The 56,542-nt window shown below is 73.9% G+C and carries 51 protein-coding genes and 1 riboswitch (1 of these 52 only partly in view); of the genes, 38 read left to right on the top strand and 13 right to left on the bottom strand.

What is annotated here, in order from left to right:
* The 3 genes in view from AC6EH9_RS08660 to AC6EH9_RS08650 are tightly spaced (at most 43 nt apart) and all read right to left on the bottom strand, a layout consistent with a single transcriptional unit that may run on beyond the window.
* Positions 1-134, bottom strand: the 5' portion of a protein-coding gene (locus AC6EH9_RS08660; RefSeq protein ID WP_498422248.1) for an NAD(P)-dependent alcohol dehydrogenase. Its footprint begins 961 nt before the window's first position; 134 of the gene's 1,095 nt are visible here — the first part of the coding sequence; it begins with the start codon at positions 132-134; its stop codon lies off the left edge, out of view.
* Complete coding sequence (locus tag AC6EH9_RS08655) at positions 131-610, bottom strand: DUF4334 domain-containing protein (protein WP_498422247.1); 480 nt, start codon at positions 608-610, stop codon at positions 131-133. The genes AC6EH9_RS08660 and AC6EH9_RS08655 overlap by 4 nt, the downstream gene beginning before the upstream one ends.
* 43 nt (positions 611-653) lie before the next feature.
* Positions 654-2,594, bottom strand: a complete 1,941-nt coding sequence (locus tag AC6EH9_RS08650) for a glycoside hydrolase family 9 protein (RefSeq protein WP_498422245.1) — start codon at positions 2,592-2,594, stop codon at positions 654-656.
* A gap of 59 nt (positions 2,595-2,653) precedes the next feature.
* Between AC6EH9_RS08650 and AC6EH9_RS08645 the strand changes: the two genes are divergently transcribed.
* Both AC6EH9_RS08645 and AC6EH9_RS08640 read left to right on the top strand, forming a co-directional pair.
* The gene (locus tag AC6EH9_RS08645; RefSeq protein ID WP_498422243.1) at positions 2,654-4,075 is read left to right on the top strand and encodes a bifunctional folylpolyglutamate synthase/dihydrofolate synthase; all 1,422 of its coding nucleotides are present in this window, start codon (positions 2,654-2,656) and stop codon (positions 4,073-4,075) included.
* Positions 4,072-4,476: a DUF4233 domain-containing protein gene (locus tag AC6EH9_RS08640; RefSeq protein WP_498422241.1), complete on the top strand. Its 405-nt coding sequence runs from the start codon at positions 4,072-4,074 to the stop codon at positions 4,474-4,476. The genes AC6EH9_RS08645 and AC6EH9_RS08640 overlap by 4 nt, the downstream gene beginning before the upstream one ends.
* 21 nt (positions 4,477-4,497) lie before the next feature.
* Here AC6EH9_RS08640 and pdxR read toward each other — a convergent pair whose 3' ends face one another.
* A complete protein-coding gene (pdxR, locus tag AC6EH9_RS08635; RefSeq protein WP_498422240.1) occupies positions 4,498-5,835 on the bottom strand; it encodes a MocR-like pyridoxine biosynthesis transcription factor PdxR in 1,338 nt (445 codons plus the stop codon).
* Between the two features lie 113 nt (positions 5,836-5,948).
* Between pdxR and AC6EH9_RS08630 the strand changes: the two genes are divergently transcribed.
* The 15 genes from AC6EH9_RS08630 to AC6EH9_RS08560 all read left to right on the top strand — a co-directional run bounded on the left by AC6EH9_RS08630 (position 5,949) and on the right by AC6EH9_RS08560 (position 20,293).
* Complete coding sequence (locus AC6EH9_RS08630; RefSeq protein WP_498422239.1) at positions 5,949-6,248, top strand: pyridoxamine 5'-phosphate oxidase family protein; 300 nt, start codon at positions 5,949-5,951, stop codon at positions 6,246-6,248.
* A complete protein-coding gene (locus tag AC6EH9_RS08625) occupies positions 6,173-6,634 on the top strand; it encodes a pyridoxamine 5'-phosphate oxidase family protein (RefSeq protein WP_498422238.1) in 462 nt (153 codons plus the stop codon). Before AC6EH9_RS08630 ends, AC6EH9_RS08625 begins: the two co-directional genes overlap by 76 nt.
* A gap of 10 nt (positions 6,635-6,644) precedes the next feature.
* The gene (gene ndk, locus AC6EH9_RS08620) at positions 6,645-7,052 is read left to right on the top strand and encodes a nucleoside-diphosphate kinase (RefSeq protein WP_498422237.1); all 408 of its coding nucleotides are present in this window, start codon (positions 6,645-6,647) and stop codon (positions 7,050-7,052) included.
* A gap of 101 nt (positions 7,053-7,153) precedes the next feature.
* Entirely contained in the window at positions 7,154-7,687 is a 534-nt protein-coding gene (locus AC6EH9_RS08615) for a hypothetical protein (protein ID WP_498422236.1), read from the top strand.
* Complete coding sequence (locus AC6EH9_RS08610; RefSeq protein WP_498422234.1) at positions 7,684-7,983, top strand: hypothetical protein; 300 nt, start codon at positions 7,684-7,686, stop codon at positions 7,981-7,983. The genes AC6EH9_RS08615 and AC6EH9_RS08610 overlap by 4 nt, the downstream gene beginning before the upstream one ends.
* Positions 7,980-9,764, top strand: coding sequence for an alpha/beta hydrolase (locus AC6EH9_RS08605; protein WP_498422232.1), 1,785 nt, complete (start codon positions 7,980-7,982; stop codon positions 9,762-9,764). The genes AC6EH9_RS08610 and AC6EH9_RS08605 overlap by 4 nt, the downstream gene beginning before the upstream one ends.
* On the top strand, positions 9,761-10,324 hold the full coding sequence (locus AC6EH9_RS08600) for a hypothetical protein (protein WP_498422231.1): 564 nt from the start codon (positions 9,761-9,763) through the stop codon (positions 10,322-10,324). The genes AC6EH9_RS08605 and AC6EH9_RS08600 overlap by 4 nt, the downstream gene beginning before the upstream one ends.
* 121 nt (positions 10,325-10,445) lie before the next feature.
* Complete coding sequence (locus AC6EH9_RS08595; RefSeq protein ID WP_498422229.1) at positions 10,446-11,474, top strand: rod shape-determining protein; 1,029 nt, start codon at positions 10,446-10,448, stop codon at positions 11,472-11,474.
* Entirely contained in the window at positions 11,474-12,424 is a 951-nt protein-coding gene (gene mreC, locus AC6EH9_RS08590) for a rod shape-determining protein MreC (RefSeq protein WP_498422227.1), read from the top strand. Before AC6EH9_RS08595 ends, mreC begins: the two co-directional genes overlap by 1 nt.
* Complete coding sequence (gene mreD / locus AC6EH9_RS08585) at positions 12,421-12,933, top strand: rod shape-determining protein MreD (protein WP_498422225.1); 513 nt, start codon at positions 12,421-12,423, stop codon at positions 12,931-12,933. Before mreC ends, mreD begins: the two co-directional genes overlap by 4 nt.
* On the top strand, positions 12,930-15,056 hold the full coding sequence (gene mrdA / locus AC6EH9_RS08580; RefSeq protein WP_498422223.1) for a penicillin-binding protein 2: 2,127 nt from the start codon (positions 12,930-12,932) through the stop codon (positions 15,054-15,056). The genes mreD and mrdA overlap by 4 nt, the downstream gene beginning before the upstream one ends.
* On the top strand, positions 15,056-16,261 hold the full coding sequence (gene rodA, locus AC6EH9_RS08575; protein WP_498422220.1) for a rod shape-determining protein RodA: 1,206 nt from the start codon (positions 15,056-15,058) through the stop codon (positions 16,259-16,261). The genes mrdA and rodA overlap by 1 nt, the downstream gene beginning before the upstream one ends.
* A 186-nt stretch (positions 16,262-16,447) precedes the next feature.
* Complete coding sequence (locus tag AC6EH9_RS08570; RefSeq protein ID WP_498422218.1) at positions 16,448-17,989, top strand: HNH endonuclease signature motif containing protein; 1,542 nt, start codon at positions 16,448-16,450, stop codon at positions 17,987-17,989.
* A gap of 54 nt (positions 17,990-18,043) precedes the next feature.
* Positions 18,044-18,211 carry a hypothetical protein gene (locus AC6EH9_RS08565; RefSeq protein WP_498422217.1) on the top strand — a complete coding sequence of 56 codons (168 nt, stop codon included), beginning with the start codon at positions 18,044-18,046 and terminating at the stop codon, positions 18,209-18,211.
* A 75-nt stretch (positions 18,212-18,286) separates the two neighbouring features.
* A complete protein-coding gene (locus AC6EH9_RS08560; RefSeq protein ID WP_498422278.1) occupies positions 18,287-20,293 on the top strand; it encodes a TIGR03960 family B12-binding radical SAM protein in 2,007 nt (668 codons plus the stop codon).
* A 79-nt stretch (positions 20,294-20,372) separates the two neighbouring features.
* Here the strand turns inward: AC6EH9_RS08560 and AC6EH9_RS08555 are convergent, their stop codons facing one another.
* The gene (locus tag AC6EH9_RS08555) at positions 20,373-21,665 is read right to left on the bottom strand and encodes an MFS transporter (RefSeq protein WP_498422215.1); all 1,293 of its coding nucleotides are present in this window, start codon (positions 21,663-21,665) and stop codon (positions 20,373-20,375) included.
* 128 nt (positions 21,666-21,793) lie between these two features.
* Here AC6EH9_RS08555 and AC6EH9_RS08550 point away from each other — a divergent pair, with 128 nt between their 5' ends.
* Positions 21,794-22,978 carry a winged helix DNA-binding domain-containing protein gene (locus AC6EH9_RS08550; protein WP_498422213.1) on the top strand — a complete coding sequence of 395 codons (1,185 nt, stop codon included), beginning with the start codon at positions 21,794-21,796 and terminating at the stop codon, positions 22,976-22,978.
* A gap of 58 nt (positions 22,979-23,036) precedes the next feature.
* Here the strand turns inward: AC6EH9_RS08550 and AC6EH9_RS08545 are convergent, their stop codons facing one another.
* A complete protein-coding gene (locus AC6EH9_RS08545; RefSeq protein WP_498422211.1) occupies positions 23,037-23,780 on the bottom strand; it encodes an SDR family NAD(P)-dependent oxidoreductase in 744 nt (247 codons plus the stop codon).
* 45 nt (positions 23,781-23,825) lie between these two features.
* Between AC6EH9_RS08545 and AC6EH9_RS08540 the strand changes: the two genes are divergently transcribed.
* The 11 genes from AC6EH9_RS08540 (at position 23,826) to AC6EH9_RS08490 (ending at position 38,130) form a co-directional block, all read left to right on the top strand.
* Positions 23,826-24,548, top strand: a complete 723-nt coding sequence (locus tag AC6EH9_RS08540) for a TIGR03936 family radical SAM-associated protein (RefSeq protein ID WP_498422209.1) — start codon at positions 23,826-23,828, stop codon at positions 24,546-24,548.
* Between the two features lie 331 nt (positions 24,549-24,879).
* Positions 24,880-28,416 carry an Rne/Rng family ribonuclease gene (locus AC6EH9_RS08535; RefSeq protein WP_498422207.1) on the top strand — a complete coding sequence of 1,179 codons (3,537 nt, stop codon included), beginning with the start codon at positions 24,880-24,882 and terminating at the stop codon, positions 28,414-28,416.
* Between the two features lie 237 nt (positions 28,417-28,653).
* Positions 28,654-28,962 carry a 50S ribosomal protein L21 gene (gene rplU / locus AC6EH9_RS08530; RefSeq protein ID WP_498422206.1) on the top strand — a complete coding sequence of 103 codons (309 nt, stop codon included), beginning with the start codon at positions 28,654-28,656 and terminating at the stop codon, positions 28,960-28,962.
* 46 nt (positions 28,963-29,008) lie between these two features.
* Positions 29,009-29,263, top strand: coding sequence for a 50S ribosomal protein L27 (gene rpmA, locus AC6EH9_RS08525; RefSeq protein WP_498422204.1), 255 nt, complete (start codon positions 29,009-29,011; stop codon positions 29,261-29,263).
* 94 nt (positions 29,264-29,357) lie between these two features.
* Positions 29,358-30,953 (top strand): GTPase ObgE, encoded by a 1,596-nt coding sequence (gene obgE, locus AC6EH9_RS08520; protein WP_498422202.1) that lies wholly within the window; start codon positions 29,358-29,360, stop codon positions 30,951-30,953.
* Positions 30,950-32,071: a glutamate 5-kinase gene (gene proB, locus AC6EH9_RS08515; RefSeq protein WP_498422200.1), complete on the top strand. Its 1,122-nt coding sequence runs from the start codon at positions 30,950-30,952 to the stop codon at positions 32,069-32,071. Before obgE ends, proB begins: the two co-directional genes overlap by 4 nt.
* Positions 32,072-32,149: 78 nt before the next feature.
* Positions 32,150-33,361, top strand: a complete 1,212-nt coding sequence (locus AC6EH9_RS08510; RefSeq protein ID WP_498422198.1) for a cysteine desulfurase family protein — start codon at positions 32,150-32,152, stop codon at positions 33,359-33,361.
* The gene (gene mnmA / locus AC6EH9_RS08505) at positions 33,361-34,482 is read left to right on the top strand and encodes a tRNA 2-thiouridine(34) synthase MnmA (protein ID WP_498422196.1); all 1,122 of its coding nucleotides are present in this window, start codon (positions 33,361-33,363) and stop codon (positions 34,480-34,482) included. The genes AC6EH9_RS08510 and mnmA overlap by 1 nt, the downstream gene beginning before the upstream one ends.
* The gene (locus tag AC6EH9_RS08500) at positions 34,479-35,486 is read left to right on the top strand and encodes a uroporphyrinogen decarboxylase/cobalamine-independent methonine synthase family protein (protein ID WP_498422194.1); all 1,008 of its coding nucleotides are present in this window, start codon (positions 34,479-34,481) and stop codon (positions 35,484-35,486) included. The genes mnmA and AC6EH9_RS08500 overlap by 4 nt, the downstream gene beginning before the upstream one ends.
* A 130-nt stretch (positions 35,487-35,616) precedes the next feature.
* Positions 35,617-36,153 (top strand): type 1 glutamine amidotransferase domain-containing protein, encoded by a 537-nt coding sequence (locus AC6EH9_RS08495; RefSeq protein WP_498422192.1) that lies wholly within the window; start codon positions 35,617-35,619, stop codon positions 36,151-36,153.
* 435 nt (positions 36,154-36,588) lie between these two features.
* Positions 36,589-38,130: an HNH endonuclease signature motif containing protein gene (locus AC6EH9_RS08490; RefSeq protein ID WP_498422190.1), complete on the top strand. Its 1,542-nt coding sequence runs from the start codon at positions 36,589-36,591 to the stop codon at positions 38,128-38,130.
* Positions 38,131-38,248: 118 nt separating this feature from the next.
* Here AC6EH9_RS08490 and AC6EH9_RS08485 read toward each other — a convergent pair whose 3' ends face one another.
* Positions 38,249-38,890, bottom strand: coding sequence for an alpha/beta hydrolase (locus AC6EH9_RS08485; protein ID WP_498422188.1), 642 nt, complete (start codon positions 38,888-38,890; stop codon positions 38,249-38,251).
* Positions 38,891-38,953: 63 nt separating this feature from the next.
* On the opposite strand from AC6EH9_RS08485, the gene ligA reads away from it, so the two are divergent.
* Entirely contained in the window at positions 38,954-41,086 is a 2,133-nt protein-coding gene (gene ligA / locus AC6EH9_RS08480; protein ID WP_498422275.1) for an NAD-dependent DNA ligase LigA, read from the top strand.
* 27 nt (positions 41,087-41,113) lie between these two features.
* On the opposite strand, the gene AC6EH9_RS08475 is transcribed toward ligA, so the two are convergent.
* Positions 41,114-42,127 carry a cobalamin B12-binding domain-containing protein gene (locus AC6EH9_RS08475; protein ID WP_498422186.1) on the bottom strand — a complete coding sequence of 338 codons (1,014 nt, stop codon included), beginning with the start codon at positions 42,125-42,127 and terminating at the stop codon, positions 41,114-41,116.
* A complete protein-coding gene (locus tag AC6EH9_RS08470) occupies positions 42,124-43,494 on the bottom strand; it encodes a PP2C family protein-serine/threonine phosphatase (RefSeq protein WP_498422184.1) in 1,371 nt (456 codons plus the stop codon). The genes AC6EH9_RS08475 and AC6EH9_RS08470 overlap by 4 nt, the downstream gene beginning before the upstream one ends.
* Positions 43,495-43,655: 161 nt before the next feature.
* Here AC6EH9_RS08470 and gatC point away from each other — a divergent pair, with 161 nt between their 5' ends.
* The 8 genes from gatC (at position 43,656) to AC6EH9_RS08430 (ending at position 53,050) form a co-directional block, all read left to right on the top strand.
* The gene (gene gatC, locus AC6EH9_RS08465) at positions 43,656-43,955 is read left to right on the top strand and encodes an Asp-tRNA(Asn)/Glu-tRNA(Gln) amidotransferase subunit GatC (RefSeq protein ID WP_498422182.1); all 300 of its coding nucleotides are present in this window, start codon (positions 43,656-43,658) and stop codon (positions 43,953-43,955) included.
* Positions 43,955-45,478, top strand: coding sequence for an Asp-tRNA(Asn)/Glu-tRNA(Gln) amidotransferase subunit GatA (gene gatA, locus AC6EH9_RS08460; RefSeq protein WP_498422180.1), 1,524 nt, complete (start codon positions 43,955-43,957; stop codon positions 45,476-45,478). Before gatC ends, gatA begins: the two co-directional genes overlap by 1 nt.
* Positions 45,475-46,983 carry an Asp-tRNA(Asn)/Glu-tRNA(Gln) amidotransferase subunit GatB gene (gene gatB, locus AC6EH9_RS08455; RefSeq protein WP_498422178.1) on the top strand — a complete coding sequence of 503 codons (1,509 nt, stop codon included), beginning with the start codon at positions 45,475-45,477 and terminating at the stop codon, positions 46,981-46,983. Before gatA ends, gatB begins: the two co-directional genes overlap by 4 nt.
* 91 nt (positions 46,984-47,074) lie before the next feature.
* Positions 47,075-48,307, top strand: coding sequence for a prenyltransferase/squalene oxidase repeat-containing protein (locus tag AC6EH9_RS08450; RefSeq protein WP_498422175.1), 1,233 nt, complete (start codon positions 47,075-47,077; stop codon positions 48,305-48,307).
* Positions 48,308-48,380: 73 nt separating this feature from the next.
* Positions 48,381-48,451, top strand: a riboswitch (cobalamin riboswitch).
* A 96-nt stretch (positions 48,452-48,547) separates the two neighbouring features.
* Positions 48,548-49,330, top strand: a complete 783-nt coding sequence (locus AC6EH9_RS08445) for a hypothetical protein (RefSeq protein WP_498422173.1) — start codon at positions 48,548-48,550, stop codon at positions 49,328-49,330.
* Positions 49,327-50,535, top strand: coding sequence for an energy-coupling factor transporter transmembrane component T (locus AC6EH9_RS08440; protein WP_498422171.1), 1,209 nt, complete (start codon positions 49,327-49,329; stop codon positions 50,533-50,535). The genes AC6EH9_RS08445 and AC6EH9_RS08440 overlap by 4 nt, the downstream gene beginning before the upstream one ends.
* Positions 50,532-52,151 carry an ABC transporter ATP-binding protein gene (locus tag AC6EH9_RS08435; protein WP_498422168.1) on the top strand — a complete coding sequence of 540 codons (1,620 nt, stop codon included), beginning with the start codon at positions 50,532-50,534 and terminating at the stop codon, positions 52,149-52,151. The genes AC6EH9_RS08440 and AC6EH9_RS08435 overlap by 4 nt, the downstream gene beginning before the upstream one ends.
* Before the next feature lie 158 nt (positions 52,152-52,309).
* Positions 52,310-53,050: an ECF transporter S component gene (locus AC6EH9_RS08430; RefSeq protein ID WP_498422166.1), complete on the top strand. Its 741-nt coding sequence runs from the start codon at positions 52,310-52,312 to the stop codon at positions 53,048-53,050.
* A gap of 24 nt (positions 53,051-53,074) precedes the next feature.
* On the opposite strand, the gene AC6EH9_RS08425 is transcribed toward AC6EH9_RS08430, so the two are convergent.
* The 4 genes from AC6EH9_RS08425 to AC6EH9_RS08410 form a co-directional block, all read right to left on the bottom strand.
* Positions 53,075-54,205, bottom strand: a complete 1,131-nt coding sequence (locus tag AC6EH9_RS08425; RefSeq protein ID WP_498422164.1) for a PQQ-dependent sugar dehydrogenase — start codon at positions 54,203-54,205, stop codon at positions 53,075-53,077.
* Positions 54,202-55,143, bottom strand: coding sequence for an alpha/beta fold hydrolase (locus AC6EH9_RS08420; protein ID WP_498422162.1), 942 nt, complete (start codon positions 55,141-55,143; stop codon positions 54,202-54,204). Before AC6EH9_RS08420 ends, AC6EH9_RS08425 begins: the two co-directional genes overlap by 4 nt.
* Positions 55,144-55,224: 81 nt before the next feature.
* Positions 55,225-55,470, bottom strand: coding sequence for a hypothetical protein (locus AC6EH9_RS08415; RefSeq protein ID WP_498422160.1), 246 nt, complete (start codon positions 55,468-55,470; stop codon positions 55,225-55,227).
* Between the two features lie 123 nt (positions 55,471-55,593).
* Positions 55,594-56,445, bottom strand: coding sequence for an EamA family transporter (locus AC6EH9_RS08410; RefSeq protein ID WP_498422159.1), 852 nt, complete (start codon positions 56,443-56,445; stop codon positions 55,594-55,596).
* Positions 56,446-56,542: the final 97 nt, after the last annotated feature.

Below are 56,542 nucleotides of genomic sequence, written 5' to 3'. Positions count from 1 at the left end.
GAGAGGTCGGTGTGGCACAGGCCGGTGCCGACGATGCGGACCAGCACCTCGCCGGCCCGCGGGCCGTCGAGGTCCACCTCCTGGGCGGTGAACTCGCCGCCGGGGCTCTCGTTGACCAGCGCCGTGGTCCTCACCGGTCGCGCTCGAGCCAGAAGTAGTAGAGGTCCCCGACCCCGAACGCGGCCTCGAGCTTGCCGTTCATGATGCCCATCAGGGTGTCGGCGTCGACCCGCTTGAAGTGGTCGAGGACCGGCATCCGGTCGTAGACCATCGTCGCGGTCACCTCGCCGCGGAACTCCACCGGCCACAGCGAGGCGTGGCCGCCGCCGGCGGCCTCGGTGTGGGAGAAGAGCGCGCCGTCGGCGTCGCGGCAGATCAGCGGGTGCGCCTTCAGCGGCGCGTCGAAGCGCTTGCCGTGCCAGCCGATCTTGGTCAGCATCCGGCTCGCCGGGTGGCCGGTGGCGAAGTCGCCGCCGCGCCACGGGCCCAGGATCTCCTCGACGCCGACGGCGTCGAGGTCCGCCCAGAGGGCGTCCAGCTCGGCGGGGTCCGCGGGCGCGGCGCAGCGGAGGTCGTCGAAGCGCCCTCGGGTCACGGTGGTGGGGCTCATCCGGCCAACCTAGACGGTGACAGCTTCACTGTCACGGACGTGCTCAGCGGCGCTGTTGCGCGAAGGCGAGCAGCGACACCGCGACGTAGTCCAGGGCCGGCTCCGTGGCCGCGTAGGCCCGCACGTCGTCGAGGTAGCGGGCGCCTTGGCCGTCGAACTCGGCGAACGAGCCGGCCGAGCAGGCGGGCGCGTAGTCGCCGGGGCGGCCGAGGCCGGAGAGGTCCGCGGCCGCCGTGGGGCCGTTGGCGACCGCGCCGAGGAGCTCGGGACCACCCCGGGCGCCGAGGATGCTGGCGACCTGGTGGTGCGGGCAGCGGGGATAGGTGCTGCCGGCGCCGACCACCAGCGAGGTGCCCCACGCGTTGGTGCCGAGCGCCCAGTCGCGCTGCAGCGCCCCCAGCGCCGCGTAGGAGGCGTCGCCGCTGAGGTCGCGGTAGAGCCGCTCGGTGACCGCCACGCCCAGCGCGAAGTCGGCGCCGGGGTCCTCGTCGCCGCCGTAGCCGAGCGGAGCGGCGTAGCGCCGCTCGGCGATCCGCAGCTGGTAACGCAGGTCGCCGACCAGGTCGGCGCGCGAGACCGCGAGCCGCGGCCGGACCCGGGCCTGGGCGAGGGCGCGGGCCAGGTCGGCGTGGGCGAGGGCGCTCTGGTCGTCGCGGGCCAGCGTGAACCAGCCGTGGTGCGGGCCGTCCAGGTAGGACCTCGCCCAGCGGGCGGCGCGCTGCAGGTCCTGGCGCTGCTGGGCGGGCCCGGCACCCAGGGCCTGCCCGGCCAGCGCGATCTCGGCGGCGCCGAGCTCGAGGTCGTCGCGCCACTCGTCCTCCTCGTAGTAGGAGTGCGGGGCGGTCGTCACCAGCCGGCCGACCTTGCGGGTGCGGGCCGCCTCGAGCACGGCGCGCGCCTTGCGCAGCCAGGAGCGGGCCTGGGCCGGGCGGGTGTCGGCGAGCAGCTGGGCGGTGAGCGCGAACGCCGCGGCGGTGCGGCCGGCCAGGTTGGGGCTGATCGGCTTGCCCGGCGCGTTGGCGGCGAAGACGGGTCGCCGGGCCAGGTAGCGGGTGGCGGCACGGGGACCGGCCCGGAGGGCGTCGTCGGCCTCGGGTAGCCGCCACCGGTCGTGGTCGCCGAGCAGGCCGGGGCGGCCGTCGCCGAGACCGACCTGGTGCAGCAGCTGGCCGCGCCGGTCCAGCCACATCCGGTCCAGCCACCGCGCGCCGTACAGCGCCTCGCGCTCCAGGGCCGGGTCGCGCCGCTCGGCGTCGCGGGCGGCGCTGAGCAGCAGCACGTCGGCGTAGCTCGTGGTCTCGACGAACTTCAGGTAGTCGCCCGCGTCGAACCACCCGCCGCTGACGTCGGCGACCTGCCCGGTGGCGCGCAGGCTGCCGACCAGCCGGCCCCCGCGGTACCTCGGCGCCCGGTGCACCCGAGCCCGGCGGTCGTTGAGGTGGCTCGGGCGGCGGTCCATCACCGAGCCGATCACGTCGCGCCCGTCGCGCTGGGCCTGGAAGAAGCGCACCGCGTTGGCCACCAACGGTGCGTAGAGCTCGCCCGAGCCGATCGAGAACCAGGGCGACTCGCCGCTCAGCCCGTCGCCGAGCACCACCCGGTACCGCCCCGGCGTCCGCACCGCGCTCAGGTCGACCGGGCGCACGTGCGGCCACCGCTCGCTCCAGCGCCCGGTGTCGGCGCCCACCGGCCCGGTCGCGGCCACGGAGCCGTCCGCGCGCACCAGGCGGTACGACGCGCCGGGGACGTCGGCACGGGCCATCACGAACGCCTGCTTCGCGTCGTCGCCCAGGTAGCCGACCTGGTTGACCCGGACCACCGCGGCGGCGTCGTCGACCCGCTCGGGGCCGGCGGCCGCGGCGCCCGGCCCCGCCGGGGCCGCGCCCAGCGCCAGGACGCCGGCCAGGGCGGTGGCCACGGCGCTCGCCCGGGCGGCCGGAGAGGTCAGCGGGTGTCGCCGGAGAGCCCGGTGTCGGCGCAGCATCCCGTGAGCCTGTCACCGATCGGGGTTCGGCGCCCTGTTCCGCCTAGACTCGCAAGGCGATGAGTGATCCCACCCCGGCCACCGGCCCGTCCCCCCAGCAGCCCTCCGAGCCGACCCCGGGCTCCCCGCCGGCCGAGCGTCCGCGCCCGGCCCAGAGCGTGGCCGAGGCCGAGGACGCGCTGCTCTCGCGCTGGCCCGAGACGCGCCTGGAGCCGTCCCTGGACCGGATCCGCGCCTTCACCGAGCTGCTCGGCGACCCGCAGCGCAGCTACCCGGTCATCCACCTGACCGGCACCAACGGCAAGACCTCGACCTCGCGGATGATCGACGCGCTGCTGCGCGCCCGTGGGCTGCGCACCGGGCGGTTCACCAGCCCCCACGTGGAGCGCATCAACGAGCGGATCAGCCTGGACGGGGAGCCGCTGTCCGACGAGGACTTCGTGCGCGCCTTCAACGACGTCGCCGCCTACACCCACCTGGTCGACGCTGCCGGGGACCACCCGCTGTCGTTCTTCGAGACCATGGTGGGGATGGCGTTCGCCGCCTTCGCCGACGCGCCCGTGGACGTCGCCGTGGTCGAGGTCGGCCTCGGCGGCGTCTGGGACGCGACCAACGTCGCCGACGGGGAGGTGGCGGTCGTGCTGCCGGTCGCCGTCGACCACGCCCGCTGGCTGGGGGAGACCGCCGCGGAGATCGCGGTGGAGAAGGCCGGCATCATCAAGGCGGGGTCGCGGGCCGTCCTGGCCCAGCAGAGCGAGGAGGTCTCCCGGGTCCTGCTGGAGCGGGCCGCCGAGGTGGGCGCCGCCGTGGTCAGCGAGGGCGTGGACTTCGGCGTGATCTCCCGGGTCCCGGCCCTGGGCGGCCAGATGGTCTCGCTGCAGGGCTTGCGCGGCCGCTACGACGACGTGTTCCTGCCGCTCTTCGGCGAGCACCAGGCGCAGAACGCCGCGGTCGCGCTCGCCGCCGTCGAGGCGTTCGCCGGCGACGAGACCCTCGACGAGGACCTGGTCCGCGAGGCGTTCGCCGAGGTGACCTCGCCGGCCCGGCTGGAGATCATCCGGCGCAGTCCCACCGTGGTGCTGGACGCCGCCCACAACCCCCACGGCGCAGCGGCCACCGCGGCGGCGATCGAGGACTCCTTCGCGTTCAGCCCCCTGATCGGGGTGATCGGCGTGATGGACGACAAGGACCACGAGGGGCTGCTCGCCGCGTTCGAGCCGCACCTGGCCCACGTGGTGTGCACCCAGAACTCCACGCCCCGGGCGATGAGCGCCGAGCGGCTCGCCGTCGCGGCCCGTGAGATCTACGGCCCCGACCGGGTCAGCGTGGCCCCGCGCCTGGTCGACGCGATCGAGGCGGCGGCCACCCTCGCCGAGGCCGGCGAGGCCTTCGGTGGCTCGATCGGCTCCGGCGCGGTCCTGGTGACGGGCTCCGTGGTGACCGCGGGCGAGGCCCGCACGATGCTGAAGGGACGCGCATGAGCGAGAGCGCTGACTCCACGACACCGGCCGCACCGCCGGCCCGCTCCCCGCGGCGCGGGATGTGCGCGGCGATCCTCGCCCTCGAGGCGATCACCCTGGGGCTGACCACCCCGGTGATGGTCACCGTCGCCGACATCGCGCTCGGCCCGGCGCTGGCCGTGGGCCTGGGGCTCACCGTGGTGTGCCTGCTGCTGGCCGGGATGCTGCGCGCCCCGTGGGCCTACACCGCCGGCTGGGTGGTGCAGGCGGCTGCGATCGGGCTCGGCTTCGTGATCCCGATGATGTTCTTCCTCGGCGCGGTCTTCGCGCTGCTGTGGGGCACCGCGGACCTGCTCGGGCGCAAGATCGAGCGAGAGCGCGCCGCGGCGTACGCCGCCTACGAGGCGCAGCGCGAGGCCTGAGGCGCACCTGAGGCTCGGGGCTCAGCCCGCCAGCCCGCTGCGCAGCGCCTCGAGCGCTGCGTCCAGCTGAGCGTCGGTGCACCCGCCGAAGCCGACGACCAGCCCGTCCAGCTCGGCGCTGCGGCAGTAGTCGCGCAGCCTGGGGACGTCGAAGCCGGCCCGCCGCGCGGCGGCCACCGCCCGACCGGCCGACGCGGGGTCCAGGAGGACGGCGGCGTACATCCCCGCGGGCGGCCCCGCCAGCTCGCCGTACGGCGCGAGCGCGGCCGCCACCCGGGGCGCCCGCTCGGCGTAGACCCGGCGCGCGGAGCGGACCACCCGGTCGACGTACCCGTCGCGCAGCATCGCCAGCAGCGCGCGCTGGGCGGGCCAGGACGCGGCCTCGTGGGCGTCGGCGCGCAGCGCGTTGATCGTCTCGAGCAGCGCCGGCGGCGGCACCATCCAGCCCAGTCGCAGGCTGGGGGAGACCGACTTGGAGGCGGTGCCGAGGTAGCACACGCGCTCGCGGTCCAGCGAGGCCAGCGCCGGGACCGGCGCCACGTCGTAGCGGAACTCCGAGTCGTAGTCGTCCTCGAGGACGAACGCGCCGCCGGCGCGCGCGGCGGCGAGCAGCGCGAGCCGATCGGGGCCGGGCATCACCGGCCCGAGTGGGTGCTGGTGGGCCGGTGTGACGTAGGCGGCTCGCACCTCGGCGAGCTCGGTCACCGGGCGCAGCGCGGGCAGGTCCACCACCTCGCGGCCCGCCGCCCGGACGGTGCGCACGGCCGCGCGGTAGCCGGGGTCCTCGACGGCCACCGGCCCGGGCGGCAGCGCGGCGAGCAGATGGCGCAGGCCGTCGGTGGTCCCGTGGGTGATCACGATCTCGTCGGGGTCGCAGACCAGGCCACGCGTCCGGGCGAGACGCTCGGCCAGCGCTCGGCGCAGCTCGACGAGCCCGCGCGCGTCGCCGTACTCCGAGGGCGGCGCGCAGGCCGACACCTCCCGCCAGGCGCGGCGCCATCCGGACGCGTGGCGCGGCTCGATCCAGGGCGTGCCGGTGTCGAGGCGGACCATGCCCGCCGTCTCCGGGGTGCGGGGGCGCGGCGTGGCGGGGGAGGCCGGGGCACCCGCGGTGGCGACGTAGGTGCCGGCCCCGCGCCGACTCAGCAGCCAGCCCTCGGCCAGGAGCTGGTCGTAGGCCTGCTCGACCACCGCCCGGGCGACGCCCAGGTCGGCGGCCAGCGCGCGGCTGCTGGGCAGGCGCGCACCGCGGGCCACGACGCCGGCGAGGATCGCGCGGCGCACCTGGTCGGAGAGCTGCACCCCGAGCGGGGTCGACAGCCGGCGGTCCAGCCGCAGCGCCAGCGGGGTGGGCTCCATGGCAGTGTCCTATCGAGAGTGTCCCGTCGCGACTGGCCCGTCGAAAGTGTCCTGGCGAAGTGTCGCAGAAGTGGCCCGTGACCGCAGGCCACTCGCGAGGCCACGATGGTCCGGTGACCACGATCCCGCCGCTGTCTCCCACCGCCCGCACCACCGTGACCCGCGGGCGCAACCGCGCCGTCGCCGACCGGGCGGCGCTGTGGAGCCTGCTGGACGAGGCCCTGCTGTGCCACCTCGCCCTGGACGCCGGCGAGCATCCCGTGGTGCTGCCGACCGCGTTCGGGGCGGACCCGGACGGCCCCGACGAGGGGGGGGCACGCTCTACCTGCACGGGTCCGTGGCCGCCGGCTGGGTGCGTCGCGCGCCGCAGCGCACCGTGTGCGTCGCCCTCACCGTGCTCGACGGCCTGGTGACCGCGCGCTCGGCCTTCCACCACTCGATGAACTACCGCTCCGCGGTCGTGATCGGCCGTCCGCGGCTGGTCACGGACCCGGCGGAGAAGGAGCGGGCGCTGGGGATGATCGTCGACCAGATGGTGCCGGGGCGCAGCGCGACGCTGCGGGCCAGCACCCGCAAGGAGCTCGCCGCCACCGCGGTGCTCGCGCTCTCCCTGCACGAGGCCTCGGTCAAGGCGCGGGAGGGCGGGCCCGTGGACGACCCGGACGACGTGGCGGCGGGGATCTGGGGCGGACACGTGCCGATGCGGCTGGTCGCGCAGGCGCCGGTTCCGGCCCCCGAGGCAGGCGGGCCGGTGCCACTCGACGTACGCGCCCGAGTGACCGCCCTGGGGGCTCGCTAGGCTGCCAGCCATGACGCAGCGCACCCTGGTCCTTCTCAAGCCCGACACCGTCGCCCGTGGCCTGATCGGCACGGTCCTGGCCCGCTACGAGGCCAAGGGCCTCAACGTGGCGGCCATGGACCTGCGCACGATCGACGCCGAGCTCGCCGACGCCCACTACGCCGAGCACGTGGAGAAGGACTTCTACCCGCCGCTGCGCGACTTCGTCACCAGCGGTCCTCTGGTCGCGCTGGTGCTCGAGGGCTCGCACGCCGTCGAGATCGTGCGCCAGCTCAACGGCGCCACCGACGGCCGCACCGCCACCCCCGGCTCGATCCGCGGCGACTTCAGCATCTCCAACCGCGAGAACCTCGTGCACGGCTCGGACTCCGAGGAGTCGGCCGAGCGGGAGATCGCGCTCTGGTTCCCCGGCCTGTAGACCCCAGGTCCGCGGGCCCGAGCGACCGGTAGCCCCAGCCCGCCATCCACAGGCGGGCCGATCCGTCGTTTTCCGCGGCACGGGTCGGGCAGCATCGCGCCATGAAGCTCCAGCGACACCGTGGGCCCCTCGACGACCCCTTCCTCAGCGCCGTGCGGCGTCGCCACCGCGACGTCGACGTGGTGCTGCTGCCGCCGGCGGCGCCCAGGTCGCACGAGGCCGGGGCCCCGCCCTCGACGGTCGAGACGGCGCAGGAACGGGTGGACGAGGTCGGGGCCACCCTCGAGAGCCTGTGGCGACGGCTCGCCGACGAGCCGGCCGCCACCCTGCGGGCCCGCGAGGACGCCCTGGTGGCCGGTCCGAGGGTCGGCGCAGTCGAGGCGCGCAGCCGACTGCTCGCCGACGCCGCGGACGGCGCGGTGCTCCTGGAGCGCCTCGCCGAGACGCTCGCCGCGGACGGCTGGCGCGTCGAGCGCGCGGACGGTGCCGTGCTCCGGCTCACCGGCACCGGGGCCGGTGAGCGGCTGCGCGCGACCCACGCCCGGGGCAGCGCCACGCTGATGCTCGAGGTGCGCTCCGACCCACTGGAGGTCGGTCCCGCGCTGGCGGAGCGGCTGCTGGGCGCGGCGCGATGAGGCTGGTCCCGCTGGAGGTCGGCGCCGTCTCCCGTGCCTGGGACGAACAGCACCTGGACCTGATCTCCGCGGCGAGCCAGATCGCGGACGCGCCGACCGAGGGGTTCACCCGCGAGGTCGCCGGGACCGCCGCCCGGTTCACCGCGGCGTGGCGAAGACACGTCGCCGCGCTGGCGGCCGATGCGGAGAGCCGGGCCGACGCTCTGCGCGACTCGATCCGGGACTTCCTGGAGACCGACGCCCGGGTCGCGGGCTCGCACGCCGCGCTCGCGTCGTACCTCAGCGAGCGGCGATGAGCGCGGGGGCCGGCCAGGCGGGCCCCGGTGACGTGGCCATCCCGGCGCGCCCGCACGCCGTGCCCGCGCTGGCGGTGGACGTCGGCGCGATCGAGCGGTTCGTGCGCGACCTCGGCGCCGCCAGCGCGCAGATCGACGACCTCGGCACGTTCGTGGCCGGCGCGGCCCGGGTGCCGAGCTGGGAGGGCGATGCGGCGTTCGCCTACCACCGGGCCATCCGCGGTCCCGGCGAGCTGGCCGACGCGATGTCGCTGGCGCTGCGCCGGGTGGTCCGGGTCGGCGGCGCGCACGCCGAGGCGATGACCGAGCTGGGGGCACGGCGCGAGTCGCTCGCCGAGGAGCGCGCGGAGCTGGCCCGCGGGATCGACCAGCTGTGGCAGCGGGCCCGGGCAGCCGAGGACGCCGCCACGCTGCGCCCGGACGCCCGTCGTCTGGCGGAGCGCGCGGACGCCTTCGAGACCGCTCGCCAGGAGTGGGTCCGCGACGTGGCGCGCGAGGAGCGCGCGATGATCGAGGCGTTCGAGGCGGCGACGTCGCTGGACCAGGTACGCCGACGCTACTCAGCGGTGAGCGACCCTGCCGACGCGGCGCTCGACCGACTCCCGCGCGGGGCCACCGTGGCGCAGGTGGCCGCGTGGTGGGCCTCGTTGAGCCCCGCCGAGCGACGCGCCATCGGCTACGCCTCGCCCGGGGCGATCGGCAACCTCGACGGCATTCCCGCCCCGGCCCGCGACGCCGCCAACCGGGTCGCGCTCGCCCGGGACCTGCACGAGCTGGAGATGCTCGAGGACCGGGGACTGCTGAGCGCCGACGAGCAGGCGGCCCTGGCCAACGCGCGTGCCGCCCAGCAGGCGATGAGACGGATGGCGGACGCCGTCGACCCGCGCACGCTCGAGCCGGTCCCGGTCCAGCTCTACCTCTACGACCCCGCGGCGTTCGGGGGCGACGGCCGGGTGGCCCTCGCGCTCGGCGACCTCGCGACCGCCCGCAACGTCGCGGTCACCGTGCCGGGGTTCAGCGTCGACGCGGCCAGCGTCCCGGGGCTCGCCGACCGGGCGATCAACGTCTACGAGGCCGCGCGCTACGACGGGTCGGCAGCCTCGACCGCCTCGATGACCTGGATCGGCTACGACGCCCCCGACAACCTGGTGGGCGGCGCCGACGGCTTCGCGGTGCTCGGAGAGCACCTCGCCAGGCAGGGAGGCGAGCGGCTCTCCGACCTGGTCGACGGGCTGCGCGGCTCGCGGGTGGGGGAGCCCGCGCACCTCACGGTGATCGGCCACAGCTACGGCGCGACGACGACCGGGCACGCGGCCACCGGCGACGGCCTGAGCGCGGACGAGATCGTCCTGCTCGGCAGCCCGGGAGCCGGGGACGACGCCCACCAGGCGAGCGACCTGGGCGTCGGCGAGGAGCACGTCTGGGTGGGCCGCAACAGTCGCGACGCGGTCTCGATGCTCGGCGACCAGGGCTGGGTCAACCTCGGCAACGCCGGTCTCGGGCTGGGCGACGACCCCAGCAGCGACGACTTCGGGGCCCGGCGCTTCGAGGCGGAGGCGGTGGACCGCGACCTGGCGCGCCCCGACCTGTGGAACTCGCTGGCCGACCACTCCAAGTACTTCGACCACGACTCCGAGTCGCTGGCCAACATCGCCCAGGTGGTCAACGCCGACTACGACGACGTGGGGCTGGCCCCGCACACCCGCGACCCGTTCGTCGGCGAGCCGCACGACCCCGAGTGGGACCGCACCCCGGGGGCCGGGTGGACGAGGCACCGATGAGACGTCGGGGGGTGGCGCTGGCGCTGGCGGTGGCGGTGGGCGCAGCGCTGGCGGGGAGTCTCGCGGGGTGCGCCCCGGAGGGGGACGCCGACGCCGAGCAGCGACTGGAGCAGCAGCGCGCGCAGGTGCGCGCCGACGCCCGGGACCTCGCGCCGCGCCTGGCCCGGACGACCGGAGGAGCGATCGCCCGCAGGGACGGCCGCTTCGCGGGCTGCCACAGCGTCTACCCCGGGCTGGAGTACCGCGACTTCTCCTACGGCGTCGTGGTGCGCCTCGACCTGGTCGGGCGGCGGCCCGCTCTGCCGAGGCTCGGCGAGACGTTGCGAGCGAGGGGCTACGCGGTGGGGGAGCAGACCTCCGACGGGGACCGCACGACGCTGTCCGCGACCCGCCCGGGCAGCGACGTACGCGTCGGGCTCACCGAGTACGCCGGGGACGGCGGGCACCACCTGCTGGTCGGGCTGCGCGGGCCCTGCATCGAGGTGCCACCGGAGCGCCGCGCGACCTGGGCCGAGCGGCGCGAGCGCGAGCCGCTGGGCCTCGAGCAGCCGGCACCCTAGCCACGGGCCGGCGAGCGTGTCCTGCCGGGAACTCGGCCCCGCGCCTCTTACCCTCGTCGCAGGGTCGGCTGTCGGTCGACCACCTTCCCCCAGTTCGATCGACCCTGCGAGGCATCACGGCATGGCGAAAAGCTTCATCGGTCGGGACATGGCCGTGGATCTCGGCACCGCCAACACCCTGGTCTACGTCCGGGGCAAGGGCGTGCTCCTCGACGAGCCGTCGGTCGTCGCGCTGAACGCGACCACCAACGAGATCCTCGCGGTCGGCCACGAGGCCAAGCGGATGATCGGGCGCACCCCCGACAACATCACCGCGATCCGGCCGCTCAAGGACGGCGTGATCGCCGACTTCGAGGCGACCGAGCAGATGCTGCGCTTCTTCATCCGCCAGGTGCACCGCCGCCGGTACTTCGCCAAGCCCCGGATGGTGATCTGCGTGCCCAGCGGCATCACCGCGGTGGAGCAGCGGGCGGTCAAGGAGGCCGGGTACCAGGCCGGCGCACGGCGCGTCTACATCGTCGAGGAGCCGATGGCCGCCGCCATCGGGGCCGGCCTGCCGGTGCACGAGGCCACCGGCAACATGGTCGTCGACGTCGGCGGCGGCACCACCGAGGTGGCGGTGATCTCGCTGGGAGGCATCGTCACCTCGCTGAGCGTGCGCACCGCCGGCGACGACCTCGACCAGGCGATCATCGCGTGGATGAAGAAGGAGTACTCCCTGATGCTGGGGGAGCGCACCGCCGAGGAGATCAAGATGACCCTCGGCTCGGCGTTCCCGCTGCCCCAGGAGCCCGAGGCCGAGATCCGCGGCCGGGACATGGTCTCCGGTCTCCCGCGCACCGTCGTGGTCTCCAGCGCCGAGGTCCGCCAGGCGCTCGAGGAGCCGCTGCACGCGATCGTCGACGCCGTGCGCGCCACCCTCGACCAGACCCCTCCCGAGCTCGCCGGCGACATCATGGACCGCGGGATCGTGCTCACCGGCGGCGGCGCGCTGCTGCGTGGGCTCGACGAGCGGCTGCGTCACGAGACCGGGATGCCCGTGCACGTGGCCGAGGAGCCGCTGACGTCGGTGGCCCTGGGCGCCGGCAAGTGCGTCGAGGAGTTCGAGGCCCTCCAGCAGGTCCTGGTCTCCGAGCCGCGGCGGTTCTGATGGCGGCACCCGACCTGCGCCGCAACGGCGTCGACCGCGAGAAGCGCTGGCGCGGACTCGACCGCCTCGAGGCGCGCTCGCGACCCTCGCGCGCCGTGCTCGCCGCGCTGGTGCTGGCGAGCCTGAGCCTGATCACCCTCGATGCCCGGGGCGGGGCCGACTCGCCGCTCGAGCCGGTCCGCCGGGTCGCCGGCGAGGCGCTCGGGCCGGTGGAGTCCGCGACCGCCGGCGTGGTGCGTCCCTTCACCGCGGTCCCCGACTGGTTCCGCTCCAAGCGCTCGCTGCGCGAGGACCTCAACGCGCTGGAGGCCGAGAACTCGGCCCTGCGCCAGCAGGTCGCCACCAGCGACCTGGACCGCAACCGGCTCGCCGAGCTCGACGGCCTCACCACCGTGGCCCGCGAGTCGGGCCGTGCGCTGGTCCCCGCCCGGGTGATCGCCCTGGGGCCGATGCAGTCGTTCTCGCGGACCGTCACCATCGACGCCGGCACGAACGCGGGCATCGACGCCGACATGACCGTGCTCAACAACGACGGGCTGGTCGGCCGGGTGCTGCGCGCGACCCGGACGACGGCCACGGTGCTGCTGATCCTCGACGCCGACTCGGTCGTCGGTGGCCGGGTGGGCCGGTCGATGGAGGTCGGCTTCCTGCGCGGCCGCGGCGTCATCGGCGACCAGGGCCGCCTCGACCTCGAGCTCGTCGACGGCGGGGTCGTCCCGGCCGAGAGCGACGTCGTGGTGACCTGGGGCAGCGACGGCGGCGCGCCGTACCTGCCGGGGATCCCGATCGGCGAGGTCACCCAGGTCTACAGCAGCCCGCGCGAGACGTCGCGGCGTGCGGTGATCCGCCCCTTCGTGGACTTCAGCGCCCTGGACCTGGTCGGGGTGGTGGTCGCCTCGGGGACCCGCAGCGACCGGGCCGTGATCGAGGCCGACGGGAGCATCGAATGAGCGCCGTGCGCGTCGCGCTGGCCGCGCTGGCCGTCGTCGTGGCGGTCGTGCTCCAGGTCACCGTCTTCTCCCACGTCGCCTGGGAGGGCGTCGTGCCCAACCTGTGCCTGCTGGTCGTGGTCGCCACCGCCCTGACGCTCGGCCCTCAGCCGGCCGCGGTGCTCGGCTTCTTCGCGGGCCTGTCCCTGGATCTGGCCCCGCCGGCCGACCACGTGGCCGGGCGCTGGGCGCTGGCGCTGGTCGTGGTCGGCTACCTCGCCGGCCGGGTGCGCCAGGAGGCGCGCCCCTCGGTCACCGCGGTGGTCGCCACGGTGGCCGCCTCCTCGTTCGTCGGCACCTCGATCTTCGCGCTCAGTGGCCTGATCCTCAAGGACCCGGTGGTCAGCGTCCCGGACCTGCTGCAGGTCATCGTGATCGGCGTGGCCTGGGACGTGCTGCTCACGCCGTTCGTGCTGCCGCCGCTGATGACGCTGCTCAGCCGGCTCCAGCCGCACCGGGTCGCCGCATGACCGGGCGCGAGCGCGCCGCCCGACGCAGCCGGCTTCGGCTGATCGTGGTCCAGGTGCTGGTGCTGTCGCTGTTCGCCACCCTGTTCGCGCGGCTGTGGTACCTCCAGGTCCTCGGCGGCGAGCAGTACCAGGCGCAGGCCGCCTCGCAGTCCGTGCGCGAGGTGGTCGTCCAGCCCCAGCGCGGCCTGATCGTGGACGCGATGGGCCGCCCGCTGGTGGCCAACCGCACCTCCTGGGCGATCTCGATCGACCGCACCCTGCTCGGCAAGCTCGACGAGCCCGCGCAGCTGCAGGTGCTGCGGCGGGTGGGCCGGGCGACCGGGCTCACCGTGCCCCGGCTGCGTGCCAGGCTCCTCGACTGCGGGGACGCCGGTGCGGTCGCCGGCAGCTGCTGGAACGGCTCGCCGTACCAGCCGGTCCCGGTCGCCTACGACGTGGAGAAGTCCGTCGCGCTCGGCATCCTCGAGCAGCCCGAGGACCACCCCGCGGTGGTGGCCGAGGAGCACAGCGTGCGCGCCTATCCCCAGCCGTACGGCGTGAACGCCGCCCATCTGCTGGGCTACCTGAGCCCGATCACCGAGGACGAGCTCGACGCCGCCGAGGAGGACGGCGACGCCTCGGTCAACGGCGCCTCCTCCGTGGGCCGAGCCGGCGTGGAGCGGCAGTACGACGAGTGGCTGCGCGGGATGCCGGGCTACAACCGGGTCGCGGTCGACTCGATGGGCCGGGTGCTCGGCGACGACGGCGCCGTCGAGTCCCAGCCGGGCGACACCCTGGTCACCTCGATCGACGCGAAGGTCCAGGGCGTCGTCGAGCGCCAGCTGGCCCAGACGATCAAGACGGCGCGGGCCACCCGCGACACCGTGACCGGGCGCAACTACGTCGCCGACTCCGGTGCCGCGGTCGTGCTCGAGGCCGACACCGGCCGGGTGGTGGCGATGGCCAGCCAGCCGACCTACGACCCCGAGGTGTGGGTCGGCGGGATCAGCGAGAAGCAGCTGCGCCGGCTGTACTCGGAGAAGGCCGGGACGCCGCTGCTGCAGCGGGCCACCCAGGGCCAGTTCGCACCCGGCTCGACCTGGAAGCCGTTCATGACCGCCGGCGCCCTGACCAACGGCTACACGCCCAACACCCAGCTGGCCTGCTCCTCGTCGTTCCGGGTCGGCAACCGCGACTTCAAGAACTACGAGTCCGGTGCCTACGGCTCGATCGGCTTCGCCAAGGCCCTCGAGGTCTCGTGCAACACGTTCTTCTACCGGATCGGCTACGACTACTGGCAGCGGTTGGGCTCCGACGTCGCGGACGTCAGCGCGAAGGACCCCCTGGTCGCCGCGGCGAAGCAGTTCGGGTTCGGTGCGGAGACCGAGATCGACCTGCCGGGTGAGGCACCGGGGCGGATCGCCGACCGGCGCTGGAAGCGCGCCTACTACGAGTCGCAGAAGGACTACTACTGCGGCCTGGCCGAGAAGCCGAAGGACGACAAGACCAGCGACTTCGTCTACCGCTTCGCTCGTGAGTTCTGCATCGAGGGCTTCGCCTACCGGGCGGGGGACGCGGTCAACTTCGCCATCGGCCAGGGCGACACCCTCGTGACGCCGCTGCAGCTGGCGCGCGCCTACGGCGCACTGGCCAACGGCGGCACCCTCTACGAGCCCCGGGTCGGCAAGGCCATCGTCGGCGCCGACGGCGAGATCAAGCGCCGGATCATGCCGAAGAAGGCGGGTCGCGTCGACGTCCCCGGCAAGGTCATCGACTACATCGACGGGGCGCTGAAGAGCGTCACCCGGGTCGGCACGATGGCGTGGCGGATGGGCGGCTTCCCGCTCGACGACGTGGTGATCCGCTCGAAGACGGGCTCGGCGGAGGTCTACGGCAAGCAGTCGACGTCGTGGGTCGCGTCGTACTCCGACGACTACGTGGTGGTCATGATGGTCTCCCAGGGCGGCACCGGCTCGGGCACCTCCGGCCCGGCGATCCGGAAGATCTGGGAGTCGCTGTACGGCGTGCGCGGCGACCGGGTGGTACCGGCCCAGGCCGCGATCCCCGGCACGAGCCCGCCCGCGCAGCTCCCGACGTTCGCCGAGGACGGCTCGATCCTGCCGCCGCCGAGGAGGAAGGGCTGATGGCTACGCGTACCCCCGTCCGCGGCGCCGGCCAGGCGGCCAGCCGGCTGCGGGCCCCCGGCATCGACTGGGTGCTGATGGTGGCCGTGCTGGTCCTGGTGCTGCTCGGCACCGTCCTGGTCTGGTCGGCCACGTCCTCGCGCGAGGACCTGACGTTCGGCGACCCCACGGCGTACCTCAAGAAGCAGCTGGTCAACGTCGCGATCGGCCTGGTCCTGATGGTGATCGTGCTGGCCACCGACCACCGGTGGGTGCGCATCGTGGCGCCGCTGGTCTACCTGGCCTCGCTGGTGGGCCTGGTCCTCGTCCTCGCCATGGGCAGCACCATCAACGGCTCGCGCTCGTGGGTGCAGCTGGGCGGGATGTCGATCCAGCCCTCGGAGTTCGCGAAGCTGGCCGTGGTGATCGCGATGGCGCTGCTGGTGGCCGAGCGGATGGAGGGGTCCTGGCGCCGCGGCGTCGGCACCGTCGAGGTGGTCGGGATGCTCGCCATCGCCGCCGTCCCCGCGGCCCTGATCCTGGGGCAGCCGGACCTCGGCACCATGCTCGTGCTCACCGCGACGGTGTTCGGCGTCCTCGCCGTCTCCGGGGCGCCGCGGCGCTGGCTCCTCGGACTGCTCGGCGTCGGCGCGGTCGCGGCCGCCGTGGGGGTCGCCGCCGGAGTGCTCAAGGACTACCAGGTCGACCGGTTCATGGCCTTCACCAATCCCGACCTCGACCCGCGCGGCGCCGGCTACAACGTCGAGCAGGCCCGGATCGCGGTCGGCAACGGCGGGCTGTTCGGGCAGGGGCTCTTCGACGGCTCGCAGACCCGGGCCGGCTTCGTGCCCGAGCAGCACACCGACTTCATCTTCACCGTCGCCGGCGAGGAGCTCGGCCTGCTCGGCGCCGGGCTGCTGATCGCGCTGATGTGCGTGGTCATCTGGCGGGCGCTCTCGATCGCGGTGCAGTCCGAGGACGTCTTCGGCCGGGTGGCCGCCGCCGGCATCGCCTGCTGGTTCGGCTTCCAGGCCTTCCAGAACGTCGGCATGTGCCTGGGCATCATGCCGGTCACCGGCGTCCCGCTGCCCTTCGTGTCGTACGGCGGGTCGTCGATGTTCGCGGGCATGCTCGCGATCGGTCTGCTGCAGAACATCCACCTGCGCTCCACCGCGCAGCTGCCGACGCGCTACGTGATGCAGCAGCGCTCGCTGGTCGGGCGCTGACGACCCGGAGACCGGGTGGTGAAGGCGGAGGTGGGCGGTGTCCCGGTCCGCCTTCGTGACCCTGAGGGGCCCGCGATCACGGAGCCGAGTGCGGCCCGAGATCTTTTTTCGCTCGTTGTCCACAGATTGGGACCAGGGCGCCTCTGTGGGGCCGGAGTGTCGGTGGTCGCTGATTGAGTGAGTGTCATGGAGATCACACTCGGCCCCGACGGCACCGGTGACGGTGCTGCTGGTGGCGGTGCGGTCGCGGTGGTCTCCCGGGCCGAGGAGGCTCTGGCGGGGTTGGACTCGGTGCTGTGGGCAAGCCGGGCCTCTGAGGAGCTGATGGACGGTGTCGGTGCGCTGGAGGGGCTGCGGGCGCACCTGGCCGCGGTGGAGGCCGTGCTGCTGGCCGAGGTCCACGCCCGCGCCGCGGCCAAGACCGAGCGGGCCTGGGCCTCCACCGGCGACTGGTTCACCCACCTCGGCGGGCTGCGCCGCGCGCAGGGCAAACGCGCGGTCGACCACGCCGGGCTGTTGTGCGCCGAGCGGCAGGCGACGTTGGCGGCGTTGCGCGCGGGCAGGGTCTCGCCCGAGCAGGCCGGGGTGATCGTGGATGCGGTCGAGCAGCTGCCCCGCAACCCGCGTCTGCGTGCGGAGGCTGAGGCGCTGTTGCTGGGTGAGGCCGAGCGCCTGGATGCCTCCGAGCTGACCAAGGCAGCGCGGCACCTGGTTCACGTCGTCGACCCCGAGCGGACCGAACGCGAGCTGGAGAAGGCGCTGGACCGTGCGGAGCGGGCGGCGCACCTGGACCGGTTCCTGTCCCTGGTCGACGACGGCGCCGGCGGAGTCCGGGTGAAGGGGCGGGGGTCGGTGGAGGATGCCGCGGTGCTGAAGGCGGCGTTGCTGCCGTTGACCAAGCCCCAGCCGGCGTTGAGCGAGGATCCCGACGAGGGGTGTGGCGGGGAGGTGCTGGATCCGCGTGATCACGGGGCGCGGTTGTGGGATGCGCTGATCCAGACCGCGCAGCACGCCCTGGACACCGACCAGGCACCGGAGTCCCATGGCGCTCGGCCGCGGGTCACGGTCACTATCGACTACACGGCCCTGACCCGTCACCTGGACTGCAAGGCGCCCACCACTGCTGAGGGCAACTTCGCCGCTTCGGAGGGTGGCATCGACTGGTCACTGCTCGGGGCTGCGCTGCCCGACGACCTGGCCGCCGGGATTGGCGTGACCGACGAGGGCCTGACCCTGTCCGCGGCCACCGCACGCCGGCTGGCCTGCGACGCCGACCTGATCCCCGTCGCGTTGGGTGGGCCCGGTGAGCAGTTGGACGTCGGCCGCGCCCACCGCCTGGTCACCCCCGCCCTGTGGCGCGCGCTGGTGGTCCGGGATCGGCACTGTGCGTTCCCGGCCTGCACCCGGCCGCCGGTGATGTGCCACGCCCACCACCTCACCCACTGGGCCGACGGCGGCACCACGTCACTGGACAACCTGGTGCTGGTCTGTGGCCACCACCACCGCACGCTGCACCACAGCCCCTGGCGGGTGCGGCTCAACGCCCACGACCGACTACCGGAGTTCCTGCCACCCCCACCCCGCAGGGAGCCCCACCACTGCCACGGCCAGCACCACGACCACCGCCAGCACCACGACGGCCACGACGGCCACAGCCCACACACCGACTGCCCGGCGCCGGACCCGGCCCCGCCCGACTGGACCCGCCACCGACCCCGCCGCGAGTAACTCGCCCGCGCCTGTCTCAGGGCGTGGCAGGCGGTGGGATGCGAGCATGGCCCCATGAGCGAGCACATCGAGGAGACCGTCGACCCCGCGATCGGCGAGGCGGTGCAGGCAGTCAGCAACCGGTTCGGTGTCAAGGGACTCGAGGATCTGATCGCACTGGCGGAGGTCGAGCTGCAGCGGGCCAGGCGCGCGCTCGAGGAGCTGGCACCCACCGACGAATGAGCGCGTGTGGCCGAGGGCGACGTACCCTTGGAGGCTGACCCCCCGCCCGCGATCCCATGAGGTTCCGACGTGTCCGTGCCTGGTCTCGACCAGCGAAGCCCCGAGTCCGTCTTCCCCCGGCTGGAGCCGAAGCTCCCGTCGGTGCAGAAGCCGATCCAGTACGTCGGCGGTGAGCTGAACTCGACCGTCAAGGAGTGGGACTGCGCGCCGGAGGGGCCGACCGTGCGGTGGGCCCTGATGTACCCCGACGCATACGAGGTCGGCCTGCCCAACCAGGGTGTGCAGATCCTCTACGAGGTGCTCAACGAGCGCGACTGGATCGTGGCCGAGCGCACCTACTCGGTGTGGGCGGACATGGAGAAGGTGATGCGAGAGGGCGACGAGCTCGGGCCCATCCCGCAGTTCACCGTCGACTCGCACCGCTCGGTGCGCGCCTTCGACCTGTTCGGCGTCAGCTTCTCCACCGAGCTGGGCTACACCAACCTGCTCAACGCCCTCGACCTCGCCGGGATGGCGCTGCACGCCGTCGACCGCACCGACGACGACCCCGTCGTGATCGCGGGCGGCCACGCGGCGTTCAACCCCGAGCCGATCTCCGACTTCATCGATGCCGCGGTGCTCGGCGACGGCGAGGAGATCGTGCTGGCCATCTCCGAGGTGGTCCGGGAGTGGAAGGCGCAGGGTCGCCCCGGCAACGCCGAGCTCGGCCTGTCGGGTCGCGACGAGCTGCTGCGCCGGCTCGCGGTCAGCGGTGGGGTCTACGTCCCGAAGTTCTACGACGTCACCTACACCCCCGACGCGGAGATCGCTGCCGTGGTGCCCCGCCTGCCCGGCGTGCCCGCCCGGGTCCGCAAGCACACGCTGATGGACCTCGACGCCTGGCCCTACCCGGCCAAGCCGCTGGTGCCGCTGGCCGAGACGGTGCACGAGCGGTTCAGCGTGGAGATCTTCCGCGGCTGCACGCGCGGCTGCCGCTTCTGCCAGGCCGGGATGATCACCCGCCCGGTGCGCGAGCGCTCCATCGAGACCATCGGCGCCATGGTGGAGAACGGCGTCCGCAAGTCCGGCTTCGACGAGGTCGGCCTGCTGTCGCTGTCCAGCGCCGACCACACCGAGATCGCCGAGGTCGCCAAGGGCCTGGCCGATCGCTACGAGGACTCCAACGTCTCGCTGAGCCTGCCCAGCACCCGCGTCGACGCCTTCAACATCAACCTCGCCAACGAGTTCTCCCGCAACGGCCGTCGCTCCGGGCTGACGTTCGCGCCCGAGGGCGGCTCCGAGCGGATGCGCCGGGTGATCAACAAGATGGTCACCGAGCAGGACCTGATCAACACCGTCGCCGCGGCGTACTCGCACGGCTGGCGGCAGGTGAAGCTCTACTTCATGTGCGGGCTGCCCACCGAGACCGACGAGGACGTGCTCGAGATCGCCGACCTGGCACGCAAGGTCATCGCGAAGGGACGCGAGGTCGCGGGCACCAACGACATCCGCTGCACCGTGTCCATCGGCGGCTTCGTGCCCAAGGCGCACACGCCGTTCCAGTGGGCCGGCCAGCTCGACCACGAGACCACCGACGCCCGGCTGAAGAAGCTGCGCGACGTGATCCGCGCGGACAAGAAGTTCGCCCGCGCCATCGGCTTCCGCTACCACGACGGCAAGCCCGGCACCATCGAGGGCCTGCTCTCGCGCGGTGACCGCCGGGTCGGGCGGATCATCGAGGAGGTGTGGCGCGACGGTGGCCGCTTCGACGGCTGGAGCGAGCACTTCTCCTACGACCGCTGGGTGGCCTCCGCGGAGCGGGCGCTGGCCGGCACCGGCGTCGACCTCGACTGGTACACCACCCGCGAGCGCGGCTACGACGAGGTGCTGCCCTGGGACCACCTCGACTCCGGTCTCGACAAGGACTGGCTGTGGGCCGACTGGGAGGACGCCGTCCAGGCCGGTGACCCGAACGCCGAGATCCCCGAGGTCGAGGACTGCCGCTGGACGCCGTGCTACGACTGCGGGGTCTGCCCTTCGATGGACACCGACATCCAGATCGGGCCCACCGGTCGCCAGCTCCTCCCGCTCAGCGTCGTCTGAGCCCCGCCGAGTCGGTGCGACCGCGCGAGGTTGCGCCGACTGGGCGTCGTACGGGCGCGAGGTTGCGCCGACTCGGCGGTCAGGGCAGCTGGTCTTCTATGTGGGCGGGGCGGGCGCAGTAGAGGCCGACCGCCAGTTGGGGGATGACCAGGGCCAGCAGGAAGCTGATCGGCCAGGTCCAGCCGTCGGTGGCGTCGTAGAGCGCGCCGACGATGAACGGCCCGGCGGCGGCGATCAGGTAGCCCGCCGACTGGGTGAAGCCGGAGAGGGCGGCGGTCCCCGAGGGGGTGCGCGAGCGCAGCCCGATCATGGTGAGCACCAGCGGGAACGTGCAGGCGCCGATGCCGATCAGCAGTGCCCACAGCGGCGCGAGCCGGTACGGCGCGAGGATCAGGCCGAGGTAGCCGACGGGGTAGCACGACATCACCGCCAGCAGGATCCCGCGCTGGTCCGTACGCCGGGCGGCGGCGGCCGGCAGCCACAGGGAGAGCGGGATGCTCACCGCGGCCACGATGCCGAGGATCAGCCCGGCGGCGGTCGCCGACCAGCCGCTGTCACGCCACAGCTGGGCGAACCAGCCGAAGACCGCGTAGGCGTGGATCGACTGCAGCCCGAAGAACACCGCCATCGCCCAGCCCAGCCTGGTCCGCGCGACCTCCCCGAGCCGCACCCCGCGCCCACCGGGCTCGAGGTGGCGGTCGTGGGCGAACAGTCGGACCCAGGGGAGCGCGGCGACCAGTGCCAGCAGCGCCCACGCGCCGATGCCGGCCCGCCAGCCGCCGCCCGCCTCGGCGATCGGCACGGTGAGCATCAGCGCGCTGGTGATGCCGACGGCCATCGCGGTCGTGTAGAGCGCGGTGACCCGGCCGACCCGGTCGGGGAAGTGCAGCTTCACCAGCGAGGGCAGCAGCACGTTGGCGGTCGCCATCCCGGCCAGCGCCAGCGCGGACAGCGCCAGGAAGGGCGGCGTGGAGGAGACCGCCGCGCGACCGCCCAGACCCAGCACGACCGCGAGCAGGCTGAGCAGCGTGACCCGGTGCACGCCGATCGCCCGGGCCAGGGCGGGCGCCACCGCCCCGAACGCCGCGAACGCGACGACCGGCAGCGAGGTGAGCAGGCCGGCGGTGGTGTGCGACATCCCGACGCCGTCGGTGACCTCGGCCAGCACCGGCCCCACGCTGACCGCGGCCGGACGCAGGTTGAACGCCAGCAGGATCAGCCCGGCGAGCATCAGCCAGGGGGCGACCCCCGCCGCCCCGGCACCCGCGCTCGTGGGCGCGCCGGGGTCGCCGGGGTCGCCGGGGGAGGACGGCGCGGGACTGCCACCTGCGGGACGGCGCTCAGGCTGAGCTGCGGGCTGTGGTTCGGACACCCGGCGATGCTCTCAGGCGTACTGTGACGCCCGCGGCCGGGGCGCCCGCTGCGTGGGAGTCGCCGGCCGGGCCCGGCGAGCCGGGCAGGACAGGCAGAGGACAGGCAGCCAGGACAGGCAGGACAGGGATGCGGCACATCACCGACGACGAGCGCCGGGCCCGCGTCGCCGTACGGCACGGGCTGACGCAGCACACGCGCTTGCCCGACGCCGTGGCCGCGACCCGGGCGATGACGGTCCTGCACGCCACCGAGCCGGCCACCGTACACCTGTCGCTGGCCGCCCGGATGGACGCGCCGTCCCTCGCCGACGTCGACGCCGCGCTGTACGACCAGCGCACGCTGGTCAAGCAGCTCGCGATGCGCCGCACGCTGTTCGTCTTCCCCCGCGACCTGCTGCCGGCGGCGTGGGGGAGCGCCTCGGCGCGGGTCGCCACCACCCAGCGGACCCGGCTCGCCAAGGACGTCGAGGCCTCCGGGATCGCAGGCGACGGGGCGCGCTGGCTGGACACCGCCTGCGCCGCCGTCGAGGAGCGCCTCGCCGGCGGCGACGAGCTCACCGCCCAGGAGCTGCGCGAGCAGCTGCCCGAGCTCGAGGGCCGGTTCGTGGCGACGCCCGAGAAGAGCTACGGCGGGTCGTTCCCGGTGGCGCCGCGAGTGCTCACCGTGCTCGGCGCGCAGGCGCGGGTGGTGCGCGGCCACAACGCCACCCACTGGCGCGGGTCACGCCCGCGCTACGCGGCGATGCGGCACTGGCTCGGGGAGAGCCCCGAACCGTGCGGCAGCCGCGAGGGGTACGCCGAGCTGGTGCGCCGCTGGCTGCGCACCTTCGGCCCCGGCACCGCCGCGGACCTGCGCTGGTGGCTGGGATCCACCGGCGCCACGGTGACCGCGGCGCTGGCCGACGTCGGCGCGGTCGAGGTCTCCCTCGACGGCGGCGCAGTCGGCTGGGTGCTGCCCGACGACCTCGACCCCGTCTCCTACGACGAGCCCTGGGCGGCGCTGCTGCCGGTGCTGGACCCGACGGTGATGGGCTGGCAGGCGCGGGACTTCCTGCTGGGCGAGCACGGGGCCCTGCTCTTCGACCGCAACGGCAACGCCGGCACCACCGCCTGGTGGAACGGCCGAGCCGTGGGCTGCTGGCTGCAGGACGCCGAGGGCGTCGTCCGGGTGGTCCCGGCCGAGCCGCTGGCCGCCGGGGCGCGCCGCGCGCTCGAGACCGAGGCCGAGCGGCTCACCGCCTGGCTCGCCGGGGTCAGGGTCGGGACGGTCTACCCCTCACCGCTGATGAAGCAGGCCCGGGCGCAGCTCTGAGCCGGCCAGGCGCTGGGGGTTCAGGCGCTGGGGGATCAGGTGCTCGGGGGCCAGCGGGTCAGCTCGTCGCCCGGTGCACGACCTGGGCGCTGGACTGGTCGCGGGCCAGCATCAGGATCTGGTCGATGTTCACGTGCGGCGGCCGGGTGGCGACCCACCGCACGGTCTCGGCGACGTCCTCGGCGGTGAGCGGCGTGACTCCGGCGTAGACGGCGTCCGCCTTCTCCCGGTCGCCCTCGAAGCGGACCAGGCTGAACTCGGTCTCCACCATGCCCGGATCGATCTCGCAGACCCGGACCGGCTCGCCGAGCAGCTCGATGCGCAGCACCCGGGTGAGCGCCGCGACCCCGTGCTTGGCGGCGTTGTAGCCGGCGCCGCCGCGGTAGGGCTCGCGCGCCGCGACCGAGCCGATGTTGATGACCTGGCCGTCGCCGGAGGCGATCAGCATCGGGAGCAGCGCCTTGGTCATCCGCAGGGTGCCCAGCACGTTGGTCTCGTACATCCAGCGCCAGCCCTCGACGTCGGCCTGCGCCACCGGGTCGGCGCCCAGCGCGCCGCCGGCGTTGTTGACCAGCACGTCGCAGCGCTCGAGGCGGGCGACGAACTCGGTCACCGAGGCGTCGTCGGTCACGTCCAGCGGGTACGCCGTCGCGCCGCAGGACTCGGCGACCTCGGCCAGCCGCTCGGCACGCCGGGCGCCGACCACGACGTCGTACCCGGCGCCGGACAGTGCGACGGCGGTGGCGGCACCGATGCCGCTGCTGGCTCCCGTGACGACGGCGACAGGGCGGCTGCTGCTCATGATGCTCCTCGAGGTGGCGGGAAGCATGGAGCATAGGCTGTCGGGGTGCGCGACCAGCCAGAGCAGCAGGCCCCTCCCGTCCAGCGTCTCCGGATCCGGTACGCGAAGCGCGGACGGCTGCGCTTCACCAGCCACCGTGACTTCAGCCGTGCCTTCGAGCGGGCGGTGTTCCGGGCCCGGATCCCGATGGCGTACTCGTCCGGCTTCAACCCGCACCCTCGGATCTCCTACGCCGGTGCGGCGCCGACCGGTTCGGCCAGCGAGGCGGAGTTCCTCGAGATCGCCCTGGCCGAGATCGTCGACCCGGCCGCCGTGCACGGGGCGCTCGACGAGGCCCTCCCGGCCGGGCTCGACGTGCTCGAGGTCGTGGTCTCCCCGGGCGGATCGCTCTCGGACCTGCTCGAGGCGAGCCGGTGGGCGATCGACATCGAGGCCGAGCAGAACGATGCCCGGCGCGCAGTGGAGACGTTCCTGGCCACCGAGAGCGTGACCGTGGAGCGGATGACCAAGAAGGGCGTGCGCGCCTTCGACTGCCGCGCGGCGGTGGTCGCCCTCACCGTGGAGCCGGCGCCGAGCGGGCGGGGGAGCAGGCTCGACCTCGTCGTGCGCCACGCCGTGCCCGCGGTACGACCCGACGACGTACTGACCGGGCTGCGCCAGGTCACCGATCTGCAGACCGGTTCCGCCCCGCTGCTGACGCGCACCGCCCAGGGACCCCTGGACGCGGAGGCGGGCAGCGTGGGCGACCCGCTGGTCTCCTCGACATGACGAGATCCCGGGCGGCGTGTGCGATACTCGCCACGGTCGTAGATGTGGCCCACCCGCCGCTTCCTTCGACCCGACGACGTTCTCGCCGGTCCGGGACACCGGGTCGGCACGACGGATGAAGGTCGTCACCAGACCGCGACGCGGCCGGACAGTCTGTGACAGAGACGCCCCGGGCCCGACGACCGCGGCAGGTGATCGGCGCGCACCCGTTGACGCATCCCGCGGAGGGAGTCGCCGCCACACGCAGGCTTTGCGTCGTCGGTCCTGAGCATCCGGGCCGCGGCGTCGGACATGCTCGGCGCGCACCGCGCAGCCGGGCAGAGGAGCGCACATGCTCGACGAGAACCAGACAGAAGAGCTGAACAACCCGGCCCCGGACGCCTCCGGCGCGACGGGAGGTGAGGACGCGGCACCGCCGCCGCGCAAGCGAGCGGCCCGCAAGAGCACCGCCACCAAGGCGGCCGCCGGCAAGGCCCCGGTCAAGACCCCCACCCGGCGGGCGACGAAGAAGGTCGCCGCCCCGGACCCCGTGCCGGACGCCTCGGTGAGCACCGAGGCGCCGGTCGTTGCGGACGCGGAGCCGGCCACGCCCGCGGAGGCAGCCCCGGTCGAGGAGAAGGCCGCCCCGCGCAAGCGGGCCGCGGCCAAGAAGACGGCGGCCGCCAAGACCGCCGCGCCGGCGAAGAAGGCCGCCGCCAAGCGCACCACCACGCGCAAGAAGGCGGCCGCATCCGCCGAGGAGCTTCCGCTGGAGGTGTCCCCGGTGCTCGAGGCCCAGCCGCTGGCGGAGCCCGCGGCCCAGGCCCCCGAGGAGACCGAGGAGGAGGCCGCGGCCCGCGTCGCCGCGGAGCTCGCCGACGCCCGTGCGGCCGAGGCCCAGCCGATCGAGGCGGAGGACACCGTCCCCGCCGCAGCGCCGCAGACGGCCGTGCTCTTCCAGGCGCCGGACCCGACCAAGGCGGTACGCCGCCCCCGCAAGACGGCCGCCAAGAAGGTCGCCGCGCCCGTCGAGGAGCCCGCCGCCGCGGACTCCGCCGTCGCCGAGCCGGCCGCCGAGACCCGCGCCGACCAGCCGAGCGACGTTGCCGGTGACGCGCCGAGCGAGGACGCGGCCGAGAGGCCCGCGCCCCGCAAGCGCTCGCGCCGCCGGCCCGCCGCCGAGGTGGAGACGGCCACCGACGCCGACGCCGCACCGAGCGCGGAGGCCGAGGGCCAGGCGACCGAGGTCGCCCCCGAGGCCCAGCCCGCGGCGCGCCGCGGCCGCCAGAGTGCTGCGAGCCGCCAGGGCGCCGAGAGCCGCCAGGGCGACGAGAGCGACCAGGACGACGACAGCGCCCAGAGCCAGGACCAGGGCGAGAGCGAGGACGACGACGAGACCGGTGGCGGCAACCGCCGTCGCCGTCGCCGCGGCGGCCGACGTCGCCGCAAGTCCGGGGACGACTCCGCGAGCGGCGAGCAGGAGGCGGGCGAGCAGGACGGCGAGGCCGACACCACCCCCGCCGAGCCCGCGCGCGGCGGCAACGACGCCGAGGACCAGCAGGAGTCCGGTGAGGGCACCTCGCGTCGCCGTCGCCGCCGTCGCCGCGCAGGCGACGACTCCGGCAGCGAGGGCGAGGAGTCGGAGAACACCGTCACCCGCGTCCGCAAGCCCCGCTCGGCCGAGGACGAGATCACCTCGATCTCCGGATCGACCCGGCTCGAGGCCAAGAAGCAGCGTCGTCGTGACGGTCGCGAGGCCGGCCGCCGCCGCGCGCCGATCGTCAGCGAGGCCGAGTTCCTGGCCCGCCGCGAGGCCGTCGAACGAGTGATGGTCATCCGCCAGCGCGGCGACCTCACGCAGATCGGCGTCCTGGAGGACAAGGTCCTCGTCGAGCACTACGTCGCCCGTGAGTCGCAGACGTCGCTGATCGGCAACGTGTACCTCGGCCGGGTCCAGAACGTGCTGCCCTCGATGGAGGCGGCGTTCGTCGACATCGGCAAGGGCCGCAACGCCGTGCTGTACGCCGGTGAGGTGAACTGGTCGGCGCTGGGCCACCGCGACGGCCATCCGCGCAAGATCGAGTCCGTGCTCTCCTCGGGCCAGCCGATCCTGGTGCAGGTCACCAAGGACCCCATCGGTCACAAGGGTGCCCGTCTCACCAGCCAGATCAGCCTGGCCGGACGCTTCCTGGTCTACGTGCCCGACGGCACCACCAGCGGCATCTCCCGCAAGCTGCCCGACACCGAGCGCAGCCGCCTCAAGGCGCTGCTCAAGGAGATCGTCCCCGAGGGCGCCGGCGTGATCGTGCGCACGGCCGCCGAGGGTGCCAGCGAGGAGGAGCTGACCCGCGACGTCGAGCGACTGGCGGCACGCTGGGAGGACATCGCGGGCAAGGCCAAGGGCAACGCCCCGCAGATGCTGTACGGCGAGCCCGACCTGACCCTCAAGGTCGTGCGCGACCTGTTCACCGAGGACTTCTCGAAGCTGGTCATCCAGGGCGACGACGCCTGGGACACGGTGCAGAACTACGTCAGCCACGTGGCCCCCGACCTCGTCGAGCGTCTCGAGCGCTACGACACCGCGGACGGGCCGGACATCTTCGCGGCCTACCGCGTGGAGGAGCAGATCGCCAAGGGGCTCGACCGCAAGGTCTGGCTGCCCTCGGGCGGCTCGCTGGTCATCGACCGCACCGAGGCGATGACGGTCGTCGACGTCAACACCGGCAAGTTCACCGGCTCCGGCGGCAACCTCGAGGAGACCGTCACCAAGAACAACCTCGAGGCCGCCGAGGAGATCGTGCGCCAGCTCCGGCTGCGTGACATCGGCGGCATCATCGTCGTCGACTTCATCGACATGGTGCTCGAGTCCAACCGCGACCTCGTGCTGCGCCGGCTCGTGGAGTGCCTGGGGCGCGACCGCACCAAGCACCAGGTCGCCGAGGTGACCTCGCTGGGTCTGGTGCAGATGACGCGCAAGCGCATCGGCACCGGCCTGGTCGAGTCCTTCAGCGAGAACTGCGACCACTGCCAGGGACGCGGCGTCGTGATCCACGACGCCCCCGTGGAGCCCCATGACGCCGAGGACGACGGCCGTCGCGGCGCTCGCCGCGGTCGTGGCACCAAGGGTCGTGGCGAGTCCGGTGGCGACAACCGCGGCGGCGACAGCCGCGGTGGTGACAACCGCGGTGGAGGCTCGGGTGCGAGCCGGCCCGTGGTCGTGCCCAGCCCCAAGGACATCGCGGCGGTGGCTCGCCCCGAGAACGCCGAGCGGGCCCCGGTCGACGAGACGAGCGCGACGCAGCCGGCCCAGGAAGAGGCCCCCGCCAACGAGCCGGCTACTGCCGGCGCGGCGGACCAGGCTCCGACCGAGCAGGCTGCGGTGGACCAGGTTGCGGCCGAGCAGGCTGTGGTCGAGCAGGCTGTGGCAGAGAGTCAGGAGCGGCCTACCCGCTCGCGTCGTTCCCGCAGCCGGGGTGGCGCGAACCGGGCGGAGCAGGCAGCGCAGGCGGAGCAGGCGGAGACGCCCGCTGCCGAGCCGGCCCAGCCTGAGGCGAAGCAGCCCGAGGTGGCCCAGCCGGAGCCGGCCCAGCCCGAGGTGAAGCAGCCCGAGCCGGCCCAGCCCGAGGCGGCCCCGGTCGCCGAGCGGGCCCCGGCCGGAGCTCCCCAGGTCACCAAGCGGGTCGTGCGCACCCGCCGGGCGCCCCGGGTGGTCAGCACCGCGCCCGTCGCGGTGAAGGTCCAGGAGCAGGCCGACCCCACCTCGTTCACCGAGACGCCGCTGGCGACGCCCCCGGCGCCCAAGGTCGTCACCCGCACGCGCTCGCGCCGTACCGTCAACCCGGCCGCGGCCGGCGGTGGCACGGCGGGGGAGAGCGACTCCGAGCGTTGACGAGTGCCGGGCCCTCGCCGCGCACGACGTTCCCCAGTGGGGTTCGTTTTGCGGTGAGGGCCCGGCTTCCGTAGTATTGACCCTCGGCGTACCCCGGCGAATCGGTCGTGGGTGCCCTTCTGTGTGGAACCCCCACCCGGTGCTCGGCCTCACGGTCGTGCCCAGCGCTCGTCAGGGCGCCGGTGGAGGAGCCCCAGACCCGGACTTACATGCAGCAAGACGACGAAGGAGACCGCGGTGTACGCGATCGTGCGCGCAGGCGCCACCCAGCAGAAGGTTGCCGTCGGCGACGTCATCGAGATCGACAAGGTGACGACCGGTGTCGGCGAGTCGGTGAAGCTGCCGGTCGTGCTCGTGGTCGACGGCGAGGCGATCACCTCGGACGCTGCCAAGCTCGACAAGGCTTCGGTCACGGTTGAGGTTCTCGGCGCCACCAAGGGCCCGAAGATCATCATCCAGAAGTTCAAGAACAAGACCGGCTACAAGAAGCGCCAGGGTCACCGTCAGAAGTACACCCAGGTGAAGGTCACCGACATCTCCCTCTGAGCTTGCCTCAGCGGCCGGGCTCTGCAATCGACTAAGGACTGAACTCATGGCACACAAGAAGGGCGCAGCCTCGACCAAGAACGGTCGGGACTCCAACTCCCAGCGTCTGGGCGTCAAGCGGTACGGCGGCCAGTCCGTCAACGCCGGCGAGATCATCGTGCGCCAGCGCGGCACCCACTTCCACCCCGGCAGTGGCGTCGGTCGCGGCGGGGACGACACCCTGTTCGCCCTGCTCGCCGGTGACGTGGAGTTCGGCACCAAGCGCGGTCGCCGCGTCGTCAACATCGTCCCGGGCGAGTGACCTGACGCTTCTGTCTGTCACAGACCTCACCGAAGGGCGTCCCTAGAATCGGGGGACGCCCTTTCGGCATTTTTCTTTCTCACCAGGAGTTCCCATGGCTGTCCCGACGTTCGTCGACCGGGTCACGCTCCACATCAGCGCCGGTCGCGGTGGCAACGGAGTCGCTTCCGTGCACCGCGAGAAGTTCAAGCCGCTGGGCGGGCCCGACGGCGGAAACGGCGGGCCGGGCGGCTCGGTGATCCTGCGCGTCGACCCCAACGTCACCACGCTGGTCGACTACCACCACAGCCCCAAGCGGGTCGCCGAGCACGGCGGCCACGGAGCCGGTGCGCACAAGAACGGCGCCCACGGCTCCGACATCGTGCTGCCGGTCCCCGACGGCACCGTGGTGCGCGACAAGCAGGGCGAGGTGCTCGGCGACCTCGTCGGCGCCGGCACCGAGATGGTCATCGCCACCGGCGGACGCGGAGGACTCGGCAACGCGGCCCTCGCCTCCTCCAAGCGCAAGGCTCCCGGCTTCGCGCTCCTCGGCGAGCCCGGCGACGAGCTCGACGTCGTCCTCGAGCTCAAGGTCGTCGCCGACATCGGGCTGGTCGGCTTCCCCAGCGCCGGCAAGTCCTCGCTGATCGCGGCCATCTCCCGGGCCCGGCCCAAGATCGCCGACTACCCGTTCACCACGCTGGTCCCCAACCTCGGCGTGGTCACCGCCGGCGAGACCACCTTCACGGTCGCCGACGTCCCCGGGCTGATCGAGGGAGCCAGCGACGGCCGCGGCCTGGGTCACGACTTCCTGCGCCACATCGAGCGCTGCGCGGCGCTGGTGCACGTCGTGGACACCGCGACGATGGAGCCCGGCCGCAACCCGGTCGAGGATCTCGACATCATCGAGAACGAGCTCAGCCGCTACGGCGGCCTCGAGGACCGTCCGCGGCTGGTGGCGCTGAACAAGATCGACGTCCCCGACGGTCGCGAGATCGCCGAGATGGTCGTCGACGAGCTGCGCGGGCGCGGACTCTCGGTCTACCCGGTCTCGGCCGCCTCCGGCGCGGGGATGAAGGAGCTCACCTACGCGATGGCCGAGATCGTCAAGGCCGCGCGCGCGGCCCGGCCGGTCTCGGAGACCACGCGGATCGTGATCCGGCCCAGGGGAGCCGACCAGAAGGGCGACTTCCAGGTCAGCCGGACCAACGAGGGCTGGCGGGTCTCCGGGGAGAAGCCCGAGCGCTGGGTGCGCCAGACCGACTTCAGCAACGACGAGGCCGTCGGCTTCCTGGCCGACCGACTCAACCGGATCGGGGTGGAGACCAAGCTGGTCGAGCTCGGTGCCGTGGAGGGCGACGCGGTCCTCATCGGCGACCCGGACAACTCGGTGGTCTTCGACTTCAAGCCCGGCATCGAGGCCGGGGCGGAGATGCTGGGCCGCCGTGGCGAGGACCAGCGCTTCGACGAGTCGCGCCCGGCGGCTCGCCGTCGGCGCGCCATCGACGAGCTGCTGCCCGAGCGCGGGGACAACGAGACCCGCGCCGACGTGGCCCGACGCCTGGACAAGGCGGCGCGCCCCGACGTGGGCCCGATGTCGTACGAGATCGGCGGCGCCGACGACCCCGACTGGGCCGAGTCCGACCCCGACGCCGGCACCGCCGGTGGCACCGACGACGGGAACGGGGCCGCACGGGACCAGAGCCGGTGACGCGGTCGCAGGTCACCGGGGCCGGGCGTGTGGTCGTCAAGGTGGGCTCCTCCTCGCTGACCAGCGCCGCCGGCGGGATCGACCTCGCCCGCCTCGAGCACCTGGTCGACGTGCTGGCCGCGGCCCGGGGGCGCGGCACCGAGGTGGTGCTCGTCTCCTCGGGGGCGATCGCCGCCGGGCTGGCTCCGCTCGGCCTGCGCAAGCGCCCCCGCGACCTCGCCACCCAGCAGGCGGCGGCCTCGGTGGGCCAGGGGCTGCTGGTCAGCCACTACACGAAGTTCCTCGCCGGGCACCACCTCACCACCGGCCAGGTCCTGCTCACCGTCGACGACGTGGTGCGCCGCTCGAGCTACCGCAACGCCTACCGGACCTTCGCCCGGTTGCTAGAGCTCGGTGTGCTGCCGATCGTCAACGAGAACGACACGGTGGCCACCGGGGAGATCCGCTTCGGTGACAACGACCGGCTCGCCGCGCTGGTGGCCCACCTGGTGCACGCGGACCTGCTGGTGCTGCTCTCCGATGTGGACGGCCTCTACGACGGCAACCCGGCCGAGCCCGGCACCTCGCTGATCCCGGAGGTGGCCGCCGGCGACGACCTGGCCGGGGTCCGGATCGGCAGCACCGGGTCGGCCGGGGTCGGCACCGGCGGCATGGTCACCAAGGTCGAGGCGGCCCGGATCGCCACCGGGGCGGGGATCCCGGTGGTGCTGACCTCCGCCGACCAGGCCGGCGCCGCGCTGGCCGGCGACGGTGTCGGCACCCTGTTCCACCCCACCGGGCGGCGCCGCCCGACCCGGCTGCTGTGGCTGCGCCACGCCACCGAGCCGAAGGGCACCCTGCAGCTCGACGCGGGCGCGGTACGCGCGGTGGTGGAGCGGCGGGCGTCCCTGCTGGCCGCCGGGGTGACCGGGGTGACCGGCCGCTTCGTGGCCGGCGACCCGGTCGACCTGGTCGACCCCGAGGACCGGGCGGTGGCGCGTGGCCTGGTCAACTTCGACTCCGACGAGCTGCCTTCCCTGCTGGGCAAGACCAGCCAGGCGCTCAAGGCCGAGCTGGGGGCGGGCTACGAGCGGGAGGTCGTGCACCGCGACGACCTCGTCCTGCTCGGCGGGCGCTGAGCCTGCGGGAGCGGGGGCGGCCACAGGCAGTGGTCGGTTCGCGGCCGGCACCGAGCGCGCCGTACGCTGGAGGGTGCCATGACCGTCCCCCCGCCCGCGCCCGGGCTGCCCGAGAGCGCGCCCACCGTCTATCTCGACCACGCGGCCACCACCCCGATGCTGCCCGCGCCGATCGAGGCGATGACCGCGCACCTGGGCGCCGGCAACCCCAGCTCCCTGCACGCCTCGGGACGCCGCGCGCGCCGCGTGGTGGAGGAGTCGCGCGAGAGGGTCGCGCGCGCCCTGGGGTGCCGTCCCGGCGAGGTGGTGTTCACCTCGGGGGGCACCGAGGCGAACAACCTCGCCGTCAAGGGGCTCTACTGGGCCCGCCGCGCGGCCGACCCGCGCCGTACCCGGATCCTGTCGAGCACGATCGAGCACCACGCCGTGCTCGACCCCCTGCACTGGCTGCAGGAGCGTGAGGGCGCCCAGGTCGAGCTGCTGACGGTCGACGCCCTGGGTCGCCTCGACGTGGACGCGCTGCGCGCCTGCGTCGAGCAGGATCCCGAGTCCGTCGCGCTGATCACCGTGATGTGGGCGAACAACGAGGTGGGCACCCTCCAACCGATCTCCGAGGTCGTCGAGATCGCCGCGGCGCACGGGATCCCGGTGCACACCGACGCCGTCCAGGCCGTCGGGGCCGTGCCGCTGGACTTCGCCACCTCCGGCGTCGACGCGCTGACCCTGACCGGGCACAAGGTCGGCGGCCCCTTCGGCGTGGGCGCCCTCGTGGTGCGCCGCGAGCTCGAGCTCACCCCGCTGCTGCACGGCGGGGGACAGGAGCGCGACGTGCGCAGCGGCACCATCGACACCCCGGCCATCGTGGGGTTCGCCGCCGCCGTCGAGCACGCCGTCAAGCACCAGAGCGACCACGCGAGCCGGCTCCGCGCGCTGCGCGACGAGCTGGTGGAGCGGGTCCGCGCGGTGGTGCCCGACGTCATCTACGACGGGGACCCGGTACGCCGCCTGCCCGGCAACGCGCACCTGCGCTTCCCCGACTGCGAGGGCGACTCGCTGCTGATGCTGCTCGACGCCCGGGGCATCGAGTGCTCGACCGGCTCCGCGTGCTCCGCCGGCGTGCCCCAGGCCTCCCACGTGCTGTTGGCGATGGGCTGCGACGACGTGGACGCCCGCAGCTCGCTGCGCTTCTCGCTGGGACACACCAGCACCCGCGCCGACGTGGACGCGCTCGTCGAGGCGATCGGCCCGGTGGTCGAGCGCGCCCGCGCCGCCAACCGCAGGGTGCGCTGATGCGCGTCCTCGCCGCGATGTCGGGGGGCGTCGACTCGGCGGTGGCCGCGGCCCGCGCAGCGGAGGCGGGGCACGACGTCACCGGCATCCACCTGGCCCTGTCCCGCAACCCGCAGTCCTACCGCACCGGCGCGCGCGGCTGCTGCACCATCGAGGACTCCAACGACGCCCGGCGCGCCGCCGACGTGATCGGCATCCCGTTCTACGTCTGGGACATGAGCGACCGCTTCCACGAGGACGTCGTGGAGGACTTCATGGACGAGTACGCCGCCGGTCGCACCCCCAACCCGTGCCTGCGCTGCAACGAGAAGATCAAGTTCGCCGCGGTCCTCGACCGGGCCCTCGCGCTGGGCTTCGACGCGGTCGCCACCGGGCACTACGCGCAGCTGCGCACCGGGGCGGACGGGCTGATCGAGATGCACCGCGCCGTCGACCACGGCAAGGACCAGTCCTACGTGCTGGGGGTGCTCGACCAGGAGCAGCTGGCCCACTCGCTGTTCCCGCTCGGCGGCTCCACCAAGACCGACGTGCGCGCCGAGGCGGCCGAGCGCGGGCTGCTGGTCGCCGACAAGCCCGACAGCCACGACATCTGCTTCGTCGCGGACGGGGACAACGCGGGCTGGCTGCGCGAGAAGCTGCCCGCGCGCCTCGGCGACGAGCAGACGCGCCGGCTCTCCGGGGAGATCGTGGACGCCGCAAGCGGCGACGTGCTGGGCCACCACGACGGGACCTACGGGTTCACGATCGGCCAGCGCAAGGGACTGCGCCTGGGCCGGCCGGCCCCCGACGGCAAGCCGCGTTTCGTGCTCGACATCGAGCCGGTCTCCGGAACCGTGCGCGTCGGGCCCCGCGAGGCGCTCAGCGTCGACCGGATCAGCGGCATCCGGCCACGCTGGTGCGGCTCGGTGCCGACCGAGCCGCTGCACGGCACCGTCCAGCTCCGCGCGCACGGCGACGAGCACCGCGCGGTGGTCCGCGTCGACGGCGACGAGGTCCACATCGAGCTGCTCGACCCGGCCACCGGCATCGCTCCCGGCCAAGCTGCCGTGGTCTACGACGGCACCCGCGTCGTCGGCTCCGCGACCATCAGCGCCACCTCTCGAAGCGAGGCCCTCAGATGAGCTCCTTCACCGTCCGCGCCACCGGCGTCGGCTCGATGCCCGGCGACGACGCCGCGGCGTACGGCGAGGCGGTGCGGACCGTGCTCGGCGAGTTGCCCGACCTGCCGCACCTGCCCGAGCTTCCCGGACGCGGCATCACCGCCGGGATGATCGGGCGTGGCCTCGCGGTGGTCGCGGGCCTCGGCGCCGACCTCCAGCCGGCGGGCTGGCGACTCACCGACGCCTCCGGGGTCGACCACCGCCGCGCCCGCAGCCTGCTGGCCCAGGACCTGGACGCGCTCGAGGAGCAGGCACAGGGGCACGTCGGGGCGTTCAAGGTGCAGGTCGCCGGACCCTGGACGCTCGCCGCGTCGGTGGAGAAGCCGCGCGGGGACAAGGTGCTCTCCGACCACGGCGCCCGTCGCGACCTCGCGCAGGCGCTGGCCGAGGGCGTCCGCTCCCACGTGGCGGACGTGCGCCGCCGCGTCCCGGGCGTGGAGCGGCTCATCGTCCAGGTCGACGAGCCGGCCCTCGCGGCCGTGATGACGGCGCGGATCCCGACCGCCTCGGGATTCGGCCGGCACCGCACGATCGACCGGCCCGAGGCCTCCGAACAGCTGGGCTGGGTGCTCGCCGCGATCACCGAGGCGGGCGCGGAGCCGTGGGTGCACACCTGCGCGTCCGGCACCGACCTCGCGCTGGTCCGCGGCGCCGGTGCCCGCGGGCTCAGCATCGACCTCGACCAGATGTCCGCGGCCGACCACGACGTCCTCGCCGAGGCGCTGGAGGCGGGAGACGCGGTGGCGTTCGGAGTGGTCGCCTCGACCGAGCCGGCCTCGGCGCCCGACGACGCGCAGGCGACCGAGCGGGTGCTCCGCTGGCTCGACATGCTCGGCCTGGACCAGGCGGAGGTCGGGGACCGGGTCGCGGTCACCGCGACCTGCGGGCTGGCCGGAGCGTCCTGGGCATGGGCCAGGCAGGCGATGCGGCTGCAGCAGACGGTGGCGCGCAACCTCTCCAGCTGAGTTGAGCTGAGCGGAGCCCGGCGGTTTCCCGGGTTGATCTGGTCACGCCCGGTTGCCTGGGGGTGTGGGCGCCCGGGCGGAGTGGGTACCGGTCGTCGGTCCGAGAACCGACACACGAAGGAGGCCTGGCATGGCAGACCTGAGCGGCAAGAGGATCGCGATCATCGCCACCGACTACTTCGAGGAGCCCGAGCTCACCGAGCCGCGTGACCAGCTGGCCTCGGCCGGGGCGGAGGTCAAGGTGTACTCCACCGGCACCGACCCGATCCAGGCGATGCGCAACGACACCGACAAGACGATCACGGTCCCCGTCGACGGCACCCTCGACGAGCTGGACCCCGCCACGGTCGATGCCGTGGTGATCCCCGGTGGAACCGTCAACGCGGACCGGCTGCGCACCGAGGAACGGGCCCAGCAGATCGTCCGCGCGGTGCACGAGGCCGGCAAGCCCCTGGCGGTCATCTGCCACGGTCCCTGGCTGCTGGTCTCCGCCGGCCTGGCCTCGGGCCGGCGGCTGACCAGCTTCCCCAGCCTCGCCGACGACATCCGCAACGCCGGCGGCACCTGGGTGGATGAGGAGGTGGTGGTGGACGGCGACCTCATCACCAGCCGCAACCCCGGCGACCTGCCCGCGTTCATCAAGGCGCTGGAGGACGCGCTGGGCTGAGCTTTGCGGCCGGGCCTGCCGTGAGGCGGGCAGGCTGTGGACGTTTTCGAGGGCCATCCCGGGTGCCGGGGTGGCCCTCGCCCCTGTCGGCGGGGCGTGGGCAGGGATGCGGGCCTGATGTCTGGGCGTCCTCTGAGGCGCGAGTCTTTGAGGTGCCGGAGCGGGCGGAGTCGATCGGCTGTGACGTCTGTACGGCGGCGCCGGCGTTGGTCGAGCGGCTGAGGAGGGACGGCCCTCGAGGACGAAGAGCGGCTCGAGGTTGCTCGCCGCCGCCTGCGCTGAGGGGCCGCCCGAGTCCCGCGACCGCGACGGATCTGCTCTCGGCAGCCAGTGGCGGGGAGACAAAGGTAAAACTTTCGGTTGTTGTCCACAGAGGCGTGTCCGTGCAGGCCAGCGGAGGCGGGAGTGTCGGTGGTCGCTGATTGAGTGAGTGTCATGGAGATCACACTCGGCCCCGACGGCACCGGTGACGGTGGCGCTGGTGGCGCGGTCGCGGTGGTCTCCCGCGCCGAGGAGGCCCTAGCGGGGTTGGACTCGGTGCTGTGGGCAAGCCGGACCTCCGAGGAGCTGCTGGACGGCGTCGGTGCGCTGGAGGGGCTGCGGGCGCACCTGGCCGCGGTCGAGGCCGTGCTGCTGGCCGAGGTCCACGCCCGCGCCGCGGCCAAGAGCGAGCGGGCCTGGGCCTCGACCGGGGACTGGTTCACCCATGTGGGTGGGCTGCGCCGCGCGCAGGGCAAGCGGGCGGTCGACCACGCGGGGCTGTTGTGCACCGACCGGCAGGCCACGTTGGCCGCGCTGCGCGCGGGCCGGGTCTCGCCCGAGCAGGCGGGGGTGATCGTGGACGCGGTCGAGCAGCTGCCGCGCAACCCGCGTCTGCGGGCGGAGGCTGAGGCGCTGTTGCTGGGTGAGGCCGAGCGCCTGGACGCTTCCGAGCTGACCAAGGCCGCGCGGCACCTGGTCCACGTCGTCGACCCCGAACGCACCGAGCGGGATCTGGAGAAGGCGCTGGACCGCGCCGAGCGGGCGGCGCACCTGGACCGGTTCCTGTCCCTGGTCGACGACGGCGCCGGCGGGGTCCGCCTCAAGGGCCGCGGGTCGGTGGAGGACGCCGCAGTCCTCAAGGCCGCGCTGTTGCCGCTGACCAAACCCCAACCCGCGTTGAGCGACGACCCCGACGAGGGCTGCGCCGGGGAGGTGCTGGATCCGCGTGATCATGGTGCACGGTTGTGGGACGCGTTGATCCAGACCGCACAGCACGCCCTGGACACTGACCAGGCACCGGAGTCGCACGGCGCTCGACCGCGGGTGACTGTGACACTCGGCTACGGGGCGCTGACCCGGTGCCTGGACCGATGGGCCTCCACGAACGGTCACACCACCACCAACACCAACGCCGGTGCTGGTGCTGGCGCTGGTGACGTCATCGACTGGTCGCTACTCGGGACCGCGTTGCCCGACGACCTGGCCGCTGGCCTCGGAGTCACCGACGAGGGCCTCACCCTGTCCGCGGCCACCGCACGCCGACTGGCCTGTGACGCCGACCTGATCCCGGTCGCGCTCGGCGGACCGAGCGAACAGCTCGACGTGGGCCGCGCGCATCGCCTGGTCACCCCCGCACTGTGGCGGGCACTGGTCGTCCGCGACCGGCACTGCGCCTTCCCGGCCTGCACCAGGCCCCCGGTGATGTGCCACGCCCACCACCTCGTCCACTGGGCCGACGGCGGTCCCACCGCTCTGGACAATCTCGTCCTGGTCTGTGGGCACCACCACCGCACCCTGCACCACACGCCGTGGCAGGTGCGGCTCAACCCGCACGACGGGTTGCCCGAGTTCCAGCCACCCCCGGCTCGCAGGAAGGCGGGTCACCACGGTCAGCACCGCGGCGTGCAGGAGCACGACGCCCGGGACCCCGTCTGCCCGGACCCGGCCGACCTGGCACCACCGGAGTGGACCCGCCACCGACCACGCCGCGAATAGCCCGACGCCCACGGCGTGCCCGCGATGCCCACGGCGACAGTCACGGGAAAGCCCTTCGCCCTGCCACGCGCGGGAAGCTCTCAGCGGTGCCACACGCGATGACCGTGCGGCTCCTGCTTCAGCGGACTAGGAGATCCAGTGACTGGGTCACCGCAAGCTGGTTCCACGCCCGGACGCCCTTGAACAGGTAGTGCCCCACCGGGCCCATGTCGTGGAACTGCACCGAGGCGGCCACGCCACCGGCCCGCTCCAGGTAGGCGCGGGTCGCGAGCGGCGAGGTGATCTCGTCGACGGTGCCGTGGGCACCCACCAGGTGCCGTCCGGCCAGAGCCCGCACGCTCTCCCCGGGGGGCCACCACGGAGCCAGCCCCACCACCCCGACGACAGAGGGGTCGTCCGCTACGTGCACTGCTGTGCGGCCGCCCATCGAGTGCCCCAGCAGCACGACGGGTACGGCGCCGTGCGCGCGCCGTACCTGCTCCAGCGCCCAGCGGGCGTCGGGGACCGGGTCGCCGGCGTTCCACCCGCGGACCCGGTGCCGCAGCAGCCAGGTGCTCACCCCGGCCGCGCGGACCCGCGACGCGATCGCCCGTTGCATGGCCGCCGTGCGCAGGAACGAGGCGCTGCGCAGGTCGACTGGGAGCTCGGAGCGCTCCAACCCGCCGTGGAGCATCAGCACCAGCCCACGCGGGACCCCGGGCACGTCGTTGCGCACCAGCGCGGGGGAGAGGCCTGAGGCAGGCAGCGCGAAACGAGCCACAGTGGACAGGATGCCGCACGCCCCCGGGCCTGGGCGTGAGGAGTGTCGGTGCCACACGGCAAGATGGTCCCCATGACTTCATCCGGGGTGTCGGAGGCTTCCGACCAGGCGCGCGACCGGCACAAGGAGCTCAGCGAGCAGGTCGAGGAGGCGCGCTGGCGCTACTACGTCCTGGACTCGCCCACCCTCTCCGACGCCGACTTCGACGCCGGGATGCGCGAGCTCGAGGCCCTCGAGGAGCAGTTCCCCGAGCTGCGGACCCCCGACTCGCCCACGCAGAAGGTGGGTGGAGCGGTCTCCACCGAGTTCACCCCGGTGGACCACCTCCAGCGGATGGAGAGCCTGGACAACGCCTTCTCCCTCGAGGAGCTCGCCGAGTGGCACGCGCGGCTCGCCCGCGACGGCGTCGAGGCGCCCGCGCTGCTGTGTGAGCTCAAGGTGGACGGGCTCGCGATCAACCTGCTCTACGAGAACGGGCGGCTGGTCCGTGCGCTCACCCGAGGGGACGGTCGCACCGGTGAGGACGTGACGCCCAACGTCAAGACGATCGACTCCATCCCGCACCGGCTGACCGGGACCGCCGAGCTCCCGGTCCCGGAGCTGCTCGAGGTCCGCGGCGAGGTGTTCCTGCCCGTGGAGGCGTTCGAGCGGCTCAACGTGGCGATGACCGACGCCGGCAAGCCGGTCTTCGCCAACCCGCGCAACGCGGCCGCCGGCTCGCTGCGGCAGAAGGACCCGCGCGTCACCGCCACCCGCGCGCTGGGGATGGTCTGCCACGGCATCGGCGCGCGCACCGGCTTCGAGCCGGTCTCGCAGTCCACGGCCTACGACGCGCTCGCCGCCTGGGGGCTGCCGGTCTCCGAGCGGGTCCGGGTGCTGCCCGACCTCGAGAGCGTGCGGGAGTTCATCGAGTACTACGGCGAGCACCGCCACGACGTCGAGCACGAGATCGACGGCGTCGTGGTGAAGGTCGACGACGTGCGGCTCCAGCGGCGGCTGGGCTCCACGAGCCGCGCGCCGCGCTGGGCGATCGCCTTCAAGTACCCGCCCGAGGAGGTCAACGCCAAGCTCCTCGCGATCGAGGTCAACACCGGGCGCACCGGCCGCGTCACGCCGTACGGCGTGATGGAGCCGACCCGCGTCGCCGGCTCGACGGTGGAGATGGCGACCCTCCACAACGCCCATGAGGTACGGCGCAAGGACGTGCGCCCCGGTGACACGGTGATCCTGCGCAAGGCCGGCGACGTGATCCCGGAGATCGTCGGGCCGGTCCTCGCGCTGCGGCCCGAGGGGCTCGCCGAGTGGGTGATGCCGACCGAGTGCCCGGCCTGCGGCACGCCGCTGGCCCAGCAGAAGGAGGGCGACAAGGACCTGCGCTGCCCCAACCACCAGAAGTGTCCGGCGCAGGTGCGCGAGCGGGTCTTCCACGTCGCGGGTCGCGGCGCCTTCGACATCGAAGGGCTGGGCTCCGAGGCCGCGACGGCGCTGCTGGAGGCGGGGGTGATCACCGACGAGGGCGACGTGTTCTTCCTCGACGAGGACAAGCTCTCGCGCACCGAGTTGTTCACCCGGGCGGCCAAGAAGTCCGAGGGTGAGGGGCGGGTGCTCTCGGCCAACGGCCGGCGGCTGCTCGACAACCTCGACCAGGCCAAGCAGGTGCCGCTGTGGCGGGTGCTGGTCGCGCTGTCGATCCGTCACGTCGGGCCGACCGCGGCGCGCGCGCTGGCCCAGGAGTTCGGCTCGATGGACGCCATCCGTGCGGCCACCCTCGACGAGCTCGCGGCCGCCGAGGGAGTCGGCCCCACCATCGCCGAGTCCGTGGTGCGCTGGTTCGAGGTGGACTGGCACGCCGGGATCGTCGACAAGTGGCAGCGCGCCGGGGTGGCGATGGCCGACGAGCGTGACGAGTCGGTCCCGCGCACCCTGGAGGGGCTGAGCATCGTGGTGACCGGCTCCCTGGAGCGGTTCAGCCGCGACCAGGCCAAGGAGGCGATCCTCGCCCGCGGTGGCAAGCCGGCTTCCTCGGTGTCGAAGAAGACCGCCTTCGTGGTGATCGGCGACTCTCCGGGGTCCAAGGCAGACAAGGCCGAGCAGCTCGGGGTGCCGATCCTCGACGAGGACGGGTTCGAGACCCTGCTGGCCCAGGGGCCCGCGGCCGTCGCTGCCGAGGACGGCCAGGAGGGCGAGGGCTCCTAGCCCGCGGCGGGAACGGCGGCGCTGGCGTCAGGCCTCGGTCCCCAGCAGACGGACCGCCTGCGGGTACTCCTGGAGCCGGGCCAGCAGCTGGCTCCAGAGCACGTCGACCGCTCCCCGGGGTGCGCCGCGCCGGCGCATCACCTCCTCGAGCCACCGGCGGGCACCGTCGGGCACCGTGGGGTCCTCGGTGAGCAGGCCGCCCGCGACGCAGTCGACGAGGTGGGGGACGTAGTTGCTCAGGACGGCGCGCCAGTCGTCGGGGGCCACGATCTCCCCGGGTGCGCCGACGAGGCCCAGCACGCCGTCGACCGCGTCGAGGACGTCGCGGACCAGCACGTCGGCTCCGGCATGCAGCGTCTGCGCCTCGACCGCGCCGGCGTGGTGGAGCGCCGGCGCGGCCGTGACGTGGCGGGGGATCGTGGCGAGCAGGTCCCGGGCGGCGGCCGGCGAGGCGGCGTACGCCGTGGCGCCCAGGCGGGCGGCCCGCACACCGGCTGGGTCGAACGCCTGGCCGCCGACGACGACCGGGGTCCCGGTGCCGCGCACCGCCTCGATCTGGCGGCGTACCCGGGGAAGCGAGCTGGCCATCGAGGCGCTCAGCAGCACGGCGCGCGGCCCGGCGTCGATGATCCTGCCGACGAGTCCTCCCGAGGAGGCGTCGGCGCCGACGAAGACGGCGTCGTGACCCCACGAGCGCAGCGACTCCACGACCACCCGGGCCGCCAGCGCGTGCCACTCGAGCTCGGCGCAGCCCACCAGCACGCTGGCCTCGGAGCGGGGCTGGGGAAGGTCCGCGCCGAGGTGGCGCACCACGTACTCGCTCACCGCGGTCGCCGCATGCTCGTCGGAGACCGTCCAATCGTTGACGGCCCAGCGTTCCCCGACGCGCCGCTGGGCGCCCAGGACCACGTGGCGCAGGACGTCGGCCACCGACACCCCGCGCTCGCGCACCGCGACGGCCACGGCGAGGGCTCGCTGCGGGTCGCGGGCCTCGACGGCCGCCCAGTAGTCCGTGAGGTCTCCGGCGACGAGGCCGCTCACCGCGGCCCTGGGCGGTACTGCACGGCGATCAGGGCGATGTCATCGTGCTCGTGGTCGCGGATGTGGGTGCTGACCGCCATCGCGACACCCTCCACGAGGGCCGAGGAGGAGCCGCCCGAGAGCTGGCGCAGCAGCTGGTGCAGCCGGTGGTCGCCGTACATGTCCAGGGAGCCGCGCGCCTCGGTGACCCCGTCGGTGTGCAGGATCAGCGTCTCCTGCGGCGCGAGCACGACCGTGGTCACCTCGAAGGACATGCCGTCGCCGAGTCCGAGCGCCGGACCGAGCGAGGCGACCTGCTCGAGCGCGCCGTCGGCGCGCAGCACGAGCGCGGCCGGGTGGCCGGCGCCGGCCAGGTCGATCACCAGGCGCCCGGGGTCGCCGTCCGTGGGCCCCGCGTCGGCGCGACAGTTGCGCAGCCGGGCGCAGACGGCGGTCGCGAGCGTCTCGGAGTACTCCGTCGACTCCGAGATGAGCACCCGGTTGACGAGCCCCAGGATCCAGTCCGGGGAGCGCTCGACGTGGGAGGCGGTCCGGACGGCGTTGCGGATCCGCTTGGCGGCCACGGCGGCCTCGACGCCCTTGCCGGCGACGTCACCGAGCAGGAGGGTCAGGTCGTCGACGGGGCCGTGTACGTCGAAGAAGTCGCCGCCGACCGCCTCGTGCTCGTGGGCCACCCGGTAGAAGGTGGCGATGTCGAGGTCGGCGATCTCGGGGATGCGCGGCGGGGTGAGCGACTCGCGCAGCACCGAGGCGACGTGGCGGCTCTCCGCGACCACCAGGGTGGCGTCCAGGACCACCGAGATCCGCTGGGCGAGGTCGTCGAGGAAGCCCAGCGAGCCCTCGTCGAAGCCGAACCCGGGCGCCCGTCCGATGCTCAGCACCCCGAACGTGCGTCCGCGCGAGGTCAGCGGCAGCAGCACCAGGATCTCGGTGCCGGCGCGGTCGAGGTCCTCGGCGACCGATGGGTCGGCGACCAGGGATTCGATCACGACGCGGCGCGCGGGCTGGCGGGTGGACAGGACGATCTGCTCGGTGATGCCCTGGCGGGCCGCCTCGTCGAGGGCCGGCGTGGCGTGATCGGCCCGGTAGCCGTGCGTCGAGCGGGGGGTGGAGCCGTGCACGGCGCCGCTGGTGAGCTGGCGGGTGCCGGACCACAGGGTCACCTGCGCGAAGCTCGCCATCTCCTCGACCAGCAGCGAGACCATCGCCTCGGCGGCCCGGCCCGGGTGCTGGACGGCGGAGACGGTGCGCGAGAGCCGGAGCAGGAACTCCGCGCGCGAGGAGGCCTGGGCCAGCCGGGCGCGGGGCTCGGAGGCGCGCGAGTCGGCGAGGAGGCGGGCCTGACGTTCACGGACTGGTGTGGCCACCGCGTCCCCCTTGCTGGTCCGAGAGGGCCGTTGGCAGCGGCCCAGCCGATGGCCGGAGGCCGATGGGTTGTGGGCGATTCTAGCGACGGCAGCCAGCGCGGTGCCACCGCGCCCACGTCCCCGACTTCGGGCCGGTAGGAGCGGGGCCTAGGATTCTCCCTATGCCTGAAATCACCCGAGACGAGGTCGCCCACCTGGCCGACCTTGCCCGGATCGACCTGTCCGACGCCGAGCTCGACCATCTCGCCCCGCAGCTGAGCGTGATCCTCGAGTCGGTCGCCTCGATCAACGGAGTCGCCGGTGACGACGTCCCGCCGACGTCGCACGCCCTGCCGCTGACCAACGTCTTCCGTGAGGACGTGGTGGTGCCGGGCCTGAGCGCCGAGCAGGCGCTGGCGGGCGCTCCCGAGGCGGAGCAGCAGCGCTTCAGCGTGCCGCGGATCCTGGGGGAGGAGGCGTGATGAGCGACCTGACCCGCAAGACCGCCGCCGAGCTGGCCGACATGCTGGCCTCGGGCGAGACGACCTCGGTCGCGCTCACCCAGGCCCACCTCGACCGCATCGCCGAGGTCGACGGCCCGGTCCACGCCTTCCTGCACGTCGACGCCGAGGGTGCGCTCGCCCAGGCTGCGGCCTCGGACGCGCGTCGCGCCGCCGGCACGCCGGCCGGCCCGCTCGACGGCGTGCCGATCGCGGTCAAGGACGTGCTGACCACGATCGGGCTCCCCACGACCTGCGGCTCGCGGATCCTCGAGGGCTGGGTCCCGCCGTACGACGCCACGGTGGTGGCCCGCCTCAAGGCCGGGGGCCTGCCGATCCTCGGCAAGACCAACATGGACGAGTTCGCGATGGGCTCCTCCACCGAGCACTCGGCGTACGGGCCCACCCGCAACCCGTGGGACCTCGACCGGATCCCCGGCGGGTCCGGCGGCGGCTCCGCCGCGGCCGTGGCCGCCTTCGAGGCGCCGCTGGCGCTGGGCACCGACACCGGCGGCTCGATCCGCCAGCCGGGCGCCGTCACCGGCACCGTCGGCGTGAAGCCGACCTACGGCGGGATCTCGCGCTACGGGCTGGTCGCGATGGCCAACTCGCTGGACCAGGTCGGCCCGGTCACCCGCACCGTGCTCGACGCGGCGCTGCTGCACGAGGTGATCGGCGGGCACGACCCGCTCGACTCCACCAGCATCGACCAGCCGCTGCCCGCGCTCGTCGAGGCCGCACACAGCGGGGCCGCCGGCGACATGACCGGCGTGAAGGTCGGGGTGATCACCGAGCTCGGCGGCGAGGGCTACCAGGCCGGTGTCCGTGCCCGCTTCCAGGAGTCGCTCGACCTGCTCGTCGAGGCCGGCGCCGAGGTCGTCGAGGTGTCCTGCCCGAGCTTCGTGCACGCGCTCGCGACGTACTACCTGATCATGCCGTGCGAGGCGTCCAGCAACCTCGCCAAGTTCGACGCGATGCGCTACGGGCTGCGGGTGCTGCCCGAGGGCGTCGACGCCCCCTCGGCGGAGGAGGTGATGCGCGCCTCGCGCGACGCCGGCTTCGGCGACGAGGTGAAGCGCCGGATCATCCTCGGCACCTACGCGCTGTCCAGCGGCTACTACGACGCCTACTACGGGCAGGCGCAGAAGGTCCGCACGCTGATCAAGCGCGACTTCGACGCGGCGTTCGAGAAGGTCGACGTGCTGGTCTCGCCGACCGCGCCGACCACGGCGTTCAAGATCGGCGAGAAGGTCGACGACCCGCTGGCGATGTACCTCAACGACCTCGCCACGATCCCGGCCAACCTCGCCGGCGTGCCCGGCATCTCGGTGCCCGCCGGGCTGGCCGAGGAGGACGGCCTGCCGGTCGGCTTCCAGATCCTCGCCCCCGCGCTCGCCGACGACCGGCTCTACCGCGTCGGTGCCGCGCTGGAGACCCTGTTGGAGAAGTCCTGGGGCGGCCCGCTGCTCGCCCAGGCGCCCGCCCTGGAAGGAGCGGCTCGATGACCACGTCCGTGACCGGCGAGACCCTGCTCTCCTTCGAGGAGGCGCTGGAGAAGTTCGACCCGGCGATGGGCCTGGAGGTCCACGTCGAGCTGAACACCAACTCCAAGATGTTCTGCGGCTGCCCCACCGAGTTCGGCGCCGAGCCCAACACCCAGGTGTGCCCGACCTGCCTGGGCCTGCCCGGCGCGATGCCGGTGGTCAACGCCAAGGCCGTGGAGTCCGCGATCCGGATCGGCCTGGCGCTGAACTGCGAGATCGCCGAGTGGTGCCGCTTCGCGCGGAAGAACTACTTCTACCCGGACATGCCGAAGAACTTCCAGACCTCGCAGTACGACGAGCCGATCGCGTTCGAGGGCTGGACCGACGTCGAGGTCGACGGCGAGACCTTCCGCGTGGAGATCGAGCGCGCGCACATGGAGGAGGACACCGGCAAGACGCTGCACGTCGGCGGCTCCACCGGCCGCATCCACGGCGCCGACTACTCGCTGGTCGACTACAACCGCGCCGGCATCCCCCTGATCGAGATCGTCACCAAGCCGATCATGGGCAGCCGGGAGAAGGCGCCGCTGATCGCCAAGGCGTACGTCGCGCACCTGCGCGAGATGATCCTGGCGCTCGGTGTCTCCGACGCCCGGATGGACCAGGGCTCGATGCGCTGCGACGTGAACCTGTCGCTCTCGCCGAAGGACGACGGCAAGCTCGGCACCCGCACCGAGACCAAGAACGTCAACTCGCTGCGCTCGGTGGAGCGCGCGGTGCGCTACGAGATGCAGCGGCACGCGGCGATCCTCGACGCCGGTGGCTCGATCCTGCAGGAGACCCGGCACTGGCACGAGGACACCGGGGTGACCACGAGCGGGCGCGAGAAGTCCGACGCCGAGGACTACCGGTACTTCCCCGAGCCCGACCTGGTGCCGGTGGCTCCCTCTCGCGAGTGGGTCGAGGAGCTGCGCGCCTCGCTGCCCGAGCCGCCCCGGGAGCGTCGTACCCGGCTGCAGGCCGAGTGGGGCTTCACCGACCTGGAGATGCGCGACACCGTCGGCGCCGGGGCGCTCGCCCTGGTGGAGGCCACGATCGCGGCCGGCGCGACGCCGCAGGCGGCCCGCAAGTGGTGGCTCTCCGACCTGGCCCGGCGGGCCAACGACTCGGGCACCGACATCGCCGCGCTGGGCGTCAGCCCGGCCGAGGTCGCCCGCGTCCAGGCGCTCGTCGACGAGGGCCGGATCAACGACAAGCTCGCCCGGCAGGTCTTCGAGGGCCTGGTCGCCGGGGAGGGCACCCCCGACGAGATCGTCGCCGCCCGCGGGCTCGCCATCGTCTCCGACGACGGCGCGCTCGGCGCGGCCGTCGACAACGCCATCGCCGCCAACCCGGACGTGGCGCAGAAGATCCGCGACGGCAAGGTGGCTGCGGCCGGTGCGCTGATCGGGGCCGTGATGAAGGAGATGCGGGGTCAGGCCGACGCCGCCCGAGTCAGGGAGCTCATCATCGAGAAGCTCACCTGACCCGCCGACCCGTCACTGCCTCGACCAGACACGGCGTGTTTCGCCGAGGCAGTGACGGGTCGCCAGGGGTTTGTTGAGGAAGGGGCTAGCCATGCAGCGCAACGACGAGGATCTGAGGGGCAGCTGGGGACGCGGTCGGCGCCGCCGGCGCTCTCGGCGGACACGGGTGCTCGCGGGGCCCGCGCTGGTCCTGGCCCTGACGGCCGCGCTGGCGGGCTGCGGCGACGACGGTGACGACTCCTCCGGCGACGCGTCCAGCGAGCCGAGCAGCTCCACGGAGCCCAGCGGCGACGCCGCCCCCACCTCGGCCCGCTCGCAGGCCGCGGCCGAGTGGCTGCTCGACCAGCTCGAGGACGACGTGATGGTCGGCGAGTACGGCCCCGACTACGGGATGACCGTGGACACCGCCCTGTCGCTGGCGGCGTTGGAGGGGTACGACGATGAGGTCGGCGAGATCGCCGACACCATGACGCAGCACGTGGCCAGCTACACCACCGGCGTCGACGCCGGCTCGGCCGACGACGTCTACGCCGGGGCGCTCGCCAAGACCACGGTGCTGGCCCAGGTCGCGGGCGCCGACCCGAGCGACTTCGGGGGCGTGGACCTCATCGACCGGCTCGAGCAGCAGGTGGGCGACCAGAACCCGGTGGGCAGGCTCGCCGACAAGGTCACCGACCCTAAGGGGACCGACTACGCCAACGTGATCGGCCAGGCGTACGCCGTGCGCGCGCTCGCCGCGGCCGACTCCCCGGAGACCGACGCGGCCACCGAGTACCTGCTCGAGCAGCAGTGCGAGGGCGGCTACTTCCGCCTCTACTTCGCCGCCCCCGACGCGGCCGAGCAGGGCTGCGTCGCCGGTGATGCCGAGGCGAGCCCGCCCGACGTCGACGTCACCGCGATCGCGGTGCTCGCGCTCGCCGGACAGGAGAAGGACCCGGTGGTGGGCGCCGCCCTCGACGACGCCACCGCCTGGCTGGGCGAGCAGCAGCGTGAGGACGGCAGCTTCGGCGGGGCCACCTCCACCGAGGCCCCCAACGCGAACAGCACCGGGCTCGCCGGCTGGGCGCTGGGCGGTCGCGGCGAGGAGGGGGCCGCCGCGGACGCGGCCACCTGGCTGTCCTCGCTGCAGATCATCGAGCAGGCCTGCACGGTGCCCGCCCTGGTGGAGGAGGTCGGCGCGGTCGGCTACGACGAGGCCGCGCTCAAGGCCGCCGACAAGGGCCTGAGCGAGGCCTCCCTCACCCAGTGGCGGGCAGCGACCATCCAGGCGACGCCGGCGCTGGGCTGGCTCGAGCCCGACGAGCCGGGCACGCCGAACTGCTGAGGACGACTGCTACATTGCGTGGGCTGGGGCCGCACCGGTCGCAGCACTCACAAGTTCATCACGCCCGTCGCTGGGGGAAGCCGGTCCAAGTCCGGCGCTGACCCGCAACCGTAGGCCCCTCGCGAGGGGCGAGCCGGAGCACCCACGCCGAAGCGTCCTGACGTCACACGCTGTCGAGGAAAGCAGCGGGTGGTGCCCAGCCTGGGTGCTGTCCGCTGCCGCAGCGGAAAGGGCACCCCTATGAAGCTCCACTCGCGAGGCCCCGCCGGGCATCGTCTCGCCCTGCTGGGCGCCTCACTCGCCCTGCTCGTGGGCGGCCTGGTCTCGGTGGCCACGGCGCCCGCCGCCTCCGCGGCCGGCTGCTCGAGCACCGGCGGCGTCACGGTGGTCGTCGACTTCGGCGACCTCGGCGGCGGCGTGCGGCAGGGCTGCGCGCCCTCCGGCGGCGGCCGCCCGGCCAGCGAGGTCGTGCGCGAGGCAGGATTCACCCTGGACCACGTGCAGCGCCAGCCGGGCTTCGTCTGCCGGGTCCAGGGCGCACCCTCGGCGGACCCGTGCGTGAACACCCCGCCGGCGGACGCCTACTGGGCGCTGTACTGGTCCGACGGGGAGTCCGGCACGTGGTCGTACGCGACCGCCGGGGTCGATGCCTTCGAGGTCGCCGACGGTGGCTACGTCGCCCTCGCCTGGCAGGACAGCCTGGCCGAAAGCCTTCCCGGTCTCCGGCCGGCTCCGCGCACGCAGGCCACGGGCGGCTCCGAGGCCGCGCCCTCGCCCGCCGCATCCGCGGACACTCCGGCCGCTGAGCAGACCGGTGACATCCCGAGCGCCCAGAACGGCGATCCCGTCGGCGATCCTGCTGGCGATCCCGTTGGCGATGAGAGCGGCGAGGCGGCCTCGGCGGACGACGCGCCGAGCGGCGGCGTACCCGGCTGGGTCACGCTGACGGTGCTGGCCGTGCTGGTCGTCGCCGCCGCGACCGCGAGCGTCGTACGACGACGGCGGGGGAGCACCTCACCGTGAGCCGTCCGCCCCGCGTCACCCGGCTGCCACGCGACCTCCACCCGGTCGCGTGGTGGCTGTGGGCGATCGGCCTGGCCGTGGCCGCGTCGTGCACGACCAACCCGCTGGCCCTGGCGCTCGTCGTCGGGGTCGCGGTGGTGGTCGTCGCGGCGCGGCGCTCGGACCAGCCGTGGGCGCGGGCGTTCCGGCTGTACCTGTTGATCGGCCTGGTGATCGTCGTGCTCCGGGTGCTGTTCCGGATCCTGCTGGGCGGTGGGGACGGGCAGACGGTGCTCTTCACCCTGCCCGAGATCCCGCTGCCCGACTGGGTCCTGGGGATCCGGCTGCTCGGCCCGGTCACCCGCGAGTCCCTGCTCTTCGGGCTCTACGACGGGATGCGGCTGGCCGCGATCGTGATCAGCCTCGGGGCCGCCAACGCGCTGGCCAACCCCAAGCGGCTGCTGCGGTCCGTGCCGGCCGCGCTCTACGAGGTCGGCAGCTCGCTGGTGGTCGCGGTCAGCGTGCTGCCGCAGCTGGCCGACAGTGTGCGCCGGGTCCGGGCGGCCCAGCAGCTGCGTGGGGGACCCAAGGGCCGGATCAAGAGTCTGCGGCGGCTGCTGGTGCCGGTGCTCGAGGACGCGCTGGAGCGGTCGCTGAGCCTGGCCGCCGGGATGGACACCCGCGGGTACGGACGCAGCGGCGGGCTCTCGCCTCGTCGCCGGGCCGGGACCGGCGCGCTGATGCTGCTGGGGCTGGGCGGGCTGTGCGTGGGCGCCTACGCCGTGCTCGACCAGACCGCGCCGCGCTGGCTGGTGGTGGTGATGCTCGGCCTCGGCGTCGCCTGCGCCGCGCTGGGTCTGCTCAGCGCCGGCGGACGGGTGGTGCGCAGCCGCTACCGCCCCGACACCTGGCGCGCCGCCGAGCTGGTGACGGTCGCCTCCGGGGCCGTCGCGGCCGGCGCGCTGTGGTGGGTGGCGCGCGACGACCCGGTGGCGGCGCACCCGGGGGTGACCGCGTGGCCGGTGCTGAGCGTGGTGGCGCTCCTGGGACTGCTCCTCGCCCTCGTCCCGGCGCTCGCCACGCCACCGCCGCGCCTGTCCCCGGGCCGCACTGGGCCCGCTCCGACCCGGCGAGGCCAGCCGGCGAGCACCGCGCCCGGCCCCGGCCCGACCGCGACCTCGAGCCCCACCACGACCAGACCCGACAGCAAGGAGCCGGCGGCATGATCGAGCTGCGCCAGATCACCTTCCGCTACGCCGCCGAGGCGCCGCTGGTGCTGGACGCCGTCGACCTCACCCTCGAGGAGGGCGAGCTGGTGCTGGTCTCCGGGCGCACCGGCGTCGGCAAGTCGACGCTGCTGGGCGTCCTCACCGGGCTGGTGCCCCGCTTCAGCGGCGGCGTGCTCAGCGGCGACGTCCTGCTCGACGGCACGAGCATCATCGACCTTCCCCCGCGCGAGCGGGCGCACGCCATCGGGTACGTCGGGCAGGATCCCGCGTCGGGCTTCGTCACCGATACCGTCGAGGAGGAGCTCGCCTACGGCATGGAGCAGCTCGGCCTGGCTCCGGAGAGCATGCGCCGTCGCGTCGAGGAGACGCTCGACCTGCTCGGCATCGCCGAGTTGCGCGACCGTGACCTGCGCACCCTCTCCGGTGGGCAGCAGCAGCGCGTCGCGATCGGGTCGGTGCTCACCATGCACCCGCGGATCCTGGTCCTCGACGAGCCCACCTCCGCGCTCGACCCGACCGCCGCCGAGGACGTGCTGGCGATCCTCACCCGGCTGGTGCACGACCTCGGGCTGACCGTGCTGCTGGCCGAGCACCGCCTGGAGCGGGTGGTGCCGTTCGCGGACCGGATGGCGCTCTTCGCCGGCGCCGGGCGGGTGCAGGTGGGGGAGCCCGCAGAGCTGCTGCGCACCTCGCCGGTGGTCCCCCCGATCGTCGAGCTCGGCCGGCTCGCCGAGTGGGAGCCGCTGCCGCTCAGCGTGCGTGACGCGCGGCGCCGGGCCCGCGGGCTGCGCGAGAGGCTCACCACGGCGGGGCAGCCTGCGCCCCCCGAGCCGGTCGCGGGCGAGCGCCGCCCGCTGCTGCGCGCCCGGGGGGTCACCGTGACGCACGGGGCGGACGTCGCCGTGCGCGGGGTGGACCTGGACCTCGACAGCGGACGGGTGACCGCCCTGATGGGGCGCAACGGGTCGGGCAAGTCCTCGCTGATCTGGGCGCTCCAGGGGACCGGGCGCAGGCGTGCCGGCACGGTGAGCGTCCTCGGCGACGACCCGGCCGACCTCGCGCCGGCGGCGCGCCGCGAACGGGTCGGCCTGGTCCCGCAGACGGCGGCCGACCTGCTCTACCTCGAGACCGTCGAGGAGGAGTGCGCCGCGGCCGACGACTCAGCCGGGTCCGCCGGGGCGCAGCCGGGGACCTGCCGGGGGCTGCTGGACCGCCTGGTGCCGCGGATCCCGGGCGGCGCCCACCCCCGCGACCTCTCCGAGGGACAGCGCCTCGCGCTGGTGCTGGCGATCGTGCTCACCGCGCGCCCCGCCGTACTGCTCCTCGACGAGCCCACCCGGGGCCTGGACTACGCGGCCAAGCGGGTCCTCGGCCGGATCCTCACCGACCTCGCCCAGGAGGGCCGCGCCGTGCTGGTGGCCACCCACGACGTCGAGTTCGTCGCCCAGGTGGCCGACGACGTGGTGGTGCTGGCCGAGGGGGAGGTGGTCTCCTGCGGCCCGGCGGCGCGGGTGATGGCCGAGTCCCCGTCGTTCGCCCCGCAGGTCACCAAGATCCTCGGCCCGCCGTGGTTCTCCGTCGGCCAGGTGGCCCGGTGCCTGGAGGCGGTGTGAGGGGGGCTGGGTGGGCGGCTCGGGGCCGCCGTTGGGGACCAAACGGCGACGAAAAGCCGCCCCGGGACGCCGTCTCTGCCCAATCGGCGACCTCCGCCGTCCCCCTGGGCACCCGGTCGGCGGCCGTGCTCGGAGTGGCCTCGCTGGCGGGATTGGTGATGATCCTGTGGCCCCTGCTGGTCCGGGTGGACGGGGGCCAGCGCGTCGACCCGCCGTTCCTGTTCTTGATGCTGCTGCCGGTGGTCCTGGCCGTCGTACTCGCCGAGCTCAGCGAGGGTGGGATGGACTCCCGGGTGCTGGCGGTGCTGGGCGTGCTCACCGCGGTCAATGCGGTGCTGCGCGGCATCAGCGCGGGTACGGCGGGCGTCGAGCTGGTCTTCTTCCTGCTGATCCTGGCCGGACGGGTGTTCGGTCCGGGCTTCGGGTTCGTGCTCGGCTGCACGTCCCTGTTCGCCTCCGCGTTCGTCACCGCCGGCATGGGGCCGTGGCTGCCGTTCCAGATGCTGGTCGCCGCGTGGGTCGGGATGGGCGCGGGTCTGCTGCCCCGGCGGCTGGGAGCGCGCGCGCTGACCGGGCGCGCCGAGATCGCGCTGCTGGTGGTCTACGGCATCGCCGCCGCCTACCTCTACGGCCTGCTGCTCAACCTGCAGGGCTGGCCCTACGTCCTGGGCATCGCGGTGCCCGGCCACGAGGGCGGGCTCTCCTACGTCCCGGGGGCGCCGCTGCTGGAGAACCTCGAGCGGTTCGGCGTCTACACGCTGCTCACCTCCACCGGCAGCTTCGACACCGGCCGCGCCCTCACCACCGCCCTGGCCATCGTCATCCTGGGCCCGGCCGTGCTGACCACCCTGCGCCGTGCCTCGCGGCGCGTGGTCGTGCACCGCACCACGGCGACCTGAGCCCGCTCCGTCGGGCGGACCGGCTCAGGGGCGGACCACCAGGATCCGGTCGTCGGCGGCGGCCGGGTCGCCACGGCCGTCCCGGTTGGACGTGGTGACCCACAGCCGGCCGTCGGGGGCGGAGACGACGGTGCGCAGCCGGCCGTACTCGCCGACGAAGAAGTCCTGCGCGGTGCCGGCGCGGCCGCCCTCGACGTCTACGCGCCACAGCCGCTGGCCCATCAGGGCCGCCAGGTAGAGGTGGCCCTCGAGGTAGGCCAGGCCCGAGGGCGACGCCTCCCCGGTCGACCACACCACCTGCGGGTTGGTGAGCCCGCCGCGCTCACCGCGCCCCTCGACCTCGGGCCAGCCGTAGTTGCTGCCCGCCTCGATCAGGTTGAGCTCGTCGAAGCTGGAGTCGCCGAACTCCGAGGCCCACAGCCGACCCTCGTCGTCGAAGGCCAGCCCCTGGACGTTGCGGTGGCCCAGCGACCAGATGGGGGAGTCGGGCACCGGGTTGCCGGGGGCCGGGTCGCCCTCGGGGGTGATCCGCAGGATCTTGCCGGCCAGCGAGTCCGGGTCCTGGGCCAGCTCGCGCTCGCCGGTCTCGCCGGTGGAGACGTAGAGGTGTCCGTCCGGTCCGAACGCCAGCCGGCCGCCGTCGTGGATGAACCCCGCGGGGATGGCGTCGAGCACGACTTCGCTCTCGCCGAGCCGCGTGCCGTCGTACGTCGCGCGCACGACGCGGTTGTCCGAGGCCGTGGTGAGGTAGAAGAACAGGGTCCGGTCCTGGGCGAAGTCCGGGGAGACGGCGACGCCGAGCAGCCCGGCCTCGCCCTGCGGCGCGGCGGCCTCCATCACCCCGATCGGCCGGGCCCGCCCCCCGCGTACGGCGAGGACCCGGCGCGAGTCGCGCTCGGTGACGATCGCGGTGCCGTCGGGCAGGAAGTCCACGCCCCACGGCGTGGCCAGCCCGGTCACGACGGTGTCGACCACGGCAGGGCGCCCCGCAGCGGCGGACGCGGCTCCGCTGGAGGCGGCCCCCGAGGGACTCCGGGTGGGGCTGGACCCGGCCGTCACGGTCGGCGGGTCGAGCTCCGCGTCCTCGCCGCACGCGGCCAGGGACCCGGCGAGCAGCAGCCCGGCCAGCCCGACGGCGGTGCGGCGGCGGTTCACGGCTCCAGCCTCCCCAGGAACTCCAGCAGCAGCTCGTGGATCACCTCCGGCTGCTCGAGCCCGAGGAAGTGGCTGCCGGCCAGCTCGACGTACGTCGCGTCGTCGAGGCGCTCGGCGGCGCTGCGCATGTCCGGGGCGCCGGCCATCAGGTCGTAGCGTCCGGCGACCAGGAAGACCGGCACCTGCACCTGGCTCAACGAGACCCGGTCGTGGCGGTGGGTGTGCAGGGCGAGGTGGCCGTACCAGTCCAGCGGCGTGGTGAAGAACTCGCGGACCGCCCGCGCGGTCAGCTCGGGGTCGGTGACCGGCAGCATGAACCCGGAGTGGGAGAGCACCGCGACGGTGCGCGGGCCGATCGGCAGTCGACGCGCGATCGGGCTGAGGGCCGGACCGGCATAGCGCAGCACCCGGGCCACCGAGACCGCGACCGCGCGGCGTACCGGGCGGGGCAGGTGCAGGGGGCGCAGCATCGTGGAGAACGTCTCGCCGGGCACGCCGGCGACGGCGAAGAGGCCGGTGACGCGCTCGGGGTGGAGGGTCGCCAGCTCGAACATCGTGTTCACGCCGATCGACCAGCCCATCAGCGGAGTCCGGTCGATCCCGGCGTGGTCCATCACCGTCAACGCGTCCTCGACCAGGTGCTCCACGCCCACCCGCCGCGGGTCCAGAGGGCGCTCGGAGCCGCCGGTGCCGCGGTGGAACCACGACACCACCCGCACGCCGCAGTCCGGCCCGAGCAGCGAGGGCCAGACCCAGGGATTGGTGCCCAGGCCGTTGCAGAGCACGACGGTGGGGCCGTCGATGCGCCCGTCCGGGTCGTTGGTCCAGGCCCGCAGCACGGTGCCGTCGGGGCTCTCGACGTCATAGACGTGCACCTCGCGGAGAGGATCGCTCGGCACGAGACCGGAGGCCGACTCGGCGGCGGGGAGTGCGCTCACAGTCGCGATTGTGCCTCACCGGCGGCGCCGGGGTGCGGAAAGGGATCGAGCCCGCCGGCCGGGGGAGGCCGGCCGGCGGGCTCAACCGTGGGCAGCTCGCGCTGCGTCCTCCGGCGAGGTGAGGAGCTGGGAGGTCCCGGCCAGGGTGGCGAGGAACTCCTCGACCTCGTTCTGCTCCGCACGACGTTGGGCGAGAGCGGTGGAGGCGATCATGGCGTTGCGTCGCGATCCCTGCTGGGACTCTGCCGCCCAGGCCGCGGCGCGGTCGTGCGCGAGGCGCAGGGCCGTGCGGGGGATCGCCGTCAACGAGCGGTTCAGAAGGATCATCGTGGGCCCCGATCGCTTGCTGTCCGAGTACGAACCTCGCGGATTCGATGTGATCGAGCCTAGGGGGCCGCTCTTGTCGCGCGCGTCACCGTCAGGTGACATCTGGGTGAACGCGTCCCGGGATCAGTCCGGGACCGGCTCGGTGTGGGCCGGGGCTCCCGCCGAGCGGGTGGCTCCCGCGCTCGCGGCCACCACGCAGACCAGCGCCAGCCACTGCAGCGGACTGAGGAACTCGTGCAGCAGCACCGCCGCGGCCAGCGCGGCCACCGCCGGCTCGATGCTCATCAGGATGCCGAAGAGCGCCGGGGGCAGGGTCCGCAGCGCCACCAGCTCGCAGCTGTAGGGCAGTACCGAGCTGAGCAGCCCGACCAGGGCGCCGAGCAGCAGCACCCGGGGGTCGAGCAGCGCGCTGCGCTCGCTGGAGAGGACGGCGGGGGTGAGCAGCGCGGTGGCGACGATGCTGGCCACGGCCAGCCCGCTGAAGCCGGGCCAGCGGGCCCCGGTGCTCGCGCTCAACAGGATGTACGACGCCCAGCCGGCGCCGGCGAGCAGGGCGAAGGCGACCCCGACCCAGTCCAGGTCGGCGGGCTGCAGGCCGAGCAGCAGCACGCCCACGGCGGCCAGCGCGACCCAGAGCAGGTCGCGGGCCCGCCGTGAGCCCAGCACCGCCAGGCTCAGCGGCCCGACGAACTCGATGGTGACCGCGATGCCCAGCGGGATCCGGGCGAAGGACTGGTAGATCGACCAGTTCATCAGCGCCAGGCTGGCGCCGAAGCCGCACACGACCAGCCAGTCGTGGCGTGAGCGGCCGCGCAGCGCCGGGCGGGCCAGCACCACGAGCACCACGGTGCTGGTGGCCAGCCGCAGCCAGACCAGCGTGGTGGGGGAGGCCAGGTCGAAGAGGTCCTTGGCGACGGCGGCGCCGAGCTGCACCGAGGCGATCCCGACGAGCACCAGCAGCACCGCTCGCCCCACGTCCCCGCCCCTCCCCGCCACACCCACCAAAGCCCAGCACCCTATCCCCACCCCCTCACCCCACCCCCCCACCCCGCCGACCCGTCACTGCCTCGAC

The organism is Nocardioides sp. Z21_20 (assembly GCF_059766585.1).
The sequence above is the reverse complement of the archived record's forward strand: the minus strand, read 5'-3'. Positions and strand labels throughout refer to the sequence as shown.

Excerpts from the sequence above, each read along its gene's own strand:
- mrdA (WP_498422223.1), top strand. The coding sequence starts at position 12,930 with ATGACCGGGCGCGAGCGCGCCGCCCGACGCAGCCGGCTTCGGCTGATC.
- gatA (WP_498422180.1), top strand. The coding sequence starts at position 43,955 with ATGAGCGACCTGACCCGCAAGACCGCCGCCGAGCTGGCCGACATGCTG.
- obgE (WP_498422202.1), top strand. The coding sequence starts at position 29,358 with ATGGCTGTCCCGACGTTCGTCGACCGGGTCACGCTCCACATCAGCGCC.
- AC6EH9_RS08570 (WP_498422218.1), top strand. The coding sequence starts at position 16,448 with ATGGAGATCACACTCGGCCCCGACGGCACCGGTGACGGTGCTGCTGGT.
- AC6EH9_RS08615 (WP_498422236.1), top strand. The coding sequence starts at position 7,154 with ATGAAGCTCCAGCGACACCGTGGGCCCCTCGACGACCCCTTCCTCAGC.
- AC6EH9_RS08600 (WP_498422231.1), top strand. The coding sequence starts at position 9,761 with ATGAGACGTCGGGGGGTGGCGCTGGCGCTGGCGGTGGCGGTGGGCGCA.
- mreC (WP_498422227.1), top strand. The coding sequence starts at position 11,474 with ATGGCGGCACCCGACCTGCGCCGCAACGGCGTCGACCGCGAGAAGCGC.
- AC6EH9_RS08650 (WP_498422245.1), bottom strand. The coding sequence starts at position 2,594 with ATGCTGCGCCGACACCGGGCTCTCCGGCGACACCCGCTGACCTCTCCG.
- AC6EH9_RS08645 (WP_498422243.1), top strand. The coding sequence starts at position 2,654 with ATGAGTGATCCCACCCCGGCCACCGGCCCGTCCCCCCAGCAGCCCTCC.
- pdxR (WP_498422240.1), bottom strand. The coding sequence starts at position 5,835 with ATGGAGCCCACCCCGCTGGCGCTGCGGCTGGACCGCCGGCTGTCGACC.
- AC6EH9_RS08550 (WP_498422213.1), top strand. The coding sequence starts at position 21,794 with ATGCGGCACATCACCGACGACGAGCGCCGGGCCCGCGTCGCCGTACGG.
- AC6EH9_RS08500 (WP_498422194.1), top strand. The coding sequence starts at position 34,479 with ATGAGCTCCTTCACCGTCCGCGCCACCGGCGTCGGCTCGATGCCCGGC.
- ndk (WP_498422237.1), top strand. The coding sequence starts at position 6,645 with ATGACGCAGCGCACCCTGGTCCTTCTCAAGCCCGACACCGTCGCCCGT.
- AC6EH9_RS08610 (WP_498422234.1), top strand. The coding sequence starts at position 7,684 with ATGAGGCTGGTCCCGCTGGAGGTCGGCGCCGTCTCCCGTGCCTGGGAC.
- AC6EH9_RS08655 (WP_498422247.1), bottom strand. The coding sequence starts at position 610 with ATGAGCCCCACCACCGTGACCCGAGGGCGCTTCGACGACCTCCGCTGC.
- AC6EH9_RS08435 (WP_498422168.1), top strand. The coding sequence starts at position 50,532 with ATGATCGAGCTGCGCCAGATCACCTTCCGCTACGCCGCCGAGGCGCCG.
- AC6EH9_RS08445 (WP_498422173.1), top strand. The coding sequence starts at position 48,548 with ATGAAGCTCCACTCGCGAGGCCCCGCCGGGCATCGTCTCGCCCTGCTG.
- AC6EH9_RS08545 (WP_498422211.1), bottom strand. The coding sequence starts at position 23,780 with ATGAGCAGCAGCCGCCCTGTCGCCGTCGTCACGGGAGCCAGCAGCGGC.
- AC6EH9_RS08430 (WP_498422166.1), top strand. The coding sequence starts at position 52,310 with ATGATCCTGTGGCCCCTGCTGGTCCGGGTGGACGGGGGCCAGCGCGTC.
- AC6EH9_RS08640 (WP_498422241.1), top strand. The coding sequence starts at position 4,072 with ATGAGCGAGAGCGCTGACTCCACGACACCGGCCGCACCGCCGGCCCGC.
- gatC (WP_498422182.1), top strand. The coding sequence starts at position 43,656 with ATGCCTGAAATCACCCGAGACGAGGTCGCCCACCTGGCCGACCTTGCC.
- rodA (WP_498422220.1), top strand. The coding sequence starts at position 15,056 with ATGGCTACGCGTACCCCCGTCCGCGGCGCCGGCCAGGCGGCCAGCCGG.
- AC6EH9_RS08605 (WP_498422232.1), top strand. The coding sequence starts at position 7,980 with ATGAGCGCGGGGGCCGGCCAGGCGGGCCCCGGTGACGTGGCCATCCCG.
- AC6EH9_RS08490 (WP_498422190.1), top strand. The coding sequence starts at position 36,589 with ATGGAGATCACACTCGGCCCCGACGGCACCGGTGACGGTGGCGCTGGT.
- AC6EH9_RS08510 (WP_498422198.1), top strand. The coding sequence starts at position 32,150 with ATGACCGTCCCCCCGCCCGCGCCCGGGCTGCCCGAGAGCGCGCCCACC.
- AC6EH9_RS08450 (WP_498422175.1), top strand. The coding sequence starts at position 47,075 with ATGCAGCGCAACGACGAGGATCTGAGGGGCAGCTGGGGACGCGGTCGG.
- AC6EH9_RS08595 (WP_498422229.1), top strand. The coding sequence starts at position 10,446 with ATGGCGAAAAGCTTCATCGGTCGGGACATGGCCGTGGATCTCGGCACC.
- mnmA (WP_498422196.1), top strand. The coding sequence starts at position 33,361 with ATGCGCGTCCTCGCCGCGATGTCGGGGGGCGTCGACTCGGCGGTGGCC.
- mreD (WP_498422225.1), top strand. The coding sequence starts at position 12,421 with ATGAGCGCCGTGCGCGTCGCGCTGGCCGCGCTGGCCGTCGTCGTGGCG.
- AC6EH9_RS08565 (WP_498422217.1), top strand. The coding sequence starts at position 18,044 with ATGAGCGAGCACATCGAGGAGACCGTCGACCCCGCGATCGGCGAGGCG.
- AC6EH9_RS08495 (WP_498422192.1), top strand. The coding sequence starts at position 35,617 with ATGGCAGACCTGAGCGGCAAGAGGATCGCGATCATCGCCACCGACTAC.
- AC6EH9_RS08415 (WP_498422160.1), bottom strand. The coding sequence starts at position 55,470 with ATGATCCTTCTGAACCGCTCGTTGACGGCGATCCCCCGCACGGCCCTG.
- rpmA (WP_498422204.1), top strand. The coding sequence starts at position 29,009 with ATGGCACACAAGAAGGGCGCAGCCTCGACCAAGAACGGTCGGGACTCC.
- gatB (WP_498422178.1), top strand. The coding sequence starts at position 45,475 with ATGACCACGTCCGTGACCGGCGAGACCCTGCTCTCCTTCGAGGAGGCG.
- AC6EH9_RS08535 (WP_498422207.1), top strand. The coding sequence starts at position 24,880 with ATGCTCGACGAGAACCAGACAGAAGAGCTGAACAACCCGGCCCCGGAC.
- ligA (WP_498422275.1), top strand. The coding sequence starts at position 38,954 with ATGGTCCCCATGACTTCATCCGGGGTGTCGGAGGCTTCCGACCAGGCG.